This window comes from Primorskyibacter marinus (assembly GCF_003313245.1).
Lineage (GTDB): Bacteria > Pseudomonadota > Alphaproteobacteria > Rhodobacterales > Rhodobacteraceae > Primorskyibacter > Primorskyibacter marinus.
Window position 1 is genome coordinate 1 of record NZ_QJSD01000013.1, and the last position, 55,218, is coordinate 55,218.

Annotated in this window: 57 protein-coding genes, 1 tRNA gene, 3 pseudogenes and 2 riboswitches (1 of these 63 only partly in view); of the genes and pseudogenes, 41 read left to right on the forward strand and 20 right to left on the reverse strand. The window is 62.2% G+C overall.

All coding sequences use genetic code 11. The annotated features are described in order from the left end of the window. Positions 1–62 precede the first annotated feature (62 nt). The 4 genes and pseudogenes from DMZ65_RS14145 to DMZ65_RS14160 all read right to left on the reverse strand — a co-directional run. Positions 63–305: pseudogene (locus DMZ65_RS14145) on the reverse strand (transposase); the annotation flags it as partial. Positions 306–407: 102 nt separating this feature from the next. Continuing rightward, positions 408–1,460 (reverse strand): response regulator, encoded by a 1,053-nt coding sequence (locus DMZ65_RS14150; RefSeq protein WP_116599539.1) that lies wholly within the window; start codon positions 1,458–1,460, stop codon positions 408–410. Then, positions 1,457–3,229 (reverse strand): sensor histidine kinase, encoded by a 1,773-nt coding sequence (locus tag DMZ65_RS14155; RefSeq protein ID WP_116599540.1) that lies wholly within the window; start codon positions 3,227–3,229, stop codon positions 1,457–1,459. The genes DMZ65_RS14150 and DMZ65_RS14155 overlap by 4 nt, the downstream gene beginning before the upstream one ends. After that, positions 3,226–3,702, reverse strand: a complete 477-nt coding sequence (locus DMZ65_RS14160) for a putative pterin-binding protein (RefSeq protein ID WP_198662704.1) — start codon at positions 3,700–3,702, stop codon at positions 3,226–3,228. Before DMZ65_RS14160 ends, DMZ65_RS14155 begins: the two co-directional genes overlap by 4 nt. A 182-nt stretch (positions 3,703–3,884) precedes the next feature. On the opposite strand from DMZ65_RS14160, the gene DMZ65_RS14165 reads away from it, so the two are divergent. The 5 genes from DMZ65_RS14165 (at position 3,885) to DMZ65_RS14185 (ending at position 8,421) form a co-directional block, all read left to right on the forward strand. Continuing rightward, positions 3,885–4,253, forward strand: coding sequence for a hypothetical protein (locus DMZ65_RS14165; protein WP_116599541.1), 369 nt, complete (start codon positions 3,885–3,887; stop codon positions 4,251–4,253). A 58-nt stretch (positions 4,254–4,311) separates the two neighbouring features. Next, a complete protein-coding gene (locus tag DMZ65_RS14170) occupies positions 4,312–5,268 on the forward strand; it encodes a hypothetical protein (RefSeq protein ID WP_116599542.1) in 957 nt (318 codons plus the stop codon). Positions 5,269–5,684: 416 nt separating this feature from the next. Further along, positions 5,685–6,851 carry a vWA domain-containing protein gene (locus tag DMZ65_RS14175; protein WP_438942736.1) on the forward strand — a complete coding sequence of 389 codons (1,167 nt, stop codon included), beginning with the start codon at positions 5,685–5,687 and terminating at the stop codon, positions 6,849–6,851. Next, positions 6,806–7,648, forward strand: a complete 843-nt coding sequence (locus DMZ65_RS14180) for a hypothetical protein (RefSeq protein WP_116599544.1) — start codon at positions 6,806–6,808, stop codon at positions 7,646–7,648. Before DMZ65_RS14175 ends, DMZ65_RS14180 begins: the two co-directional genes overlap by 46 nt. Beyond that, positions 7,645–8,421 (forward strand): SH3 domain-containing protein, encoded by a 777-nt coding sequence (locus tag DMZ65_RS14185; RefSeq protein WP_116599545.1) that lies wholly within the window; start codon positions 7,645–7,647, stop codon positions 8,419–8,421. Before DMZ65_RS14180 ends, DMZ65_RS14185 begins: the two co-directional genes overlap by 4 nt. 209 nt (positions 8,422–8,630) lie before the next feature. Here DMZ65_RS14185 and DMZ65_RS14190 read toward each other — a convergent pair whose 3' ends face one another. Continuing rightward, positions 8,631–9,356 carry an SH3 domain-containing protein gene (locus DMZ65_RS14190; protein ID WP_116599546.1) on the reverse strand — a complete coding sequence of 242 codons (726 nt, stop codon included), beginning with the start codon at positions 9,354–9,356 and terminating at the stop codon, positions 8,631–8,633. 90 nt (positions 9,357–9,446) lie between these two features. Next, on the reverse strand, positions 9,447–10,427 hold the full coding sequence (locus DMZ65_RS14195; RefSeq protein ID WP_116599547.1) for a hypothetical protein: 981 nt from the start codon (positions 10,425–10,427) through the stop codon (positions 9,447–9,449). Between the two features lie 393 nt (positions 10,428–10,820). Beyond that, positions 10,821–10,921: riboswitch (TPP riboswitch) on the forward strand. A gap of 57 nt (positions 10,922–10,978) precedes the next feature. Here DMZ65_RS14195 and DMZ65_RS14200 point away from each other — a divergent pair. The 10 genes from DMZ65_RS14200 to DMZ65_RS14245 are packed head-to-tail and all read left to right on the forward strand — an operon-like array spanning position 10,979 to position 17,573. Next, positions 10,979–11,350 (forward strand): bifunctional hydroxymethylpyrimidine kinase/phosphomethylpyrimidine kinase, encoded by a 372-nt coding sequence (locus DMZ65_RS14200; RefSeq protein ID WP_116599548.1) that lies wholly within the window; start codon positions 10,979–10,981, stop codon positions 11,348–11,350. Continuing rightward, positions 11,347–12,324 (forward strand): FAD-dependent oxidoreductase, encoded by a 978-nt coding sequence (locus DMZ65_RS14205; RefSeq protein ID WP_116599549.1) that lies wholly within the window; start codon positions 11,347–11,349, stop codon positions 12,322–12,324. The genes DMZ65_RS14200 and DMZ65_RS14205 overlap by 4 nt, the downstream gene beginning before the upstream one ends. After that, entirely contained in the window at positions 12,308–12,502 is a 195-nt protein-coding gene (gene thiS / locus DMZ65_RS14210; RefSeq protein WP_116599550.1) for a sulfur carrier protein ThiS, read from the forward strand. The genes DMZ65_RS14205 and thiS overlap by 17 nt, the downstream gene beginning before the upstream one ends. A gap of 1 nt (position 12,503) precedes the next feature. Further along, a complete protein-coding gene (locus DMZ65_RS14215; RefSeq protein ID WP_116599551.1) occupies positions 12,504–13,274 on the forward strand; it encodes a thiazole synthase in 771 nt (256 codons plus the stop codon). Then, positions 13,271–13,867, forward strand: a complete 597-nt coding sequence (locus tag DMZ65_RS14220; protein WP_116599552.1) for a thiamine phosphate synthase — start codon at positions 13,271–13,273, stop codon at positions 13,865–13,867. Before DMZ65_RS14215 ends, DMZ65_RS14220 begins: the two co-directional genes overlap by 4 nt. Continuing rightward, entirely contained in the window at positions 13,864–14,847 is a 984-nt protein-coding gene (locus tag DMZ65_RS14225) for a HesA/MoeB/ThiF family protein (RefSeq protein ID WP_116599553.1), read from the forward strand. Before DMZ65_RS14220 ends, DMZ65_RS14225 begins: the two co-directional genes overlap by 4 nt. After that, complete coding sequence (locus tag DMZ65_RS14230; protein ID WP_116599554.1) at positions 14,844–15,779, forward strand: ABC transporter substrate-binding protein; 936 nt, start codon at positions 14,844–14,846, stop codon at positions 15,777–15,779. The genes DMZ65_RS14225 and DMZ65_RS14230 overlap by 4 nt, the downstream gene beginning before the upstream one ends. Continuing rightward, positions 15,776–16,123, forward strand: a complete 348-nt coding sequence (locus DMZ65_RS14235) for a TenA family protein (RefSeq protein ID WP_116599555.1) — start codon at positions 15,776–15,778, stop codon at positions 16,121–16,123. The genes DMZ65_RS14230 and DMZ65_RS14235 overlap by 4 nt, the downstream gene beginning before the upstream one ends. Then, a complete protein-coding gene (locus DMZ65_RS14240) occupies positions 16,120–16,845 on the forward strand; it encodes an ABC transporter ATP-binding protein (RefSeq protein ID WP_116599556.1) in 726 nt (241 codons plus the stop codon). Before DMZ65_RS14235 ends, DMZ65_RS14240 begins: the two co-directional genes overlap by 4 nt. Then, the gene (locus tag DMZ65_RS14245) at positions 16,842–17,573 is read left to right on the forward strand and encodes an ABC transporter permease (protein WP_116599557.1); all 732 of its coding nucleotides are present in this window, start codon (positions 16,842–16,844) and stop codon (positions 17,571–17,573) included. The genes DMZ65_RS14240 and DMZ65_RS14245 overlap by 4 nt, the downstream gene beginning before the upstream one ends. A 15-nt stretch (positions 17,574–17,588) precedes the next feature. Here DMZ65_RS14245 and DMZ65_RS19900 read toward each other — a convergent pair. From DMZ65_RS19900 to nadA, 4 genes and pseudogenes are all read right to left on the reverse strand, one after another. Beyond that, positions 17,589–17,740: pseudogene (locus DMZ65_RS19900) on the reverse strand (pantoate--beta-alanine ligase); the annotation flags it as partial. A gap of 68 nt (positions 17,741–17,808) precedes the next feature. Then, a complete protein-coding gene (gene nadC, locus DMZ65_RS14255) occupies positions 17,809–18,657 on the reverse strand; it encodes a carboxylating nicotinate-nucleotide diphosphorylase (RefSeq protein WP_116599558.1) in 849 nt (282 codons plus the stop codon). Next, entirely contained in the window at positions 18,654–20,222 is a 1,569-nt protein-coding gene (locus DMZ65_RS14260) for an L-aspartate oxidase (protein WP_116599559.1), read from the reverse strand. The genes nadC and DMZ65_RS14260 overlap by 4 nt, the downstream gene beginning before the upstream one ends. Before the next feature lie 4 nt (positions 20,223–20,226). Next, positions 20,227–21,279: a quinolinate synthase NadA gene (gene nadA / locus DMZ65_RS14265; protein WP_116599560.1), complete on the reverse strand. Its 1,053-nt coding sequence runs from the start codon at positions 21,277–21,279 to the stop codon at positions 20,227–20,229. Positions 21,280–21,872: 593 nt separating this feature from the next. Here nadA and DMZ65_RS14270 point away from each other — a divergent pair. The 13 genes from DMZ65_RS14270 (at position 21,873) to DMZ65_RS14330 (ending at position 35,022) form a co-directional block, all read left to right on the forward strand. Continuing rightward, positions 21,873–22,763: a LysR family transcriptional regulator gene (locus DMZ65_RS14270; RefSeq protein ID WP_116599561.1), complete on the forward strand. Its 891-nt coding sequence runs from the start codon at positions 21,873–21,875 to the stop codon at positions 22,761–22,763. 87 nt (positions 22,764–22,850) lie between these two features. Continuing rightward, positions 22,851–23,327: a formate dehydrogenase subunit gamma gene (locus tag DMZ65_RS14275; protein ID WP_116599562.1), complete on the forward strand. Its 477-nt coding sequence runs from the start codon at positions 22,851–22,853 to the stop codon at positions 23,325–23,327. After that, complete coding sequence (locus tag DMZ65_RS14280) at positions 23,324–24,841, forward strand: formate dehydrogenase beta subunit (protein WP_116599563.1); 1,518 nt, start codon at positions 23,324–23,326, stop codon at positions 24,839–24,841. Before DMZ65_RS14275 ends, DMZ65_RS14280 begins: the two co-directional genes overlap by 4 nt. Next, entirely contained in the window at positions 24,838–27,777 is a 2,940-nt protein-coding gene (gene fdhF, locus DMZ65_RS14285; RefSeq protein WP_116599564.1) for a formate dehydrogenase subunit alpha, read from the forward strand. Before DMZ65_RS14280 ends, fdhF begins: the two co-directional genes overlap by 4 nt. Positions 27,778–27,781: 4 nt before the next feature. Beyond that, on the forward strand, positions 27,782–28,606 hold the full coding sequence (gene fdhD / locus DMZ65_RS14290) for a formate dehydrogenase accessory sulfurtransferase FdhD (protein ID WP_116599565.1): 825 nt from the start codon (positions 27,782–27,784) through the stop codon (positions 28,604–28,606). Beyond that, a complete protein-coding gene (locus tag DMZ65_RS14295) occupies positions 28,596–28,814 on the forward strand; it encodes a formate dehydrogenase subunit delta (RefSeq protein WP_116599566.1) in 219 nt (72 codons plus the stop codon). The genes fdhD and DMZ65_RS14295 overlap by 11 nt, the downstream gene beginning before the upstream one ends. Before the next feature lie 899 nt (positions 28,815–29,713). Then, positions 29,714–30,043 (forward strand): ArsR/SmtB family transcription factor, encoded by a 330-nt coding sequence (locus DMZ65_RS14300; protein WP_116599567.1) that lies wholly within the window; start codon positions 29,714–29,716, stop codon positions 30,041–30,043. A 128-nt stretch (positions 30,044–30,171) separates the two neighbouring features. Continuing rightward, positions 30,172–31,239 (forward strand): ACR3 family arsenite efflux transporter, encoded by a 1,068-nt coding sequence (arsB, locus tag DMZ65_RS14305; RefSeq protein ID WP_116599568.1) that lies wholly within the window; start codon positions 30,172–30,174, stop codon positions 31,237–31,239. After that, positions 31,236–31,658, forward strand: coding sequence for an arsenate reductase (glutaredoxin) (gene arsC / locus DMZ65_RS14310; RefSeq protein ID WP_116599569.1), 423 nt, complete (start codon positions 31,236–31,238; stop codon positions 31,656–31,658). Before arsB ends, arsC begins: the two co-directional genes overlap by 4 nt. Then, positions 31,651–32,361 (forward strand): arsenical resistance protein ArsH, encoded by a 711-nt coding sequence (arsH, locus tag DMZ65_RS14315; protein WP_116599570.1) that lies wholly within the window; start codon positions 31,651–31,653, stop codon positions 32,359–32,361. Before arsC ends, arsH begins: the two co-directional genes overlap by 8 nt. A 593-nt stretch (positions 32,362–32,954) precedes the next feature. After that, a complete protein-coding gene (locus tag DMZ65_RS14320) occupies positions 32,955–33,329 on the forward strand; it encodes a hypothetical protein (protein ID WP_232825000.1) in 375 nt (124 codons plus the stop codon). Further along, entirely contained in the window at positions 33,326–34,183 is an 858-nt protein-coding gene (locus DMZ65_RS14325; RefSeq protein WP_116599571.1) for an alpha/beta fold hydrolase, read from the forward strand. The genes DMZ65_RS14320 and DMZ65_RS14325 overlap by 4 nt, the downstream gene beginning before the upstream one ends. Continuing rightward, positions 34,180–35,022 carry a 3-oxoadipate:acetyl-CoA acetyltransferase gene (locus DMZ65_RS14330; protein WP_116599572.1) on the forward strand — a complete coding sequence of 281 codons (843 nt, stop codon included), beginning with the start codon at positions 34,180–34,182 and terminating at the stop codon, positions 35,020–35,022. The genes DMZ65_RS14325 and DMZ65_RS14330 overlap by 4 nt, the downstream gene beginning before the upstream one ends. A gap of 49 nt (positions 35,023–35,071) precedes the next feature. Here DMZ65_RS14330 and DMZ65_RS14335 read toward each other — a convergent pair whose 3' ends face one another. The 5 genes from DMZ65_RS14335 to DMZ65_RS14355 all read right to left on the reverse strand — a co-directional run bounded on the left by DMZ65_RS14335 (position 35,072) and on the right by DMZ65_RS14355 (position 39,254). Continuing rightward, complete coding sequence (locus DMZ65_RS14335; RefSeq protein ID WP_116599642.1) at positions 35,072–35,974, reverse strand: LysR family transcriptional regulator; 903 nt, start codon at positions 35,972–35,974, stop codon at positions 35,072–35,074. A 51-nt stretch (positions 35,975–36,025) separates the two neighbouring features. Further along, positions 36,026–37,204 carry a muconate/chloromuconate family cycloisomerase gene (locus DMZ65_RS14340; protein WP_116599573.1) on the reverse strand — a complete coding sequence of 393 codons (1,179 nt, stop codon included), beginning with the start codon at positions 37,202–37,204 and terminating at the stop codon, positions 36,026–36,028. Positions 37,205–37,267: 63 nt separating this feature from the next. Beyond that, positions 37,268–38,137, reverse strand: coding sequence for a dioxygenase family protein (locus DMZ65_RS14345; protein ID WP_116599574.1), 870 nt, complete (start codon positions 38,135–38,137; stop codon positions 37,268–37,270). 32 nt (positions 38,138–38,169) lie between these two features. Next, on the reverse strand, positions 38,170–38,691 hold the full coding sequence (locus DMZ65_RS14350; protein WP_116599575.1) for a flavin reductase family protein: 522 nt from the start codon (positions 38,689–38,691) through the stop codon (positions 38,170–38,172). Then, positions 38,688–39,254 (reverse strand): FAD synthetase family protein, encoded by a 567-nt coding sequence (locus tag DMZ65_RS14355; RefSeq protein WP_116599576.1) that lies wholly within the window; start codon positions 39,252–39,254, stop codon positions 38,688–38,690. Before DMZ65_RS14355 ends, DMZ65_RS14350 begins: the two co-directional genes overlap by 4 nt. Before the next feature lie 172 nt (positions 39,255–39,426). Here DMZ65_RS14355 and DMZ65_RS14360 point away from each other — a divergent pair, with 172 nt between their 5' ends. Together DMZ65_RS14360 and DMZ65_RS20235 are read left to right on the forward strand one after the other, a co-directional pair. Then, complete coding sequence (locus DMZ65_RS14360) at positions 39,427–40,995, forward strand: 4-hydroxyphenylacetate 3-hydroxylase N-terminal domain-containing protein (protein ID WP_116599577.1); 1,569 nt, start codon at positions 39,427–39,429, stop codon at positions 40,993–40,995. Between the two features lie 315 nt (positions 40,996–41,310). Beyond that, positions 41,311–41,445, forward strand: a pseudogene (locus tag DMZ65_RS20235) (hypothetical protein); the annotation flags it as partial. Positions 41,446–41,467: 22 nt separating this feature from the next. On the opposite strand, the gene DMZ65_RS14370 reads toward DMZ65_RS20235, so the two are convergent. Continuing rightward, positions 41,468–42,130, reverse strand: coding sequence for a winged helix-turn-helix transcriptional regulator (locus DMZ65_RS14370; protein WP_232825001.1), 663 nt, complete (start codon positions 42,128–42,130; stop codon positions 41,468–41,470). Positions 42,131–42,348: 218 nt separating this feature from the next. On the opposite strand from DMZ65_RS14370, the gene DMZ65_RS14375 reads away from it, so the two are divergent. Genes DMZ65_RS14375 through DMZ65_RS19725 form a run of 4 tightly spaced genes read left to right on the forward strand, consistent with a single transcriptional unit; the run spans position 42,349 to position 44,581 of the window. After that, a complete protein-coding gene (locus DMZ65_RS14375) occupies positions 42,349–42,702 on the forward strand; it encodes a DUF1428 domain-containing protein (RefSeq protein WP_116599643.1) in 354 nt (117 codons plus the stop codon). Between the two features lie 6 nt (positions 42,703–42,708). Further along, positions 42,709–43,365, forward strand: a complete 657-nt coding sequence (locus DMZ65_RS14380; RefSeq protein WP_116599580.1) for a glutathione S-transferase family protein — start codon at positions 42,709–42,711, stop codon at positions 43,363–43,365. Between the two features lie 21 nt (positions 43,366–43,386). Then, on the forward strand, positions 43,387–44,271 hold the full coding sequence (locus DMZ65_RS14385; RefSeq protein ID WP_116599581.1) for an alpha/beta fold hydrolase: 885 nt from the start codon (positions 43,387–43,389) through the stop codon (positions 44,269–44,271). Positions 44,272–44,299: 28 nt separating this feature from the next. Then, positions 44,300–44,581 (forward strand): VOC family protein, encoded by a 282-nt coding sequence (locus DMZ65_RS19725; protein WP_198662705.1) that lies wholly within the window; start codon positions 44,300–44,302, stop codon positions 44,579–44,581. A gap of 70 nt (positions 44,582–44,651) precedes the next feature. On the opposite strand, the gene DMZ65_RS14395 is transcribed toward DMZ65_RS19725, so the two are convergent. Together DMZ65_RS14395 and DMZ65_RS14400 are read right to left on the reverse strand one after the other, a co-directional pair. Then, positions 44,652–44,990 (reverse strand): hypothetical protein, encoded by a 339-nt coding sequence (locus tag DMZ65_RS14395; protein ID WP_116599582.1) that lies wholly within the window; start codon positions 44,988–44,990, stop codon positions 44,652–44,654. Positions 44,991–45,018: 28 nt separating this feature from the next. Continuing rightward, positions 45,019–45,465, reverse strand: coding sequence for an SRPBCC family protein (locus DMZ65_RS14400; RefSeq protein WP_116599583.1), 447 nt, complete (start codon positions 45,463–45,465; stop codon positions 45,019–45,021). Between the two features lie 48 nt (positions 45,466–45,513). Between DMZ65_RS14400 and DMZ65_RS14405 the strand changes: the two genes are divergently transcribed. Continuing rightward, complete coding sequence (locus DMZ65_RS14405) at positions 45,514–45,876, forward strand: ArsR/SmtB family transcription factor (RefSeq protein ID WP_116599584.1); 363 nt, start codon at positions 45,514–45,516, stop codon at positions 45,874–45,876. A 341-nt stretch (positions 45,877–46,217) separates the two neighbouring features. Beyond that, positions 46,218–46,294, forward strand: a tRNA-Ile gene (locus DMZ65_RS14415). Between the two features lie 184 nt (positions 46,295–46,478). On the opposite strand, the gene DMZ65_RS14420 is transcribed toward DMZ65_RS14415, so the two are convergent. Both DMZ65_RS14420 and cobO read right to left on the reverse strand, forming a co-directional pair. Next, positions 46,479–47,930 (reverse strand): cobyric acid synthase, encoded by a 1,452-nt coding sequence (locus DMZ65_RS14420; protein WP_116599585.1) that lies wholly within the window; start codon positions 47,928–47,930, stop codon positions 46,479–46,481. A gap of 2 nt (positions 47,931–47,932) precedes the next feature. Next, positions 47,933–48,544 (reverse strand): cob(I)yrinic acid a,c-diamide adenosyltransferase, encoded by a 612-nt coding sequence (cobO, locus tag DMZ65_RS14425; RefSeq protein WP_116599586.1) that lies wholly within the window; start codon positions 48,542–48,544, stop codon positions 47,933–47,935. Positions 48,545–48,581: 37 nt separating this feature from the next. Then, positions 48,582–48,790, forward strand: a riboswitch (cobalamin riboswitch). Between the two features lie 94 nt (positions 48,791–48,884). Between cobO and DMZ65_RS14430 the strand changes: the two genes are divergently transcribed. The 5 genes in view from DMZ65_RS14430 to DMZ65_RS14450 are tightly spaced (at most 6 nt apart) and all read left to right on the forward strand, a layout consistent with a single transcriptional unit that may run on beyond the window. Beyond that, a complete protein-coding gene (locus DMZ65_RS14430; RefSeq protein ID WP_116599644.1) occupies positions 48,885–49,304 on the forward strand; it encodes a DUF1636 family protein in 420 nt (139 codons plus the stop codon). Then, positions 49,297–50,355: a cobalamin biosynthesis protein CobW gene (cobW, locus tag DMZ65_RS14435; protein WP_116599587.1), complete on the forward strand. Its 1,059-nt coding sequence runs from the start codon at positions 49,297–49,299 to the stop codon at positions 50,353–50,355. The genes DMZ65_RS14430 and cobW overlap by 8 nt, the downstream gene beginning before the upstream one ends. A 6-nt stretch (positions 50,356–50,361) precedes the next feature. Beyond that, positions 50,362–53,679: a cobaltochelatase subunit CobN gene (gene cobN, locus DMZ65_RS14440; RefSeq protein ID WP_116599588.1), complete on the forward strand. Its 3,318-nt coding sequence runs from the start codon at positions 50,362–50,364 to the stop codon at positions 53,677–53,679. After that, positions 53,676–54,800 carry a ferredoxin-like domain-containing protein gene (locus DMZ65_RS14445; RefSeq protein ID WP_116599589.1) on the forward strand — a complete coding sequence of 375 codons (1,125 nt, stop codon included), beginning with the start codon at positions 53,676–53,678 and terminating at the stop codon, positions 54,798–54,800. Before cobN ends, DMZ65_RS14445 begins: the two co-directional genes overlap by 4 nt. Positions 54,801–54,806: 6 nt before the next feature. After that, a protein-coding gene (locus tag DMZ65_RS14450) for a precorrin-8X methylmutase (RefSeq protein ID WP_116599590.1) crosses the window boundary here: on the forward strand, positions 54,807–55,218 show its 5' portion. 218 nt of this gene lie beyond the right edge of the window; 412 of the gene's 630 nt are visible here — the first part of the coding sequence; the start codon lies at positions 54,807–54,809; its stop codon lies off the right edge, out of view.

The window sequence follows — 55,218 nt, forward strand, 5'->3', positions numbered from 1 at the left end:
AACACCAGCTATGAAGAGGCAGGTGGACGCCAGTTCCTACACCACCCCCCGGGACACGACCCAGCCAGACCGGCCATCATCCGAGCAAAGATCCCCTTATCGCTCCACCGCTTCCAAGGGTTGTAGAGCGTCTTGTGCGGCCCGTACGCGGCGGGCGCGGCGCACCACCGCAAGTCATTGCGATTGAAGAAAATAACCCCACTCAACACGCGCCTGTCGTCCACGCGTGGCTTGCCATGAGACTTGGGAAGAAAGGGCTCAAGACGCGCCATCTGCGCATCCGTCAGCCAGAAAAGATTAGACATGTTCACCGCTGGTTTTCAGCAAGATGATGCATCCGGCACGGCGGAAATCAATGGGTCCTGACCCTAGGCTTGATGGGGCAGTGACCCAACGTAGTATATACCCTACTCCGACCGGATCATCATCGGACCAGCAAGGATCAACGCAATCAGGTCGGCCTGGCGATTTGTGCCGGTTTTTTGAAAGAGGTTTCGCAGATGGAACGACAAGGTCGTTTGCGTCACGCCCAATTCCTTTGCCACATCGGCAGAGCGGTTTCCGCGGGCTAACGAACCGGCGACACGCGCTTCGGTTGGTGTCAGATCGAAAATTTCCATGAGCAATGCTTCTGGAATCTGTCTTTTCTGATCTGGCGTAGAAATGAACAGTGCAACATGCGGGGAGCCTTCTTGGGCCTCGCCGGACTGGGGCAGGCTGCACAGGACGACCGAAATCACGCCGGTTTCCCCTGATTGCTGCAAATTTATGCCAACAACATTCTCTTTTCCGTTTTTTGCCAACCCTACAGCATCACCAATAGCGCGCTTCAAGTCTCTGTTTGATAGCGGATCGGTCGAGAAAAATCCGTCTTGATCGAGTGCGATGGTATCGGTGTTGGCAACCATGCGCTTGGCGGCGTGATTGCAGTGGACCGGTTTCGCGGCCCCGTCCAGCAACACTGCGCCGAGGGTGATAAGGTTGAGGGCTGCTTCCGCACCGGTGCTGGACAGGCCGGAAAGTGCTTCACGCAAGGCGGTAATTTCGCTCTCATGTTGATTTCGAATACGATCAACCTGACGCACACGCGCGGCGATGGTCGCCAGCATCAGGTCATAATCGACGGGCTTGACCAGATAATCGTCGGCACCCAGCAGCTTTCCTCTGATCATCTCAGAGGGTTCCGACATCGCGGTCAGGAAGACGAAAGGCACCGCGAATAATTCTGGCCGCATGCTTCGGATTTCGTGCAGCACACCGTAGCCGTCCAAACCCGGCATGGTTATATCGCAAAGCAACAGATCAGGTGAAGCACTTGTCAGCAGATCCAACGCTTCGTCGCCCGAGCACGCGGCGAGGGTGCGATACCCGGCTTCCTGCAATTCCTCGACTATGTCATTTCGCAATGCCTTTTCGTCTTCGACGACGAGGATCAGCGCCCGGTCAGCCGTGCGGCTCATGTCTGGCCTCCCTTGAAGCGGAGCAGTGTCATGCGAAACGTCACGCCGGCGACATCCGGCTGCAATGTGACATCGCCCCCCTGCAATCGTGCCAACGCGCGCGCCATGAACAGGCCAATCCCTGTACCAACGACACCGACGCTATTCGCGCCGCGATAGTTGCGATCAAAAATCCGGGCCCGCTCATTTTCGGGAATAGAATGGCCGGTATTGGACACATCGCAAAACAGCCACTGCGCATCTGCGTGCAGAACAACGGATACAGAGGTTTCCGGCGCTGCATACTTGATGCCGTTCGACAGCAGGTTTTCCAAGATGTGTTCGGCATGGGCCGGATCGCAGAACGCCGCAACCGATCCGGCTATATCGAAGCGCAGGTCAATCTTGGACGTGGGCGTCGTTTCACGCTGTCGCGCGCAGACCGTCCGGATGATTTCGCCAAGGTCACATTCTACCCGACGCGCGCCCATTTGGCCCGCATCAAGACGTGCTGCGTCCAGTGTGCTTTCCACCAACCGCGTGAGGCCGGCAATGGCGTTTCTCGCGCGATCCGCGCGTTCGACCACCTCATCCGGTTTCGCATGTAGACCCCTGCGAATGAGACGTTGCAAGGCGGAATCCGCGACTGCGAGAGGCGTGCGGAATTGATGCGAGATCATGGCGGCAAAATTCCGGTAAATTTCGCCAGCCGACCGTTCCCGAAGCAACGCGTCGTCCAATTCACGGGTGCGCTCGGCCACTAAGTACTCCAATCGATCACGGTCTTGCGCATCTTTCTGTTGAACAGCATATCGATCAGAGGCATCATTAATGAAGAGGATCGCCCCGAGGATATCTTCTTCGTTACGCATTGGAAAGAAACGCAAATCCACATAGAGCGGTTCGTCTGCATCCTTGCGAAAAAGCGGCTGAAGCATATGCCGCGAGGTTTCACCTTGCAGCGCGCTCTTGATCCCCTCACGCACCGGCGTTGTGTCGAAAAAGCCGGCGATCCTGTCTAACGGCTGGTTGACAGCGTCTTCACCGCTCGTTTCCAGCAATTGTGTCATTGCGCTATTCCACATGGTGCATCGCGTGGATTGATCTACAGCCAAGATGCCTTCGCCGCTGGACGAAACAAGAAGGGCCGAAAAATCCCTTTCGCGCCGCAACATCCGGTTGCGCTGGCGCGTTTGGCGCAGCGCCAAAACCAGTATCACCGCCAGAATGCCGCCAGCCATCATGATCCCGATCAGCGAGGCAATGATCTGGCGCAACTGGTCGCGATAGGTCTCTAGCCGCCCGCCCAACTCGTCCCATTCAGCCATCATCGCAGCATTTGCTGCCCGCCCGAAAAGGCGCGGAAACGGTGCCAATTCTACGCGCAGCGGCGCACCGTCACCGGGCGCAAACTCCGCAATCATCGGTGCAATTGAATCGAGAGTCGCGGACAAGCGATCCAGATCGTCGCCAAAGCCGGTATGTTCAAGAAACCGGCGCTGTGGCCCGTCATTGAGCAAGACGAACCGGCTGACGAGAAGGTCGAAACGCAGTGAAAGATCGTCACGCGTGGCTTCTCCCAGATCTGCCAGTGCCACTGTCTCGGATAGGCGAAGTGCGGCGACTTCGCTTTGGTGCAGCACCCATAACATGTTCTGCTCGGCGTCCACACGCATGGCGTTCTCGATCTCGAACATCCGGATCAAGGAAAAGGTCAACAGCATCGCAAAAACCACAACGGCCGCGAGTGGCAGGATCAGTCTGAGTGTGGGCGTATGAGAATTTGTCATTGCACGTCGAGTTGATAGAGCTGCCAGACCCAGCGATAATCAAAGCGAATATCCTGCAAGACACGGTGGTCATCGCGCGGATAAACAATCCAGAACGGCCCTTTATCGGCGCGGCGTAGTGCCTTTCCGTCCATATGCGTGGCGACGACCACGTCGTAGTCGTAGAAATCAACCATCGGGATCTCCACTGAGTAATCGTTCAGCGCAACCGCGGTGACACTGGTGCCTGTTGCGCCCAGGTGGTCCAGCAGATCGCGCATCAGGAACCCGGTGAAGCTGTGCGTCCCGTCGGTGATGACCGTCGATGTCTCGATCGTGACCGCCGAAAGGTCGTCCAGGGCTGCGCGATCCAGGGTAACAGGTGCTTTGGCGAACTGCCCTGTCACATGCAAGGATAGCGCGGGTTGATCGGCGGATGTGGCACTACTGGCCAGCATCGAACCACAGGCCAAAGCGGCGACTTTGATAAACATGGTGGCATTCTCCCATTGGCTATTGCTTGATCAGTCGTCTTCGCGTGCCGGTGCAAAGATTTTATGACAGAATTTATTTGACGTCCCCCTCTGAACGAACGGGGTACGACCCGGACAGATCGTGCAAGATTAAAGTGAAATCTTGCAACTTGCGAGCGCACCAACATGGCCGGAGTAGACTTATGCTGAACATCATCCCGCATTTCAGGATTGTTGGGGTCGCTGGGATCGTTTTGCTTTCGAGTTGCGGCACACCAGAATACCGAACTGAAAAAAGTCATTGTGAAGCGGAGTGGTTGCTGAAGATTCCGCCGGTCTATCGACAAGAGATTGTCACCAAATACCGTAACGAAGAACGACCGACCGGCGAAACCGTCTGCGAAACGACCGGGACAACTACCAATTGCAAGCCGGTCCTGAAGACGGTTTCGGTTCCCTACACGGCGGTCGAAACCGTCGATATCAAAAAAGCGCAACGCGGCCCGCAGATATCATCCTGCACCGCGCGGGCGTGCGTGGCAAAATACGGCAATAGCAAGTGCGAGGGGTAATCTCAGCGCATGAAACAGTTTTTCAGGCAGGCAATGTAGCTTTACGCGGGAGAGGGAAATGTGGGATTTTAGTATTGGTGGTGCGCTCGGAATGATGGTGCGCACGATGCCGTTTATCCTGTTGCGCATGGCGGTCTATTTCGGGATTTCGCTGGGCTATATTCTGATCACCGGCGTCGGTGCCGGTGTCGGCTGGGGTGTCGGTGGGTTTGGCGATGAAGAGTTTCGCGCGACGACAACAATGTGGGGCGGCTTTGCGGGCTTTGGAATTTTTGGCGTCTTTATGTATTGGGCGCGCGAATATATTCTCTACATCGTCAAGGCCGGACACATTGCCGTTTTGATTGAATTGATCGACGGCAAACCGATGCCAGATGACCGCAGTCAGATCAAACATGCAACAGCCGTGGTCAAAGAGCGGTTTCCGCAGGCCAGCGTGTTGTTCGCTGTCGATCAGTTGATCAAAGGCGTTGTGCGCGCCATTTCGGGATTGGTGCGCGGCATCCTGACCATTCTGCCGATCCCCGGCGCGCAACAGATTGGCGGTCTTATATCCGCGTTCTTGCGTGTCGCTGTCGGGTTCGTTGACGAAGTGATCCTTGCCTATGCCATCCGCACGAATTCAACAAATGCATGGGGGTCCGCGAAAATGGCGCTCGTGCTCTATGCGCAGAACTACAAACCGATGCTTAAAAATGCTGCATGGCTGGCAATTATCGTCTACGGCCTGAGCTTTATCGTGTTTCTTGTCATGCTCGCGCCAGCGGCGCTGGTGGTTTACCTGATGCCCGGCGCATGGGCGGCAGGCGGCGTGGTATTCGCACTGCTGTTCGCATGGAGCGTGAAGGCGGCCCTGCTAGAACCTTTTGCCATCACCTGCATGATGCAGGTCTATTTCCAGACAATTGAGGGTCAGCAACCGAACCCTGAGTGGGAAGCCAAGCTGGAGCAGATGTCAGGCAAATTCCGCAAGCTGAAGGACCGCACGTTTGGCGCAGATGCAGCGGCAACATGATAAATATCACAGGAACTGACGTCCATAAAATTGCCAATGAAGGTGCGGAATGAATAATTCCACACGGATATCACTGACGCTCGCATTTGTTGCGATCTTACCGCAGGCAGCCTTGGCGAGCATTGTTTGCGAGGGCCCCTATGAATTCTTCAACGGCAAGGACACGCTTAACGCAAATCCCGGTAAAGCCCCAGAAAACGGTGCGCGGACGCGAGGGTGCCGATAAGGCCTATCAGGCCGTCGGCGCGCCGGTCACGGGGTTGCATTGGTCACGTCGCGTTCGACACAAAGCCCGGCAAGACATCACGAGATACAAGAGACTACCTTCAGCAAGGAATGAGCGCATGAAACAAATCGTATCGAGAATTGCGGCGATGGCGATGACGGCCTGCGTTGCCGCGGCTGCCGCTCCCGCGATGGCGCAAGAGGACGTGGTGATCGTCTATGACGCATCCGGCTCGATGTGGGGTCAGATCGACGGCACCAGCAAGATCGAGATCGCGCGGGATGTCCTGGGCAATCTGGTGACGGATTGGGATGACAACACCAATCTGGGTCTTGTTGCTTATGGTCACCGCGCGGAAGGTGACTGCACTGATATCGAAACAATGGTCGCCCCAGGCCCGCTTGACCGCGCAGCCTTTATCGCCAGGGTCAATGCGATTAATCCCGTCGGTAAAACGCCGATTTCCGCCTCTGTCAGCCATGCCGCCGACCTTTTGTCCTACCGTGACAATCCGGCGACGGTGGTTCTGATTTCTGACGGGGTGGAAACCTGCAACGCCGATCCCTGCGCATTATCCGCGCAGCTTGCAAAGCAAGGCGTCGCGTTTACCGTTCATGTGGTGGGCTTTGATCTGGATGACGCGGCCAACGCCAGTCTGTCCTGCATTGCCGAAAATACCGGGGGCGTTTTTCTGCCCGCCAGCAATGCAGCCGAATTGACCGACGCTTTGGCGCAAGTCCAAAGCGCCATGGATCTGAAGCCGGTGACACCCGAGCCCGAACCCGTTGCAGAGGAACCCGCGCTGCCTGAAGTCACGCTAACCGGCCCGGATCAGGTCACGACCGGTGCGGTGTTCGATGTTGCGTGGAGCAAAACCATCAACGCGCGCGACTATATCACCATCGTGCCGATGGGGTCGGATCCGGGCACCTCTACGGGTTACATCCGCGCCAAAACCGACACTGCGGGCAAACTGACCGCACCGGCGGAAACGGGGCTTTACGAGCTGCGCTACGTTCTTGACACCGGGGCTGTGACACTGGCCAGCGCGCCGATCGAGGTCGTCGAGGCAGAGGTCACCGTAACCGGCCCGGACCAGGTCACGACCGGAGCGGTGTTTGACGTTGCGTGGAGCAAAACCATCAACCCGCGCGACTATATCACCATCGTGCCGATGGGGTCGGATCCGGGCACTTCTACGGGTTACATCCGCGCCAAAACCGACACTGCGGGCAAACTGACCGCACCGGCGGAAACGGGGNAACGGGGCTTTACGAGCTGCGCTACGTTCTTGACGCCGGGGCCGTCACATTGGCCAGCGCGCCGATCGAGGTCGTCGAGGCAGAGGTCACCGTAACCGGCCCGGACCAGGTCACGACCGGAGCGGTGTTTGACGTTGCGTGGAGCAAAACCATCAACCCGCGCGACTATATCACCATCGTGCCGATGGGGTCGGATCCGGGCACTTCTACGGGTTACATCCGCGCCAAAACCGACACTGCGGGCAAACTGACCGCACCGGCGGAAACGGGGCTTTACGAGTTGCGCTACGTTCTTGACGCCGGGGCCGTCACATTGGCCAGCGCGCCTATCGAGGTCGTCGAGGCAGAGGTCGGAATTTCTGGCCCAAGGGTGGTGCGTGCGGGGACTGAAATTGACGTTACTTGGTCAAGCAATGTCAGCGCGCGTGATTTCATCACCATTGTGCCGATGGGTGCGGAAGAAGGCAGCTCCGCCGCTTATATTCGCGTGAATTCGGTAACGCAGGGCAAATTGACAGCACCTGACACCACAGGCTTGTATGAATTGCGCTATGTGCTTGATCAGGGCGCGCGCACGTTGGCACGCGCGCCAGTGGAAGTCGTTGGTGCCGACGCGCCGTTAGACAATGGGGCTGGGCTGAGTGTGCCAGCGACGGCCGCGCCGGGTGAAACGATCACGGTGACATGGACTTTGCAAAGCGACAGCGCCGATCAGCGCATAGCACTGGCACGCAAGGACCAACCGGATTTCAGTTGGATTTCGGTGCAATCAATCGGTGACGTGGCTTCCATGCAGGTCACACTGCCCGATGAGGCCGGTCTCTATGAAATCCGGTTTCTGGATGTCTCGGGTGGCGCGCTTTTGGGCCGGTCCGTTGTGGAGGTAAAATGATGTTCTGCAAAATATTAAGCAGCGTCACTCTGGTGCTGGGTTTTGCAGCCACTGCGGCATTTGCGCAGATCGACGGCCACGGACCGGACAGTTGGAAGGTGACCGGCGTTGCCGAAAATGACGTGTTGAACGCCAGGATGGGGCCGGGAACCATGTATCCAGTAATCGAGACCTTCGCACCCGATACGCGCGCGTTGGAACAGATCACCTGCGTGCCTTATTACACATTGCACCATTATAATGCGATGACCGAGGCACAAATCAGCGCATTGCCGCAGCGCTGGTGCCTGATGCGCGACAGCGACATGAGGCGCGCAGGCTGGGTCGCCGGGCAGTTTATCAAGCCAGACGACGAGGATACGACCATTCCACCGTTGGACATGATGAAAAAAACCGGCGATCCGCTGCTGGATGAGGCACAGGCGCTGGTGCGCGAGTTGTATATCGTTTTTGAAATGGGCGGAGAGCCGGGCGACAATCCGTTCTTTCCACCGACAGCCGCGCGGTACTTCTTTGCAGATATGGTGCCTGACCTTTCGGGTCACGGCAGTGACGTTCTCTATGATGCGCAGGACTTTCAGGGTCAGTTGACGCGGATCGCTCCCGATGACGAACAACCAATGTTTCGGGGTATGATCACGATCAATGTCGATTTCACCAATTTCGGACAGCAAAGCCGCGCGGTGTTCAGTTTGCGCGCGGATACATCCCAACCCGGCGCACCGTTCCGGATTTTCCGGGTCGAGCATGGAGATTGGAGCTTTCCACAATGACATTTGAAAGACCGGATGTGCAGTGGGTGATGCAAAGTCAGATGGTATCCGGGGCGTCCGGAATCTGAAATATGCTGTCCGGCAGCATCAGGCCGTTCCAGCGGTGTGCCCGATGATAGTCACGCAAAACCTATAGTGGATCATGCCCGAACCGGGAGGGAGGCTATCGTTCAGTCTGCGGTACAGTGCTTATTCAACGGCTGGATCTGTTAATCCCTCTCACAAGAAAAACTCACGAGTTGGGCGGAGACGATCTTGTCTCTTTCCGACCGCACCGGAAAGCTCACACGCACCGATTGTCCCAGTCGATCGTTACGCGCGATACTGTGCCTCTCAAACGCGAGAAGGCGTTGTGAATCATGCCCCTTGTCCGTGCGGTAGGAAATCGCGCCACGACAGGCAATGAAGACGTGGTCACTGCGGTTCGGATCAAACTCTTGCTGGGGCAGTCGCACGCGAACGCTGGCGACACATTTTCTTATGCCGCTGTTGCCGAACAGCGCCGGGCGGCAGTCGAAATCCAGCTTGCTGACCCGCAGTGGCGCAACGGGCTGGTGGGTCTGGGTTTGGTGCTCCGGTCCGGTGCGATGGCGACCCCGAAATATCGGGCGCTTTCTTTCGGCACCAGTCCTTGCACCTTGCCCTAGAAAGCGCGCCGCGACCCAACCATCCGCAGAATTCCCGTCAGCGTCTTGAACGAAAACTTTCGCCCAGCCGTCGCGACGGTCAAGGATGCTGACAGAGGTTCCATAGGGCAGGGCGCGCAGTACGGAAGACCTCGTATCCGGCGCGGTTCGCAGATTCAGCGCGTGGGCCTGAACATGGGCGTAGCTGCCGACCTCTTGCGCAGAGGCCACGCCAGCGCCAAAGCTCAGGCACGTCAGTATCGCGAGCAATGCGAAGAACGCCCTTCCCGTAATAAATTTACCTGTCATTCTCGCGCCCCATAATCTGATCCAACCTTCCGGCGCTTGACGTTAACTGTGTCCAACCTGGCAAGCTCACAAGTGATCGGACACATATCCTCATATCGACACCGAAGCAGTTGGCATCTCGTCTGCGTCCAGATCAAGGTATCCTTCAAGGTCCGCGCGCATTTCGGGTGCCAGATCTTCGGGATGCATGATGCGGGTATAGAAAAGGGTGAAATAAACAACCTTGATCGCGGTCACGGCACGCGCGAACAACGTGTGAAGCAGGACACTGACAGAGACGACGACAAAGACCGGCAGCCAGTTAAAGACGGTGTCCGGACCGATCGGGCCCAGTTGCGGCATGCTGCGAGAAATTTCGGAAAGCGCCCCGGCCGAAAAGGCATCCGGCATACCGCCACCAAAGAGAAGGCCAAGAGCAACCCCCGCAAGGCCACCGAAGAAATAGAGCGGCTTCATCAGCGAGCCGATCACGCCGCCCATAATGTCGATCCCGAACACACCAGCCAGGGTTTCGGGCACATGATCCTTCAACCGTTTCATTTTGGCAATCCCGTCGCCCAGGCTCAGCCGGTCGATCGCGAAAGCCGGAAGCAGGAAGTGGTTTACCAGATCCCAGACTTCGACGATGCTGCCCAGCAACATCGCCATCAGGCCGCCTTCCTTGTTTTTGCGGCTGGCCACCCAGACGGCGGCCATGTCCAGCAGGCCAAGGGTGCGGACCTGTGATCCGAGACCGGTAATTTCGCGTCGTGCCTCACGCCGGGTGGGCGTGCCACCGGTGGCAGTGCCATATGTCAGACGGCTGAGCGTCAGTTCGGCGCGGTTGTAGAAAAAGAACTTGTAGATAAACATCACAGCCCCGCCGAGCAGGAACCATGTGCTGTTGCCGTTTTCGTAAACAGCGAGAGCAAGCCCGGCGAAGAACAGGCCGGTCATCACCGCAGCATAGACCCACATGACAATCAGCGGACCCAACAACGCGCGATTGCGTCCGACAATGGTGAAAGTGTGTCGGACGAGAAAGCCCAGTTGTGCAAAGCGGGCCTTGAGGTCTGGTTTCGTGAAATCCATGGTTTGCTCTCCTCTAATTCTATTGTTTTAGTGGCCCGCCGATGCTGGAGCGGGGTCAGCGCGCCTTACCGTCACGCAGCGGGCCGACCGTAACGTCGTCTTCGGTCAAAGGTTGGCAAAGTCAGCCTGGCGACGCCCCGTCTGTTCGCAGGGGAAAAGCAAATATCTTGAGTTTAAAAGGGCCGCCGTTTCGTTGCGGGCTCGATTGGCTCAAATCCCAGAATGTGTTGCGTCATGGGGGCCGGGCAGGAGAATATTGCGGGGCCTCACTTGGCGGTACGATGTCGCGTTGTTCCATTGCGTGACCTTCCGCGCAGGCGGTCGTTTCAGCGTCCGGGGGAATGTACACCCACAGGCGGCTTGAACCTCGGCACGGCGACTGCTACCTCATAAGCGAATCCGTTGGGGTGTCCCGTGAGGGGCTGAGAGGCGCGAGCCAACCCATCGAACCTGATCCGGACAATACCGGCGGAGGGAACGGAGCACGAGCAGGCCGCAGGGAAACCTGTGCCCGCTTTTTCTTCCTTCTCCCGTCGTCGGTGGAGGAAGTAATGACACCACAGGTCATCAAGATCGGCATGCTTTTCTCGCCCGAGATCGTTGCCGTCCTTGCCGAAGCGGACGCCGATTACAGCGGTCCCGTGATGCGCGATCCGGTGATGGTCGCAAAGACGGTCGATGCGCTGATCACCGCTTCCGGCACCATCGCGTTTGATAAGTCAAGGATCATCACCCGGAATACCCATGGCACCGGATGCGGCCTATCCTCGGCCATCACCGCCGATCTGGCAAAAGGCGCGCCGCTGGAAATTCCGGTCGGGCGCGCGCCGGTCTGGCTGCACGGCGCGATCTGTGCGGCTGATGTCCGGGTTATTGGCAGTCGCCACGGCCCGGTCCACCATTTTCACGGATATTGGCGATGACGCGGGCCACTGTCATCGGCGCTGGCGTCGCCGGGCTCTGCGTGGCCACAGAACTGGTCGCCCGAGGTTGCGCGGTCACTGTCTTCGACCCTGTGTTGCAGCCCGGACCACACCATTGTTCATGGTGGGCGGGCGGCATGCTTGCGCCATTCTGCGAAGGCGAAACGGCAGAAGAGCCGGTGGTTCGGCTGGGTCAGCAGGCGGCTCGCTGGTGGGAACGGCAGGGCGTGGGTGTCACGCAGCGCGGCACTGTCGTCGTGGCCCTCAATCGCGACCGCCGCGAACTCGACCGTTTCGCCCGCCGCATTGAGGGCCACACCCTGCTTGACGGTTCCGCCCTTGCAGCACTGGAACCGGACCTCTCCGGCCGCTTCGATCGCGCGCTGCACGTCACCGCCGAGGCTCACCTTGACCCGCGCGCCGCCCTGCGCCACCTGCGGACGCGGCTTGAGCGCGACGGTGTCACCTTCATCGCAGAGCCGGGCCATGCCGATGGCCTGACCTTCGACTGCCGTGGGCATGCGGCGCGTGATGCGCTTCCCGATCTGCGCGGCGTTAAGGGTGAAATGGTTGTGCTGCGTGCGCCCGACATCCGCCTGACGCGCCCGGTTCGTCTGCTCCACCCGCGCTTTCCGCTTTATGTCGTGCCCCGTGCCGATGGTCATTTCATGCTGGGCGCGACACAGATCGAAAGCGACGATCGCCGCCGGCGTGTTCGCTCTGTGCTGGAACTGCTCTCGGCCGCCTACGCGCTGCATCCCGCCTTTGGCGAGGCCGAACTGGTTGAGATCGGTGCCGATGCACGTCCGGCCTTTCCCGATAACCTGCCGCGCATTGTCCGTCGCGGCGAGACGATCCATGTCAATGGCCTGTTCCGCCACGGTTTCCTGCTCGCGCCTGCGCTTGCACGGATGGCGACTGAACTGGCCTTCGACCACAGCAAACCGGAGTTTTACTATGCAGATCACGGTTAACGGCACCGCAACCGAGGTGCAGGCGCAAACCCTCGCCGGTGCGCTGGACGAATTGGGCTATCGCGATGCCAAGGTCGCCACCGCCGTCAACGAAAGTTTCGTTCCGGCGACGGCGCGCGACGCCCCTCTTTCCCCTGGCGACCGGGTCGAGATCGTCGCCCCGCGGCAGGGAGGCTGAGATGCTGCTTTACGGTACTGCGATCGCTTCGCGCCTGATGCTGGGTACGGCGCAATACCCGTCGCCAGCGGTTCTGGCCGAGGCCTTCCGCCGCTCCGCTGCCGGTATCGCCACTGTCTCTGTGCGGCGTGAGGCGGGTGGCGATCGCGCCGGCGCGGCGTTCTGGGATTTGATCCGTGACCTCGATGTGACACTCCTGCCCAACACCGCAGGCTGCCATTCGGTCCGCGAGGCGGTGACCACGGCGCATATGGCCCGCGAGCTGTTCGACACGCCCTGGATCAAACTCGAGGTGATCGGTCATGCGGACACCCTTCAGCCCGACCCCTTCGGGCTGGTGGAGGCCGCGCGCATTCTGACCGATGAGGGTTTCAAGGTTTTTCCCTATACCACCGAGGACGTGGTTCTTGCCGACCGGCTGCTACAGGCGGGCTGCGAGGTGCTCATGCCATGGGGCGCACCCATCGGCACCGGGCTGGGGCTGACCAACATCTATGGCCTGCGCACCCTGCGCGCCCAGTTTCCCGACGTGCCCATGGTGGTGGATGCGGGCCTCGGTCTGCCGAGCCAGGCCGCCATGGCGATGGAGTTGGGCTATGACGCGGTGCTGCTCAACACCGCCGTCGCCAAAGCGGGCGACCCGGCGACGATGGCGGCAGGTTTCGCCCGCGCGGTCGAGGCCGGGCGGCTCGCCTACGAGGCCGACCCGATGGAGCCACGCGACATGGCGGCCCCTTCGACCCCCGTCATCGGCAGGGCGTTCCTGACATGAGCCTACACCGCTTTTACCCGATCTTCGACAACGCGGACTGGCTGCACCGCACCTTGCCGCTGGGCGTGAAGCTGGTGCAGCTTCGCATCAAGGATATGGACGTGGCCGACCTTTGGGACGCCATCACCCAGGCGAAATCGCTCTGCCGCGCGCATGCGGTGACGCTGGTCGTCAACGACCATTGGCGGATCGCCATCGACGCGGGCTGCGAGTGGGTGCATCTCGGGCAGGAAGATCTCGACACTGCGGATCTTCGGGCCATTCGCCGTGCTGGCCTCAGGCTGGGCATCAGCACCCACGACCACGCCGAACTGGACCGTGCCCTGTCAATCTCGCCTGACTATATTGCGCTCGGCCCAGTCTATCCGACGATCCTGAAAAAGATGAAATGGCACCAGCAGGGTCTGGAGCGTGTCACCGAATGGAAGCGCGCCATTGGCGACCTGCCTCTTGTCGCCATCGGCGGCATGCGCGTCGAGCGGGCAGCGGACGTCTTTGCCGCCGGTGCCGATGTCGTGTCTGTCGTCACCGACATCACCCTCAGTGGCGACCCGGAGACCCGCGTTCGTTCCTGGATCGAGGCGACGCGATGAGCCGCTATGCCCGTCAGATCGCGGTGCCCGAACTTGGGCCTTTGGGCCAGGCCCGCCTGCGCCGGGCGCATGTGCTGGTCGTCGGCGCGGGCGGGCTTGCCGCACCGGTGCTGCAATATCTCGGCGGGGCTGGCGTCGGCCGCATTCGGCTGGTGGATCCGGACCGGGTTGAGGCGACGAACCTGCATCGCCAAACGTTGTTCCGTGACGCTGATATCGGCGTCGCAAAGTCCAGGGCCGCCGCTGCGGCGATCACCGCGCTCAACCCCGATTGCAGGGTCGAGGCGGTCGTGGCCGCGCTTGATCCCGCCAATGTCGACGCGCTCTGCGACAGTACCGATCTTGTGCTCGATTGCGCCGACAGCTTCGCGGCAAGTTACATCCTGTCCGATGCCTGCCGCGCTGCGGACCGCCAGCTGGTCAGCGCCTCGGTGGTTGGACTCGACGGTTATGCCGGGGCCTTCTGCGGCGGCGCGCCCAGCCTGCGCGCCGTGTTTCCCGACCTGCCGCAAAGGCTCGGCTCGTGCGCCGAGGATGGTGTTCTGGGGCCGGTCGTGGGTGTGATCGGCGCGCTTCAGGCGCAGATGGCTCTCGCACTACTCGCAGGGCTCGATCCTTCGCCCCTCGGGCAGCTTGTCACCTTCGACGGGCGCAGCCTTAGATCGGGCAAGTTTCGCTTTGCCGATACGCCCGAACCCGAGCGCGGCCCCCGTTTCCTTGCGCCTTCCGCGATCACTGCCGCTGACTTTCTCGTCGACCTGCGGGCCGAGGACGAAGCCCCCCTGATGCGGCCCTTCGCCCGCCGTCTTCCCGCCACCGCTTTCGGCCCCGGAGGCCCCATTCCCGCCACCGGACAACGCGCCGTGCTTTGTTGTCGCTCGGGTCAGCGCGCCTGGGCGGCTGCTGAAAGGCTCGGGGCGGTCTGGGACGGAAACATATTTCTCGTCGCCCTCGGCGACCCAAACGGAGACATCCCATGAAACCCATGCTGACAGCCCTTGCCCTTGTTCTGGCGACACCCGCCGCCGCGCAGGACGAGATGACCGTTATGCTCGACTGGTTCGTGAACCCCGATCACGGGCCGATCATCATTGCCCAGGAAATGGGTTATTTCGCTGAAGCAGACCTGGCGGTCGAGGTGATCGCCCCGGCTGACCCTTCCGATCCGCCAAAGATGGCTGCCGCGGGTGCGGTCGATCTTGCAATTTCCTACCAGCCGCAACTGCACCTTCAGGTGGCAGAAGGCATGCCGCTGGTGCGCGTCGGCACGCTGGTCGCCACACCGCTCAACTGCCTGCTCGTGCTGGATGACGGACCTGTCGCGCAGATCGCGGATCTCGAAGGTCGCAAGGTGGGCTTTTCTGTCGCCGGCGTGGAGGAGGCGCTGCTTTCGGCCATGCTGGGCGAGACCGGGCTTGGCACCGACGATATCGAGTTGGTCAACGTCAACTGGTCGCTGTCGCCCGCGCTGATGTCGGGGCAGGTCGATGCGGTGATCGGGGCTTTTCGCAATTTTGAGCTGAACCAGATGGAGATAGAGAAGGTCGCCGGCCGGTGCTTCTACCCCGAGGAACACGGCGTGCCGACCTATGACGAACTAATCTACATCGCCAACCCGAAGGCGATGGATGCGGGAATGATCCAGCGTTTCCTCGGGGCGACGGAAAAGGCCACGCAGTACATTGTGAACCACCCGCAGGAGAGCTGGGAGGTGTTCGCGGCCACCTCAACCGAGCTTCAGGACGAGCTGAACAAGAAGGCCTGGGCCGATACGATCCCGCGCTTTGCGTTGCGTCCCGAGGCACTGGATGCCGGCCGCTACGCACGGTTCGAGGATTTCCTGCATCAAGCCAAGCTGATCGAGGGCACACGTTCTGTCACCGCGCTGGCCGTCGACCTGGGGACAGAATGAGCCACGGCACGGCATTGCGTCTTTGGCGCGACGCCGCCGGTACAGCGTGGAACGATCACACCCACCACGCCTTGGTTGAACAGATGGCCGATGGTCCGCTGCGACGCGCGGCATACCTGTTTCGCGACCATTTCTCTTGTGCCTGGACCCTGGCGGTGACCATGGACAAGACGCTGGATGAGATGCGCGCCTGCCGCAAGGTTGGCGCGCTGACCGGCGCGGCGGTCGCGCGCCGCCTCGGTCGCAGAACGAAAACCAGCCCGTGCTGGTTTCGGCTATGCGCGCGCTTCCAGACAGCCACGCGGCTGCATGCCGATTTCTGGGCCAGGGGGCTTTCGGGATGAGCGGCGCGCCTGCGCTTCGATTGACCGGGCGTGTCACGATCGGTGGCACCGCGATCTTCGGCCCCCTGTCGCTGGAGGTCCCGGCGGGGCGGTGGACCTGTCTGCTCGGTCCCTCCGGTGTGGGCAAGTCCACGCTTTTGCGCCTGTTTGCGAGCCTTGGGGACGGGGTCGACTTTGAAGGCACAGTTGGCGCAAGCGATAATATGCCGCTGGCAGGTCGCGTGGCGTTGATGGCGCAGAGCGACCTGTTGATGCCATGGCTTGACGTGACCGCCAATGTCACCCTCGGCGCACGGTTGCGCGGCACGCAGCAGCCGCGTGAAAGGGCGCTCGACATATTGGCGCGCGTTGGCCTTGCGGATCACGGCACCAAACGCCCTGACGCCCTTTCCGGCGGACAGAGGCAGCGGGTGGCGCTTGCCCGGACCCTGATGGAAGACCGGCCTGTCATATTGCTGGATGAACCCTTTTCGGCGCTTGATGCGCAGACACGCGCCCGGATGCAGGAACTTTCGGCCGAACTTCTGGCCGGTCGCACCGTGTTGCATGTGACCCATGACGCCGCCGAGGCCGCCCGGTTGGGTGAGACGGTTTTGCTGATGACCCGCGAGGGGATCACCCCGGTCGCATCACCGCCCGCCCGCGTGCCGCGCCCCTATGATTCGGTTGAGACCCTTGCCTTTCAGGGCCGATTGCTGCGGCAACTTATGGAGACAGTGTGAAAAAGGTCCTGCACTTCGCCAGCGTCGCGCTTCTGGGTCTGTTGGCGTGGCAGGCCGTGGTCACGTTTGGCGATCTGCCGCGCTTCATTCTGCCCGGACCCATGTTGGTCTTTTCCACGCTCTGGACCAGCCGGATGCTGATCGCCGAACATGCGGTCGTGACCATCACAGAAGTGCTGATTGGTCTTGGCCTCGGGGCGACCCTGGGCTTTGCCTCGGCGATCCTTCTTGTCGCTTCGCCGCTTGCGCGCAATCTGCTCCGCCCGATGATCGTCTTCAGCCAGGCCATCCCCGTGTTCGCGCTGGCACCGATCCTGACGCTGTGGCTGGGTTACGGGCTATGGTCGAAGGTCGCGATGGCGCTGCTGATCATCTATTTCCCCGTGACATCGGCCTTTTTCGACGCGCTGATGCGCACACCCGTCGCCTGGGTGGAACTTGCCCGCGTCATGAACGCCACACCCGCGCGCATCCTGTGGTGCATCCGCGTTCCGGCGGCCATGCCCGGCTTTTCTTCGGGGCTTCGGCTGGCGGCGGTCTATGCGCCGATCGGTGCCATCATCGGCGAATGGGTCGGGGCATCGCGGGGGCTTGGCTATTTGATGCTGCTGGCGAACGGCCGCGCGAAGATCGACCTGATGTTCGCCGCGCTGATTGTTCTGGCCGTGCTGACGCTGGTTCTTCATGCGGCGGTCGATGCGGTCTGTCGACGGATATGGGGCGGGTGACTTTTCGGTGACTTCGGCCAGACGGTGGACCACCAGAATTTGCTGGTAGCCCTTCTCGCTAAAGAAGGCCTGGTCCGCATCAGCTTGCGGCAGTAGCTTGGTCACCACGGTGGCCACGCCGGCGAAAAGTCCGGGCGTGTCGCGCCGCAAAGACCATCGGCAACACCGATCAGTAGTTGCGCGTGCATCGCAGTCTATTACGATTTGCGGCGCTGGAAGGTCATTTTCGGCCCTCTCAGAAATCCAGGCCCAGATCCAGCGTCTGTGCCGAATGCGTCAGCGCCCCGGACGAGATGTAGTCGACACCTGTCGCCGCGACCTCGGCGATCCGGTCCAGCCTCATGTTGCCCGAGGCCTCCAGCACCACGCGCCCGGCCGCCATCGCCACCGCCTTGCGCAGGGTCGGCGTGTCCATGTTGTCCAGCAGCACGACGTCGGCGCCGCCCTCGGCCAGCACCTCGGCCAGCTGGTCCAGCCGGTCGACCTCGATCTCGCAGCGGATCATGTGCGAGGCCTGCGCCTTGACCGCGCGCAGAACAGGCCGAATGCCGCCCGCCGCCGCGATGTGGTTGTCCTTGATCAGGATCGCATCCGACAATGAGAAGCGGTGGTTGAACCCGCCGCCATGCAGCACCGCCTGCTTCTCGACCAGCCGCAGGCCGGGCGTCGTCTTTCGGGTGCAGGTCACACGCGTCGCGGTGCCCGAGGTCTGCGCCACGAAGGCCGCCGTCATCGTCGCGATCCCAGACAGCCGCCCGGCAAAGTTCAGCGCGACCCGTTCACCCGACAGGATTGAGGCCGCCGCTCCTTCGATCTCCATCAGCAGGTCACCCGGCCGGATCTCGCCCCCGTCGGCCTTGTGCGCGGTGACAACCAGCGCCGGGTCGACCAGCCGGAAGGCCAGCGCCGCCACCTGAAGCCCCGAGACGACCCCCGCCTCGCGCGCGTTCAGCCGTGCGGTGTAGCGCGTCGTTGCCGGGATCACCGTGCGGGTCGTGATGTCGCCATAGGTGCCCAGATCCTCGAGCAATGCGGCGCGGACCAGCGGTTCCAGGATCAGGTCGGGCAAGGGGGCGGCAGTCATGCGGGTTCCTTTCGGGCCTGGGCGCGGATCTCCTGCGCCTGCGCGAGGGTGAAGAAGGATCTCTGGCCGGTCGCGCCCTGCACATCGGGATGGTCCGAGCGGAAATGCGCGCCCCGGCTCTCTTCCCGGGTCAGCGCGGCGGCGGCGATCAGCGTGGCGGTTGCGGTCATGTTCAGCAGGGCGTCACAGCCGGGCTGCGCCGCCTCGACCGTGGCGATCCTGTCCAGCGTGCGCCGCAAGCCAGCGGCGGTGCGGATCACGCCCGCCCCGTCGGTCATCGCTTGCCGCAGCCGGGCGACCAGCGCCGGATCGGGTGCTTGGTCCGGGCCGAGATCGGGCAGCACGACCGGCGCGGCATCATCACCCGCGCCCAGCCCCCTGGCAATCGCATCCGCACAGCGCCGCCCGTAGACCAGCGCCTCGAGCAGACCGTTCGAGGCCAGCCGGTTCGCGCCATGCAGCCCGGTCGAGGCAACCTCGCCGCAAGCCCAGAGGCCGGGCAGGGTGCTCGCCCCCCCGGCATCCGTCGCGATGCCGCCCATGTGGTAATGCGCGGCGGCGGCGACCGGGATCGGCTGCGTCACCGGATCGAGGCCCGAGGCCCGGCAGGCTGCGGCCACGGCTGGAAACTCGGTCAGGATCCGCGCGCCAAGGGCCGCCCGCGTGTCCAGCGCCGGGGCAAGGCCGGCTTGCGTCTGGGCAAAGACCGCGCGGGCAACGATGTCGCGCGGTGCCAGCTCGGCATCCGGATGCGCCGCCAGCATGAACCGCTCGCCCCGGCTGTTGATCAGCGTCGCGCCTTCGCCGCGCAGCGCCTCGGTCGCCAGTGGCGCGGGGTCCAGGCCATTGGCGATGGCCGTCGGATGGAACTGCACAAACTCCGCATCGGAGATGACCGCCCCGGCCCGCGCCGCCATCCCCAGCACCTGCCCGCAGATGCGCGGCGGATTGGTCGTCTGCGAAAACAGACTGCCCGATCCGCCGCCCGCCAACAGCACCGCCGCACCGCGCAGAGCGACCGATTGCGTCAGGCCGTCGGCGCAGCGCGCGACCCGGGCCCCGCACACGCGGCCGCCCTCGATCACCAACCCGGTGGCCATCACGCCTTCCAGCACCTGCACATGCGGCGCGGCGCGGACCTGCGCGGTCAGTGCCTGCATGATCTCGGCCCCCGCCTGATCGCCGCGCACGCGCACGACACGGGCAAAGCTGTGTGCCGCCTCGCGCGACAGGACATAGCCGCCATCCGCGGTCCGGTCAAAGGGCGTGCCCAGCCCGGTCAGGTCGAGGATATGCGCCCGCGCCTCGGCCGTGACGGCCTCTGCGACCTGCACGTCCACGGTGCCCGCCCCTGCCCGCACGGTATCGCGGGCATGCGCCTCGGCGCTGTCGGAAGGGTCCATCGCCGCCGCAACGCCGCCCTGCGCCCAGGTCGACGACGCCCCGGAGCCGAGAGGTTCGGGCGAGATCATCAGGACCGGATGCGGGGCCAGCCGCAGCGCTGCATATTGCGCCGCCAGCCCGGCCCCGACGATGATCGCGCGGGGCGTGTCGATCGCTGTCATGGGCCTAGCCGTTCAGACGCGCCGATAGGTCGATCATCCGCTGCACGGCGACACGGGCCTTGTCGGCCACCGCGGGGTCAACCTCGACCGCGCCTTCCATGGTGTGCAGCGACCAGAGCACCTTTTCGAGCGTGATCTTCTTCATGTAGGGGCACATGTTGCAGGGCCCGACGAAATCGACATCCGGCAGCGCGTCCGAGATGTTCGAGGCCATCGAGCATTCCGTCACAAGCATCGCCTTCTCGGGCCGCTCGGCCGTGACATAGTCGATGATCCCGCTGGTCGAGCCCGAGAAATCGGCCTCGGCGACCACGTCGGGCGGGCATTCGGGGTGGGCGATGATGCGGGTGCCGGGGTTCCAGTCGCGGAATTCGCGCAGGTCTGTCGCGGTGTACTGCTCGTGCACGATGCACGACCCCTCCCACCAGACGATCTGCTTCTCCGGCACTTGGCTTGCGATGTTCTGCGCCAGATACTTGTCCGGGGTCATGATGACCGTGTCGCTTTCCATTGCGCGGACGATCTGGACGGCATTGGACGAGGTGCAGCAGATGTCAGACGCCGCCTTTACCTCGGCCGTGGTGTTCACATAGGTGACCACGGGCGCGCCGGGATATTTCGCGCGCATCTCGGCGATCCCCGCGGCGGTGATGCTTTCGGCCAGCGAACAGCCTGCGGCCATGTCGGGGATCAGCACCGTCTTGGCCGGATTCAGGATCTTTGAGGTCTCGGCCATGAAATGCACGCCGCACTGAACGATCACATCCGCTTCGACCTTGGTGGCCTCGATCGCCAGTTGCAGGCTGTCGCCCACCACGTCCGCGATCCCGTGATAGATTTCGGGTGTCATGTAGTTATGGGCCAGGATCACCGCGTTCCGCTCGGCCTTCAGCTTCCTGATCGCAGCGACATAGGGTGCGAAGATCGCCCAGTCGGGCGGCGACATGACGCGGTCCATGCGGGCATAGATCCCGGACATCTCGGCGGCGAGGTCGGCGGAGGGGGCGAGATCATAATGATCGGCGAGTTCGGCGCGCAGCGCGATCTGGTCGAGCAAGGTGACGATTCCTCAGGTTATTGCGTGTCGCCGGAGAGGGCGCGGCCGCACGCGGAAGGCGCGGGCTGAAGGCTATCTACGGGTCACATAACGCAAGGGCAAGTTGACGCTGGCGTAATATTTCGATGACATGCGCTAACATATGTCCAAAATTGCCGTTGGGTGGTCGCGGCCTCATGCTTCTTCTCGCGGGTAGACGAGAGTTGGATCCAGCTGGCCACGACGCGGGTCCGCAGTTGTCGGCTGGGGCGGAAGAGTTGGCGTTTCCCCTAGGAGTCGTGGCCGGAAAAACCTGTTGAGTTTAACATGAATAGCTCCACGCACCAAGTTTCTGTCGTCCCACCCCACTGGCCCCCCGTATCGCAAGGCCGTCTGTGATGATGGGACTGCCCCCAAACGGACATTATCCAGTTTTTGGTGCCTGCCAGAATGACCGTTTAGGCCAATCAACTTTACGGTTGTCAGTCTGTCGGACCACAGGGATAAAGGCAGGCACCATTCCCAGAGTGGCCCAGCCTGGGACGTCGAGGGGCTTTGCAGTCCGCCCCATGCCGATGGTGCCGAGTCCGCCCCAATCCTGAAAAGAGTTTCCCATGCTTGATAAGCTCGAAATGTTCATTGCTCTTGCCAAGGCGAAGCATTTTGGCAAGGCCGCCGACGAACTTGGCATCACGCAGCCAACCTTGTCCACGGGGATCAAGAATCTAGAGGATCGGCTTGGAGTCAAACTTGTCTTTCGTGGCTCGAAATTCGGTGGGCTGACGCCCGAGGGGCACAGCGCGCTGGAATGGGCGCGACGGATCGTCAGCGATGCGCGCCAGCTGCGCGAGGAGATGCGATTCACCAGAAATGGCCTGTCGGGCCAGTTGCGCGTCGCGGTCATCCCGACGGCCCTCACCTGGGCCGCGCAGCTCTCGGCGCGGTTCAGCGAGAAGAACCCTAATGTGCGGCTCACGCTCTTGTCGCGCACATCCATTGAAATCCTGTCCATGATCGAGAATTTGGATGTCGATGCGGGCATCACCTATCTGGACAATGAGCCGACGGGCAGGCTGAGTACCGAGCCGCTGTATCGCGAGCGCTATATGCTTGTCTGTAATGAGGCATCGCAATGGTACGGTCGAGATTCGGTCGGTTGGAAGGAGTTGGAGGGCGAGAGACTGGCGCTCTTGACGCCTGAAAACCAGAACCGGCGCATCATCAACGGCCATTTCCGTGATGCGGGCGTGACGCCCGATGCCTGGATCGAGTCCGATTCGGCGGTCGTGCTGGTCGCCAATGTCGAGCGCGGCGACTGGCTGACCATCCTGCCCGCCGATATCGCCACCTTCCTCGCAGCTGGCAAGGCGCTGAAACTGGTGCCGCTGTCGGGCAATATCCGGCATCCTTCGGTTGGCTTGGTCGCCCCATATCGAGAGCCGCACACCCCTACGCTGCAAGCGCTTTTGAAGGAAGCGGCACAACTGGCGGATCAGTGCGATTGAGGTTGTCGATCACTTGACGGTATGTCTATATTGATTCCGTGATAATGCGGCACTTACCCTTGAGGCAACATAGCCAAAAGGTCAGCCATGCCACAGACGACGTCCATCCCGACCGATGCCGAAATCGACGCGATCCTCGCCGAGCACAAACACCGCGAGGGGCCGCTTCTGCCAATGCTGCACGCGCTTCAGGCGGAATTCGGTTACATCCCCACCGCCGCGATCGCGCGGATCTCACATCTGCTGAACATGACAAAAGCCGAGGTGCATGGGGTCGTCTCGTTTTACCATGATTTCCGTGAACGGCCCGCCGGGCACCATGTCGTCAAGATCTGCCGTGCCGAGGCATGTCAGGCCGTCGGCGGCGATGCACTGGCCGAAGAGACTCTGGCCAAGTTGGGCCTCGACTGGCACGCCACCACGCCGAACGGTGCCTTGACGGTCGAGCCGGTTTATTGCCTCGGCATGTGCGCCTGCGGCCCCGCCGCGATGGTCGATGACAAGGTCGTGGGCCGGCTGGATGCGGCCCGGATGGCGCGGATCCTGACGGAGGCGGGCGCATGAAACTCTATATCCCAATGGACAGTGCGGCCAAGGCGCTTGGCGCGGATGACGTGGCCGAAGCGGTCCGCCGCGAGGCAGAGGCACGCGATCTGGATGTCACGATCATCCGCACCGGTACGCGCGGCATGATCTGGCTGGAGCCGCTGGTGGAGATCGACCGCGGCAACGGCCGCGAGGCGTTCGGCCCTGTAACGTCCAAAGATGTGCCGGCGCTGCTGGACGGGACGCTCGACGGGCATGGCCCGGTCGAAAATATTCCCTTCTTCGCGCGCCAGACGCGTCTGACCTTCGCCCGCTGTGGCGTGATCGATCCGCTTGATCTGGCCGATTACGAGAAGCATGGCGGTCTCGTCGGCCTGCGCCGCGCGATTGATCTGAGCAGTGCCGAGATCGTCGCCGAAGTCACCGATAGTGGGCTGCGCGGGCGGGGCGGCGCGGGCTTTCCCACCGGGATCAAGTGGAAAACGGTGATGGAGGCTGAGGCACCGCAGAAATACATCGTCTGCAACGCCGACGAGGGCGACAGCGGCACCTTTGCCGACCGCATGATCATGGAGGGCGATCCCTTCACCCTGATCGAGGGCATGGTGATCGCGGGTCTCGGCGTCGGCGCGACCAAGGGCTATGTCTATCTGCGTTCCGAATACCCCGATGCGATTGCCGTGATGAACGAGGCGATCCGCATCGCGCGCGACAAGGGCGCGCTGGGCGAGGATATTCTCGGCTCAAAGCGCAGCTTTGACATGGAGGTGCGCGTGGGTGCCGGTGCCTATGTCTGCGGCGAGGAAACATCCTTGCTCAACTCGCTCGAAGGCAAGCGCGGCGTCGTGCGGGCCAAGCCGCCCCTGCCGGCGCTGGAAGGTTTCCTTGGACGGCCCACGGTGGTCAACAACGTCATCAGTCTCGCCACTATACCGGTGATCTTCGAGCGGGGCGCGCAGCATTACGCCGATTTCGGCATGGGCCGCTCGCGCGGGACTGTGACCTTGCAGATTGCAGGTAACGTGGCGCGTGGCGGGCTTTTCGAGACCGCCTTCGGGATCACGCTGGGCGAGGTCGTCAACGATCTGGGCGGCGGCACACGCTCGGGCCAGCCGGTCAAGGCCGTGCAGGTGGGTGGCCCTCTGGGTGCCTATATCCCCGTCGCCAATTTCGATGCACCCCTCGGATACGAAGAACTGGACGCCAGGGGCGGGCTGCTGGGCCATGCCGGTCTGACCGTCTTTGACGACAGCGTTGACATGCTGAAGATGGCGCGCTTTGCCATGGAATTCTGCGCGGTGGAATCCTGCGGTAAATGCACGCCCTGCCGCATCGGATCGGTGCGGGGAGTCGAGACGATCGACCGCATCGCGCGCGGCGATGCCGACGCGATCCCGCTCCTGACCGATCTGTGTGAGACGATGACCGACGGATCGCTCTGCGCGCTGGGGGGATTTACGCCCTTCCCGGTCATGTCGGCGCTTAATCATTTTCCGGACGACTTCGCGACCCAGAAGGAGGCAGCGGAATGAAGGACTTCATCATCCCCACATCCATCCACGATGACCGTGACATGGGCACCAAGGCCAAGCAGGGCGCGCCCGTCACACTGACAATCGACGGGTTTGAGGTGACGGTGCCTGAGGGCACATCCGTCATGCGCGCGGCTGCCGAGGCGGGCATTCAGGTGCCCAAGCTCTGCGCGTCGGACAATCTGGAGGCTTGGGGGTCCTGCCGTCTCTGCGTGGTCGAGATCGAGGGTCGCCGCGGTACGCCCGCATCCTGCACGACGCCGGTGGCCGAGGGCATGGCCGTCACGACGCAAGGTGCCAAGGCCAAGAAGATCCGCAAAGGCGTGATGGAGCTTTATATCTCGGATCATCCGCTGGATTGCCTGACCTGTAGCGCCAATGGCGATTGCGAATTGCAGGATATGGCTGGTGCTGTCGGCCTGCGCGATCAGCGGTTTGAGTCGGGGCGCAATCACTACGACCCCTTGGGCATCGGCACACTGGCGGCTGGTGACATCCGCGCGCGCGCACGTCCCGGCGCTGGCGATCTGGGGAACCCCGAATACATCCCCAAGGACCAATCCAATCCCTATTTCACCTATGATCCCAGCAAATGCATCGTGTGTTCGCGCTGCGTGCGGGCCTGCGAGGAAGTGCAGGGAACCTTCGCGCTGACCATCGAGGGACGCGGATTCGAAAGCCGGGTTTCGGCGGGTATGACCGGCGATGATTTCATGGCCTCCGATTGCGTCAGCTGCGGCGCCTGCGTGCAGGCTTGTCCCACGGCGTCACTGCAAGAAAACTCGATCATCGAGTTGGGCACGCCCGAACGTTCGGTCATCACGACCTGCGCATATTGCGGCGTCGGCTGTTCGTTCAAGGCCGAGTTGAATGGAGACGAGCTGGTTCGCATGGTGCCCTACAAGCACGGCAAGGCCAATCGCGGGCATAGCTGCGTCAAGGGCCGCTTTGCCTATGGCTATGCCAATCACAAGGACCGCATCCTGAACCCGATGATCCGCGACTCGATTGAAGAGCCGTGGCAGGAGGTCAGCTGGGACGAGGCGCTGACCTTTGCGGCGCAGCGGATGCGCGGGCTTCAGGACAAGCACGGCAAGAAATCCATCGGCGTCATCACCTCCAGCCGCTGCACCAACGAGGAAACCTATCTGGTGCAGAAACTGACCCGCGCGGTATTTGGCAACAACAATACCGACACCTGCGCGCGTGTGTGCCATTCGCCCACGGGCTATGGCCTTGGCCAGACCTTTGGAACCTCGGCGGGTACGCAGGATTTCGACTCGGTCGAGGATACGGACGTCATCATCCTGATCGGGGCCAACCCGACCGACGCGCATCCCGTCTTTGCCAGTCGGATGAAAAAGCGTTTGCGCGAAGGTGCCAAGATCATCGTGATCGACCCGCGCAAGATTGATCTGGTCCGCTCTGCTCATATCGAGGCATCGCACCACCTGCCATTGCGCCCCGGCACCAACGTTGCCGTCGTCTCGGCCATTGCCCATGTGATCGTGACCGAAGGGCTGATGGATCAGGATTTCATCCGCGGGCGCTGCGACTGGGAGGAGTTCAGCGAATATGCCGAATTCATCAGCGACACGCGCCACAGCCCGGAATCGACCGAATTGCTCACCGGCGTGCCTGCCGCCGACCTGCGCGAGGCCGCGCGCCTCTTTGCCACCGGCGGCAATGGCGCGATCTATTACGGGCTCGGCGTGACCGAACACAGCCAAGGGTCGACCACGGTGATCGGCATTGCCAACCTTGCCATGCTGACCGGCAATGTCGGCCGCAAGGGCGTGGGTGTGAACCCGCTGCGCGGACAGAACAACGTGCAAGGGTCCTGCGACATGGGATCTTTCCCGCATGAGTTGCCCGGTTATCGCCATGTCAAGAATGACGATGTGCGCGATATCTACCAAGAAGTCTGGGGCGTTCAGATCGACAATGAGCCGGGCCTGCGCATCCCCAACATGCTGGATGCCGCCGTGGAGGGTACGTTCAAGGGGCTTTACTGCCAGGGCGAGGATATCCTGCAATCCGACCCCGATACCAAGCATGTCGCCGCCGGCCTTGCCGCGATGGAATGCGTCATCGTGCATGACCTTTTCCTCAATGAGACGGCGAATTATGCGCATGTGTTTCTGCCCGGATCGACCTTCCTCGAAAAGGACGGCACCTTCACGAATGCCGAACGGCGCATCAACCGCGTGCGCGAGGTGATGAAGCCGCTCAATGGCTATGCCGATTGGGAGGTGACGCAGCTCTTGGCCAATGCCATGGGGGCGGGCTGGCACTATACCCATCCCGGCCAGATCATGGACGAGATCGCGCGGACCACCCCCAGCTTTGCCGGCGTGTCCTATGACGTGCTGGAAGAGAAGGGATCGGTCCAGTGGCCCTGCAACGAGGCGCACCCGGATGGCACGCCGCTGATGCATGTCGATGGCTTCATGCGCGGCAAGGGGCGGTTCATCGTCACCGAATATGTCGCGACCGAGGAAAAATCCGGCCCCCGCTTCCCCCTCTTGCTGACCACGGGGCGCATCCTGTCGCAATATAACGTGGGCGCGCAGACGCGGCGCACCGCCAATAGCGAATGGCATCACGAGGATCTGCTGGAGATTCATCCGCATGACGCCGAAGTCAGGGGTATCAAGGACGGGCAGTGGATCAAGCTCGCGTCCCGCTCGGGCGAGACGACGCTGCGGGCGCAGATCTCGGAGCGGATGTCGCCGGGGGTGGTGTACACGACCTTCCACCATCCCGACACGCAGGCCAATGTCATCACCACCGATTACTCGGACTGGGCCACCAACTGCCCCGAATACAAGGTGACGGCGGTGCAGGTCTCGAATTCCAACGGGCCGACCGACTGGCAGGAGGCGTATAACGCGCAGGCGGCAAAATCGCGCCGTATCCTGCCCGCGGCGGAATAGCGCCATGAGCGCGCCGCGACTCAGCTATAGCGTGCCGGGCGTCAACGTCCGGCATGACGGACTGCACGACATACGGCGCAGCCTGCCGGAAGAGACGCCCGTCGCGCTGGTCTTTGACGGGACCACTGCGGCAGTGATGATGGCCAGCCCCGATAATATTCAGGATTTCGCCATGGGATTTGCTCTCACCGAGGGGTTCATCAGCGGCCTCGCGGATGTGACCGACTTTGAAATCGTTGCGCATGAGTTGGGCATCGAGGCGCGGTTCTGGCTGGCGTCCGAGCGGGCCGAGGCGGTGCGCCGGCGCCGACGCAGCATGCTGGGGCCGGTGGGCTGCGGTCTGTGCGGGATTGACAGTCTCGAGCAGGCCATCCGCCCCCTTCCTATCCTTCCTGCCGGGCGAACGCGTCTCTGTCAGGCGGCCATCGCCGGTGCCAGCGAGGCACTGCGCGCGCATCAGCCGCTGCATGATCAGACCCGCGCGGTCCATGCGGCAGGCTTTGTCGGGCCGGAGGGCGATATCGTGCTGATGCGCGAGGATGTCGGGCGGCACAACGCGCTGGACAAACTCATCGGTGCGCTATCGCGCGGCGGGATCGACCCTGCGAGCGGGGCCATCGTGCTGACCTCACGCGTGTCGGTCGAGATGGTGCAAAAAACCGTCATCGCCGGATGCCCCGTGCTGATCGCCGTATCGGCACCTACTGCGCATGCCTTGCGGCTGGCCGAGGGGGCGGGGTTGACGCTGGTCGCCTTCGCGCGCGGCGGCAGTTTCGACATCTACGCGCATCCCGAACGTATCCAGACAGGAGCCTGCCATGCAGCCTGACAAACTCGTCATGATGGTCAACCAGATCGCCACCTATTTCAAGACCCAGCCCGGCACCGATCAGGCCGAGTGTGTCGCCGCCCATATCAATGATTTCTGGGAGCCACGGATGCGAACGACGCTGTCACAATATTACGAGGACGGCGGCACCGGCCTGTCAGACCTTGCGAAAGAAGCGATGGCTTTCCTGCGAGTGCCTGCGGACTGAACTTGCGAGCCCGCCGGATCTGTCCAAACGCTATATCGGTGAAAAATATCGCTCCACAATATCTTGTGTCTGGCGGGCCAGAGCGTTCCCAAGTCTCTATGATCGCATGATGTAGACCGGCGCTCGCTATTGCAGAAGTGGACTTTGCGCCGCAGCGACCAATGGTGCCGCGATTGCCGGGGCCAGAGCCGCCCATAGGCGCGCAGGGCGCAATAACGTCATCAGAAGGGGCGCAAAACGAACTCTACAGTCAGGCCCGTGTCCGTTTCCCGCGTCATCACAGGCCGCAGAAAAGCGTCTCGAAGCCGCCAGTCATGACGTCTCAGCATCCAACACTTTGTGCTCAGGCCAGCCCAATGCATCTGCGGCGATACTCAAACCACAGGCCGTCGGACATCAGCCTTTCAAACAACCAGTATACTGAAGTGCCAGCGCGGCGCTGATGTCTGGACCTGGAGGGTGGATTGCAGGGCAAACAATGCCAAGACTTCAACTTCCCGCCGTCGCATCGAAACGCAAAGCCTGAACCAAGGGTCGGATCATCGGTCGGAAACGTCCGTTCTTGCCGCAATAGGTCTGGGCGATCCGTGCGCGGCTCGAACCGGCACGCAACCTGCACGATCTTGTACTGTTCAACGTCGGCATGAAATGACCGAAATTCGACAGCTAAAGACCGAATGGGACAGTGCCCTATGAAAGCGCCATCCTCGCAAATGCTGATCGTGGATGATGTGCGTGACGACCGCAAGCCGTTTGGTCAGTATCTGGACAAGCCGATAATCGAGGCGATGCCGCGCGCCCCGCTTTGATCGCCGATGCCACACAGCGCAGAAGAAGCCATGCCAGTTTGCGATGAAAGACACTTGAATTGCGATTTATATATCTATACTACATGATATATGGATAAGATTGACGCACTCGACGCCTTTGCCGCCCTCAGCCAGTCCACCCGGCTCGACGCGTTCCGCCTGCTGATCAAGGCCGGCGGCGCGGGCATGTCGGCGGGCGATATCGGCGAGACCCTCGGGGTACGCCAGAACACCATGTCGGCCAATTTGGGTGTTCTTGCCCGGTCCGGTCTGATCCGTAGCGCGCGGGAAGGACGCAGTATCCGCTATTTCGCCGATATGGACGGAATGCGCGGCCTGCTGGCGTTTCTGATGGAGGATTGCTGCGGCGGACGTCCCGAACTGTGCCAGCCGGTCATCAACGAACTCGCCTGCTGTTAGGAGACTTTCATGGCCACCGAGCCCCACAACGTTCTATTTGCCCGCACCCACAATACCGCCCGGTCGATCATTGCGGAAGCGATCATGAACCCGATGGCCGACTGATTCCGAAATCCTGAGAGTTTGACATGACCGATACATCGCTTCCCGCTGCTGCGGGTCTGGGACCCTTCGAGCGTTGGCTGTCCGTCTGGGTGGCGCTTGCCATCGGGGCGGGACTGCTGCTGGGCAATCTTTTTCCGAGCCTCTTCGGTGCCCTGGCCGCACTGGAGGTTGCCTCTGTCAATCTGCCCGTGGCGGTGCTGATCTGGGCGATGGTCTATCCGATGATGGTGAATGTGGATTTCAGCTCCCTCGCCCGCGTCGGGGACAGGCCGAAAGGGCTGGTTGTCACGCTGGTGGTGAACTGGCTGATCAAACCCTTCACTATGGCGGCGCTTGGCGTGCTGTTCTTCGAGCACGTCTTCGCCGGGCTGATCCCGCCGGGCGATGCGCAGGCCTATCTTGCGGGCGTGATCCTGTTGGGGGCCGCGCCCTGCACCGCGATGGTGTTCGTCTGGTCGAACCTGACGCGCGGCGACGCGACCTATACGCTTGTGCAGGTCAGTGTGAACGACGTGGTGATGGTGTTCGCCTTCGCCCCCATCGTGGCCTTTCTGCTGGGAGTGACGGATATTGTCGTGCCTTGGGACACGCTGCTTCTGTCGGTCGGCCTCTACGTCATGCTGCCGCTGCTGGCGGGGTACTTGACCCGCCGGAACATGGTTGCCAAGGGGGGCGAGGCGGCGGTGGATGCGTTCAAGGCCCGTGTGCAGCCTTTCTCGATCTTCGGGCTGCTGGTGACGGTGGTCTTGCTGTTTGGCTTTCAGGGCGAGGTCATCTTGGAGCGCCCGCTTGTCATCGCTCTGATCGCGGTGCCGCTGCTGATCCAGTCCTACAGCATCTTTTTTGTCGCTTACGGTGCGGCGCGGGCGTGGCGCATCCCGTTCAACGTCGCCGCGCCCTGCGCCATGATCGGCACGTCCAACTTCTTCGAACTGGCCGTGGCCGTCGCCATCAGCCTGTTCGGGCTTGGCTCGGGGGCAGCACTGGCCACGGTGGTCGGCGTGCTGGTGGAAGTGCCGGTGATGCTGTCTCTCGTCGCCTTCGCCAACCGGACGAAACACTGGTTTCCTGCGGACGAGGGCGCGTCGTGAGCATCGTCATCCATCACAACCCCGAATGCGGCACCTCGCGCAACGTGCTGGCGATCATCGAGGCGTCGGGCGCAACGCCGGTGGTGATCCCCTATCTTGAAACCGGCTGGACCCGCCCCCAGCTTCTGGGGCTGTTCGCGGCCGCCGGCCTGACACCCCGCACCGCGCTGCGGACAACAAAATCCCCGGCGGCTGAGTTGGGGCTGCTCGATCCGTCGGTCAGCGACGACGCGATCCTTGCCGCGATGCTGGACCACCCCGTTCTGGTCAACCGTCCCATCGTCTGTTCACCCAAGGGCGTGCGCCTGTGCCGTCCGAGCGAGACGGTGCTCGACCTGCTGGGCAACCTGCCGCCGGGCCCAATGGAGAAAGAGGATGGCACGCCACTGATCGACGCGGAAGGAAATCGCCTTGCCTGACACACCGAACCTAGACGAAAGCCATTTCGCGCCAATCGACGCGAAGCGTTTGCTGCCAACGGAACGCGCAACACACGCCCCCCGCATCCTGCTGCTTTACGGCTCCCTGCGGGAGCGTTCCTTCAGTCGGCTGATGACGGAAGAGGCCGCCCGCATCCTGAGGCGGTTCGGGGCTGAAACACGCACCTATCGGCCTTCTGGTCTGCCCTTGCCGGACGACGCGGACGCCGATCATCCCAAGGTGCAGGAGCTGCGGGATCTGGTTGCCTGGTGCGAAGGCATGGTCTGGTGTTCGCCAGAGCGCCACGGCGCGATGACCGGCATCATGAAAACCCAGATAGACTGGATACCGCTTTCTCTCGGCGGCGTACGTCCGACGCAAGGAAAGACGCTGGCTGTCATGCAGGTCAGCGGCGGATCGCAAAGCTTCAACGCCGTGAATCAACTCCGTATCCTTGGCCGCTGGATGCGCCTGCTGACCATCCCGAACCAATCCTCCACCCCGAAGGCGTTTCAGGAGTTCGATGACGCGGGCCGCATGAAGCCCTCGCCGTTCTACGACCGGATGGTCGATGTCATGGAAGAGCTGATGAAGTTCACGCTTCTGACACGCGACGGAAAAACCTACCTGCTCGATCGCTACAGCGAGCGGAAGGAAAGCGCCGCGGACCTGTCAAAGCGGGTGAACCAGAAAGCGATCTGACCGCATTTCAATACGCGGCAGAGCCAGAGCTGCTCTTCAGGGCTGCCGCTCCTCCCCATCGCCCATCTGCCTCTGCCCGTGCCGCTGTATTCAAGACCGGTGGCGTATGCCTTTGGGGGGCAACGGTGAAGGCCTGAACAGATCATCCGGGCCTCGCGCTGACGCCGGGGGTGCGTAACACGCACCTGATTGTCATGTAGAAACTGCATGTAAGTTCCGAGGTCGCATTGAACGGGATCGCGCCCCTTGCCTTGGTGCAGGCAATTGCTGAGATGTTTCCATGACAGTGAAAAGCTCTGGCGTCGATGTTTCTGCCCTCGGATGCCGCCTCGGCCCATCGACCTTACGATATGGATCGGTGCAGTGCTGGCCGTCGTCGTCGGCACCAAGAATTGCAGATGATCGCTTCCACCGGCACCAGCGGGTCTTGCTTCCGTCGGTCATATCGCGGGTTTTCGAGGGGCCCAGCCTTACGCGTCCTGTGCTGTCTCTGAACAAGTCCGATCGCAGCGGTATCGCGCAATACCAGGCGCGGCATTGTGGCGGCGGGGGGCAAAGGCGATCATGTCACCGGACTGATCAAGGAGATTGATGTGCTCGAACGAATTAAAGCGATGCAACAGGCGCTGGCCCGGACGCCGCATCTTGTCAGGCTGGGGCGGCTGTTTTCCGAAACGGTGCTACTCCAGGTGGACGAGGCGGAATACTATCTTCACTTCGACAAGGGCGAGCTTGTCACCATAGAGCCCGGTCCCAGCCGCAAGATAGCATGGTGCTTTGCCATCCGGACCGACGCCGCGGCGCTGCGGGCCTATTGGACAGCGCGGCCAACGCCCGGTTTCCACGACCTGTTCGGTCTGGTCAAGATCGACCGGGCAAGGATCGACGGTGACATTCTGTGCTTGGTCAAGAACCTGCGCTTCTTCAAGGAATTCCTCTCCCTCGGACGCGAGGAGGTGCCGGCATGAGCATTGAACCCATCACCGGACGCTATGCGACCGTCGAGATCGAGGGCCGCGCCCAGCGGATCTATTTCGAAGAGGCCGGTTCGGGCCGCCCCGTGTTGTGCCTGCACACGGCGGGTGCCGACACCCGTCAATGGCGCCACCTGATGAACGATGCCGCGGTGACCCAAGACCATCGGCTGATCGCTTTTGACATGCCTTGGCATGGCAAGTCGCTGCCTCCCCAGGGTTTTGAGCGCGAGGAATACCTGCTGACCACCGAGACCTACATCGCCACGGTGCTGGCCGTTTGCGAGGCGCTTGGGCTGGAGCGTCCCATTCTTGCCGGATGCTCCATGGGCGGGCGGATCGCCTTGCAATTGGCGGCCCTGCATCCCGACCGTTTTGCCGGGTTCATTGCCATTGAGGCATCGGATTTCCAGCCCGCCTGGTATGACATCGACTGGTTCGACCGGCCCGACGCGCATGGCGGGCAGATGGGGGCGGCGCTGGTATCCGCGAATATTTCTCCCTATGCCCCCGACGCCGAGCGCTGGAATACGCTCTGGATGTTCATGGCCAGCGGGCCGGGCGTGTTTCGCGGCGACCTGAGCTTTTACACCCGTGACGACAGCCTGATCGGACGGCTGGCGCGGATCGACACCAGCCAGACCCCGGTGCATCTGCTGGTCGGCGCCTATGACCTGACCTGTACCCCGGAAGACGCGGAACGCACCGCAGCGGCGATCCACGGGGCGACCTGCACCGTCATGGACGAACTCGGCCACTTCCCGATGAGCGAACACCCCGAGGGGTTTCGGCCCTTCTTCATCGACGCCCTCGCGCGGATGACGGCAGGCAAGGAGGTCGCGGCATGAGCAATCCTTGCATCATCTGTGTGGCCATCACCGGGTCATTGCCGCAGAAGTCCGACAATCCGGCGGTGCCTGTCTCGATCGAGGAACAAGTGGAAAGCACGCAGGCGGCGCATGAGGCAGGGGCGAGCATCGTTCATGCCCATGTGCGCAATCCTGACGGCACCCCAAGTTCCGACCCAGAGCGTTTCGCGCGCCTGCTGGAAGGTTTGCGCAAGCATTGCCCGGAAATCTTGGTTCAGTTCTCTACCGGCGGCCGGTCGGGCGCTGGCCACGAACGCGGCGGGATGTTGCGGCTGAAGCCGGACATGGCCTCGCTTTCGGTCGGATCCAACAACTTCCCGACCAGGGTCTACGAAAACCCGCCTCAGTTGGTCGACTGGCTGGCGGCGGAGATGGACGCGCATGGGGTGCGACCCGAGATCGAGGCCTTCGACCTGTCGCATATCCTGATGGCTCATCGCATGTGGCAGGACGGTCGCCTGCGCGACCGCCCTTATGTGCAGTTCGTGATGGGCGTGCAGAACGCCATGCCCGCCGACCGAGAGGTCTTTGACTACTATGTGCGGACGATGCACCGCCTTTTCGGCACCGATGCGCCATGGTGCGCCGCCGGCATCGGACGGCACCAGATCAAGTTGAACGACTGGGCGATCCGGGCGGGGGGCCATGTCCGCACCGGGCTGGAAGACAATGTCAGGCTGGACCGGCATACCCTGGCACCGTCCAATGCGGCGTTGGTGGCCAAGGCGGCGACGCTCTGTCAGCGATACGAACGCCCGGTCGCCACCCCGTACCAGACCCGCGCCATTCTCGGCCTGCACCAGCCGGTCGTGGCTTGAGACTGTTATCCACTCGGCGCGCTGTCACCGGCGCGCCTTTTCCCGGTGATTACCGGCCGTCCTTCTGGATCTTGCGGGCAAAGCTCTTGGCAAGAGTGGCGAAATTCTGGGTATGTATGCCTTGGTTGTCCTGCCGCAGGGCGAGGGAAATCGTCGTCCCCGGATTGTGCCCCTCGTAGTCGCGGTAGACCACCCCATGTCGCGGCGACAGCGAAACCGAGCGCGGCACCAGCGCAATCCCGACCCCGACCGAGACCAGCGAGATCGCGGTCTGGAAGTCTTGGGCCAGGACTTCCTTGGCAGGAATAAAGCCTTCCTTCTTGCACACGTCGAGGATCTGATCGGCAAAGCTGGGCCGGGGGCGACGCGGATAGAGCACGAAAGTCTCACGTTTCAAATCGGCCAGGCGCGGCACCTTGGCGCGGGCCAGATCGGATTCGGCCGGAACGGCCAGGATCAGCGGTTCTTCGTGAAACGGGAAACAGCGGATCTCGTCGTCGATCAGCGCCGGGCGGGCAAAGGCCACATCGATCTGGCGCGCGATCAGGGCGGTCTTCAGTTCGGCATTGTTCATCGCCGACAGCGCCAGTTCGATGTCGGGATAGGCATTGCGAAACTCGCGGATCAGCTCTGGCAGGACGCCGTGGCTGGCGGTGCCGACAAAGGCGATGCGCAACCGGCCCGCCGCGCCTTCACCGATGCGCCGGACCTCACGTTCGGCGCGCTCGACCTGATCCATGATGTCACGCCCACGTTTGAGCAGGGCATCTCCGGCCTGGGTCCGGCGGATCTGGCTGCGGGAGCGGTCGAAAAGCAACACGCCCAGGTCGGATTCTAGCTGCGCGATCTGGCGGCTGAGAGGTGGCTGCGCGATGCCAAGACGCGTCGCCGCGCGGCCGAAATGCAGTTCTTCGGCCACTGCCACGAAATAGCTCAACCGCCTGAAATCCATCGCCGCCCTCCCGTCGGTCATCATCCGACACCCATCCGCATCGAACAAGCCCTACGAGGGTCGTAGGGCATCGCGCAGGCGGTCTTCGTCGAGATGCACGCCAAGGCCCGGCCCCTGCGGCACGCGGAGGTGGAAATCTTCGATCACCAGCGGGTCACGCACGATTTCCGAGACATGCAGGCGCGGGCCGAAATGCTCGCATCCCCAAGGCAGACGTGGCAGGGTGGCGAAGACCGCTAGATGCGCCGCCGCCCCGATCGAACCTTCCAGCAAGCAGCCGCCGTAAAGCTCCATGCCGCTGCTTTCCGCGACCCTTGCCGCCTGGGACAGCGCCATAAGACCGCCGCTCTTGACCAGTTTCAGCGAATAAACGCTGCCGCAGCCCATGGTGCCGGCGCGGGTAATCTCGCGGTGGGAAAAGGCGGCTTCGTCGACCATAAGCGGGATCGGGCTTTGCGCCGCGACCCGTGCCATGCCCTCGAAATCGTCGCCGGGCAGCGGTTGTTCGATCAGGTCGACCTGCAATTCCTTCAAGACAGGCAGGTAGCGGCGGCAGTCGGCCTCGCTCCACGCCTGGTTCACATCGACGATCAGGCGGCGCATTTCCGGCACCTCATCGCGCAATTTTTGCAGGCGGCGCAAGTCGGCCTCGGGACTGGCAAAGCCGAGCTTGATCTTGAAGTCACGGTGTTCACGGGTGGCCAGCTTGGCGCGGGCCTCCTCGACCTCCTGTTCGGCATCGCCAGAGGCCAGCGCCCAGAGCACCGGCACGCTCTCGCGCAATGCCCCGCCGAGGAGAGTCGTCACGGACAGGTCGAGCGACCGCGCGAGCGCATCAAAGGTCGCGGTCTCGATGGCTCCCTTGGCGGAATTATTGCGAAAGGCGGCCCGGGACATGCGCGCTGCCACCTCGGCAGGCCGTGCGGCGGGACAGCCGATCAGCGCGGGCGTCAAGTAGCGCGTCACCACCGCCTGGATCGATTCCACTGATTCTTCGGCCCAGCGGGGCCCGCCAAGCACCGCCGCCTCACCGATGCCTTCGACCCCGTTGGCCAGCCGCACCCGGACCAGCACAAACTCGCGCTTGCTGAACTCGGTGTTGGACAGCCGATGCGCACGAATGCTGGGCAGGGTAACGATCTGGGCCCGGATCTCGCGGATGGCGGTCCGGCTGATGAAGTCCTGGTCCTGCGTCACGGTATCGACGGCCTCGGCGGTGGAATACGCCATTGGGTTCTCCTTGGAATAAAGAAGCGGACGCCCCGAAGGACGCCCGCGAGGCGAGGTTACGGGTTACTCGGCGGCCACCGCCTGGGCCTCGGCATCGCGCTTGAGGCGGAAATCGAAGCGCATCACCAGATCGGTGTCGGCCCCGTCAGGCGCTGGTTTCATGTCACCGATCAGGCTTTCTTTGACGGCAAAGACAGAATCGTTGTCGAGATACTCGGTCTCGCTGTCGTAGATCTGGCTGATCAAGGGCTTGTAGCCTGGCTTCGAGATCATGAAGTGAATGTGGCCGGGGCGCATCGGGTGATGACCCATGTAGTTCAGCAGTTCGCCGGCCGCGCCATCATAGGGGATCGGATAGGGCTCGGGGCGCAGGCCGACGAAATCATAAGAGCCATCGGCCTCGGTCAGGAAGCGGCCGCGCAGGTTGTAATCGGGCTGCTCCGGGTCCTGCTGCTCGTAAAGCCCGTTTGGCGCATCCTCCCAGACGTCGATTTGCACGCCTTCGATGGGGTCGCCCTTCGTATCCACGACACGGCCCGAAACGCGCACGGTTTTCTGACCTTCGAAATCCTTCTGCACGATGCTGGCACCCTTGGGCAGGACTGGCGGGTTCTCGCGGTAGAACGGGCCCAGCACGGTGCTTTCGCTTTCACCGTCGGTGACCTGGTTGTCGAGCATGTCGACCAGAACCTCGACGCCGAGGATATCGCAGATCAGGATGAATTCGTTGCGCGCCTCGCTTGAAATATCGCCCGCGCGGCGCATCCATTCGCAGCCCTCCAGCCATTCGCCGTGGGTCAGGTTCACCTCTTTGACGAAGGCGTGGAAATGCTTCAGCGCCGAGGTCATGATCTCGCGGTTACGGTCTGGAATATCGGGTTTCATCGCGCCGGTGACGGCCTCGGTGATGTTGTCCAGGGTGATGTTTCGCATGGGTTTCTCCTCCTTTGCGTATGTGGTGGGCGTTACCAGATCGCCTCGGCGATCGGATCGCAGAGTTCCGGTGCTGGGGCCTGTCCGCCGATGACGCCGAAGCGGCCCTTGTAGAAGATCAGCGGGCGCGCACCGGGATCGGTGAGCAGCCGACTGACATGGCCGATGAAGATCGTGTGATCGCCGGCCTGCACCTCGTTGACGATGTCGCAGGCATAGGCCGCCAGCGCACCGCGGATCACCGGCAGGCGGTCGAGATCGTCGAACGGATTGGCAAGGCCCTCGACGGGCCGTCCGGCGAAGTGCCAGGCCAACCGCTCGGAGCCTTCGGCGAGCGTGCTGACCGAGAAGCGGCCGGTCTGTCGCAGATGCGGCAGGATTTTCGCGCGCTCCCCGATGGAGATGGAGATCAGTGGCGGATCAAGCGAGATAGACATGAAGGCATTGGCGGTCATGCCGTGGTCGCCATCGGCATGGCGTGTGGCGATGACGTTGACGCCGGTGCCAAACAGGCCGCAGGCATCGCGAAGCTGGCGGGGATCAAGTTGGGTCATGCGGAGGTCTCCGGGTTGAGGCCGGGACGCAGCAGCGTCGCCGCGGCGGCAGTCAGTCCTTGTTCCAGCAGGCCGCGGATGCGGGTCGAGGACACCACCTCGCCAGCGGCGCAGCGCACCGGGGGTTGGACATGAACGTCGAACCGGCGGGCCAGCAGGGATACGTCGCCTTCCTGTTTCGCGCCGAAACGGAAGTCGCCACCAACGCGGATCTCGCGGGGGGCCAGCAGGGCCAGTCTGGCCATGAACGCGGCGGGAGAGAGCGCGCGGAGCGCCTCGTCGAAGGAAAACACCACCACATGGTCGGGCCCCAGCGCCGAGATGCGGGCCAGTTTCGCCGCCAGCGGGCAAAGCTGCGTGGCGCGGCCGAAGAAAACCTTGGGCGGCGGATCGAAGGTGCAGACCACAGAGGGCACGCCCAAGGCGCGCGCTCGTTTCACGGTGCCGGAAATCAGCGTCTGGTGGCCGGAATGCACACCGTCAAACGCCCCCAGCGTGACGACGCTGGCACCAAGCGTTGGCACGTCGCGGTGAAAGTGGGTCAGGTCGGGTTGGTCAAACATGGCGGCCTCCTCTGCCGGTTAGGTCGACATTAGCGGCACCGGGCCTGAGGAGGCGATACCCGGAACGGTATGCTGTCATACCTAGCGGCACGGGCCGTGTCGGACGCAGGGTAAGGGCATATCGTCGGGCGGCACTCAGGCCGTTCCGTCGCTTCATCGGAGGAGAAAGACCATGCCCAAAGACGCCACACCCGGTTCCAAGACCGAGGCTTTCACCGGACAGGAGTTTCTGGAAAGCATTCAGGACAGCCGCGAGATCTATATCTATGGTGAGCGCGTGAAAGACGTGACCAAGCACCCCGCCTTCCGCAATTCCGCTCGGATGGTGGCGCGCTGGTACGACAGGTTCCACGAGCGCAAGGACATAATCGGTGTCGCGGCCGACAATGGTTCTGGCAATATCACGCATCCGTTTTTCCTGGGCTCGAAAACCAGCGAGGACCTGATCAAGAGCCGCGACGCGGTGGCCGACCTGCAGCAGGTCTCTTACGGGTGGATGGGCCGGTCGCCCGACTACAAGGCGGCCTTCCTTGGCACGCTGGGTGCCAATAGCGGGTTCTACGGCGAGTATGCCGGCAATGCGCTGAACTGGTACAAAAAGACCCAGAATCGGCTGGACTACTGGAACCATGCAATCGTCAATCCGCCGATCGACCGCGACCGTGCGATCGAGGAGGTCCGCGACGTCTTCATGCATGTCGAGAAGGAAACCGACGCCGGGCTGATTGTCTCGGGTGCCAAGGTGGTGGCGACCGGATCGGCACTGACCCACTACAATTTCATCGCCCATTACGGCATCCCGGTAAAGGACAAGGAATTCGCCCTGATCTTTACTGCGCCGATGGACGCCGAAGGGGTCAAGCTGATCGCCCGGTCGTCCTATGAGTTCAACGCCGCCGCCACCGGATCGCCGTTCGACTATCCGCTGTCCTCGCGAATGGACGAAAACGATTCCATCCTCGTCTTCGACAAGGTGCTGGTGCCCTGGGAGAACATCTTTGTTTACGGCGACACCGACAAGATCAACCAGTTTTTCCCGGCCTCCGGCTTCGTGCCCCGCTTTACCCTGCACGGGCTGACCCGGTTGTCGGTCAAGCTGGATTTTATCGCCGGCCTGTTCTCGATGGCAGTCGAGGCGACGGGGTCCAAGGATTTCCGCGGCGTGCAGACCGCAGTGGGAGAAGTTCTGGCCTGGCGCAACCTTTTCCATGGTCTATCCGACGCCATGGTGAAATCCCCCGTCCCCTGGGATGGCACGGACGGCTACAACCTGCCCAACACCAATGTCGGCCTTGCCTACCGGGTCTTCGCGCCCATGGCCTATGGCCGGATCAAGGAGTTGATCGAGCGCCATGTTGCATCCGGGCTGATCTATCTGCCCTCCTCGGCGGCCGATTTCGAAAGCGAAGCGATCCGGCCCTATCTCGACCGCTTCGTGCGCGGTTCGAACGGTTATGCGGCCATCGACCGCGTCAAGCTGCTCAAACTGCTCTGGGATGCCATCGGCACCGAATTCGGCGGCCGGCATGAGCTCTACGAGCGTAATTACGCGGGCAACTACGAAAACACCCGCATCGAGACCCTGTTGAACGCCACTGCCAGTGGCGACCTCGCCAACCTGCAAGGTTTCGTGTCCCAGTGCATGGGCGAATACGACCTGTCCGGCTGGACCGGCAAGGACCTGATCAATCCCGATGACATCAACCTCGTCGGACGCGGGATGCTCCAGGGCTTCAGCTGAAGATCAGATATTGGGGGGCCGTCTCACATCAGAGATGGCCCCTTTGTCCATCCGCGAGAGAGATGTGATTCCCGAAAATACCCCCTTTGATCGCGAGAGTTTTTCTCTAGATTTTCCTGAATTGGGACAGGATTGCAAACCCAAGAACGCGTTCATCATCAAACAAGGCGACGATATGGCGGTTCATGGGGCGATGCTTCAGGACGTGTTTCGCCGCCACTCATACCTGACATAGAACTTTTGCAAGACATGTCTATAAGCACAGGACCACGATGCGATCGGCCTTGACCAAGACAAAGGCGTTCCCGCGTATTCGTCCGTTGCCCGATCGAACACCTTGCCTGGTCGGGAAAATGCGCTGAAGAAATGTTTCGTTACAGCAAGGTGATCCATGAATGTGATGTCGTACCGCTCAAGGTGCTGCACCTTCTGGTGAGCACCTTGTCCTGAGGGCTTCGATCCTGGCGATATGCTATGTCGTGTATGGCGCGGGCAGTTCGAAAAGATCGATGAACCGATGGCACAGGTCCGCCCTGCCAATTATCTCAACGCCAACCGTTTCGGGGGCCTCGTTGCCATAAAACACCGCCGCCAAGGGTGGGGCCGCAGGGGCAATGATGCGCAGATCGGGTGCATCCACCTCGCCCCGCGTGACAGGCAAGGCGCTGTTTTCAAGGCGGGCCGTAAACTGCGCCGTGCCAATGGTAAATTGAATCACGGCCGTCCTCCCCTGCGCGGCCTCAACTTTGAACATCGTTCTCAGCGACAGCATGAAGGACACTGGCGAGAGCGGCAGTGTCGGGTCATGCAATGGCGAAGCTGCGGCCCAGCGACCGAGTTCCTGGATGATCGGTTCAGCCGCATAGCCCCAGCCCGTCAGACCGTAGAGCTGCGCCGGCACCGGTTCGGGCGCTGTCGAACGCGCGATCACGCCATGGCCCTCAAGCCCAGCGAGCCGTTCGGTCAGCACCTTGGCGCTGAGCCCCGGCAAGCTGGTGCGAATATCGCTGAAGCGGCGCGGCCCGAACATCAACTCGCGGACAATCAGCATGGACCAGCGTTCGCCCAGCAACTCAAGCCCGAAGGCCGTGCCGCAGGCATCAGCGTACCAGCGTCCGTGGGGGGATTTCGCCATTTTGGTATCTTTTTGTAACTTCATGGTTGCTTTTTATAACTCAAGGAGTTTAGCCTGTCCACGTCCGGACATACGACTCGGGAGGAATGTCATGTCACAACAGGTGCACATTCCCAAGTTCTCAGATGGCGTTGTCGGGGGCCCGTGATCAAAGCCAAGCGATCACCCTGTCGCGATCAATGATTGACGCAAGCCTGGATGCAAAAAGGAGAGACACCATGACCTATGTCGCCGGGTTCCTGACCCCCGTCCCGAATGAAAACAAAGAAGCCTATATCGCAAGTGTCCACAAGGCCTGGCCGCTGTTCAAAGAATACGGTGCCTTGCAGATCGTGGAAAACTGGGGCGACGATGTCCCGGAAGGTAAGCACACCGATTTCAAACGTGCCGTGGCGTTGGAGGATGGCGAAACCGTTTGTTTTTCCTGGATCATCTGGCCCGACAAGGACACGCACGACAAATGCGGTGCCAGCATGCAGAGCGATCCGCGCTGGCAGGAGATGGACATGCCTTTTGACGGCAAGCGGATGATGTGGGGCGGCTTCACGCCCATGGTTGAGGAAAAGGCCTGAGTGGTGATGAAGGACGATACCCCACAGTTGACGATCTGGACCTTTGACTGGGTGCCCGATGGCCCGCGCGGCTACGTTCGGGACCTGCGGTTAAGTTGGGCCTGCGAGGAGGCGGGGTTGGACTATCAGGTCCGCACGGTTCCTTTTGAGGATCGCGGGGCAGAACATCTTGCCCATCAGCCTTTCGGCCAGGTGCCGTTTTTGACAGATGGCGACCTGCGTCTCTTTGAAAGTGGCGCGTGCCTGCTGCATCTTGCCGAGAAGAGCGAGGCCCTGATGCCGCAGAGCCCGGCAGAGAAAGCGGACACGCTGTCCTGGGTCGTTGCGGCATTGAACTCTGTCGAGATGGTCAGCCTGCCGTGGTGGTTCGTAGGATTGTCGAACCCACCCGAGAATCCGCTTGAAGGCTGGCTGCGCACACGTCTTGACGTGCTGGAGGGTCTGTTTGCCGCGCGTGACTGGCTGGCCGCCGGGCGTTTCACCGCCGCCGATCTGATCATGGCGGATGTTCTGCGCCTGCCTTGGGTCCGCGACCTTGGCGGATATCCCGCAACGGACGCTTATGTGGCGCGGATCTGTGCGCGCCCCGCCTTTCAAAAGGCCTATTCCAACCAAATGGCCCACTTCGCCGCAGCAGACGCGGCCCGCGCCGGTGAAACGTAAAATCTCTTGGAAAGAAGTGATATGACCAGCCAAACCAGTACCAATCTCCGCAACTCTCTTTTGCCCGCCGCAGCGCTTTTCTCTGCATTGGCTCTGCCCGCTGTCGCACAGGTCACGACGGGCCGGGTCATGTCCGGCGATCTGGGCATCTACTACGAGGTTCACGGCGATCTCACATCAGGCGTGACACCATTTCTCGTCCTGCATGGCGGCATGGGGGCAATCAGCGGCGATTTTGGCGATTTGCTGCCCGTTCTGACCGAACAGCGCCCCGTGATAGGGATCGAGCAACAGGGTCACGGCCATACGGGCGGACGTGAGGCCCAAGTCACGCTGGACGTCATGCGCGACGACACGCTGGCGGTACTTGATGCGCTGAAGGTGGAACGTGTGCATGTGGTCGGCTTTTCCATGGGGGGCATGCTGGCGATGGAACTCGGCGTGACCGCGCCGGAGCGGCTTGAAACCCTCTCTGCGATTTCGGTCAGTCAGAACCATGACGGCATGCATCCCGCCATTGTGGAAATGAACCGCAACCCCGGCGCGGCCCCATCACCTGAGGCGCTGGAACTGATGCCAACGCAAGAGGACTTCGCCGGGATGCAGGCGGCATATGCCGACAATCCAGACGGCCCCGAGCAGTTCGAGCGCACGATGCAGCAGCTTCACACACTGATCGTCGGTGATTGGGGCTGGAGCGATGATGAACTGACAGCAATAGAGGTGCCCACGCTGCTGTTGCTGGGTGATACCGATTTCACGCCTGTCGAACACGCCGCACAGATGGCGCAGAAGATCGGGGCACAGCTTGCCGTGCTGCCGGACACGACGCACGTGTCGATCATGTCCCGCGCTGATTGGCTGGCACCTTTGATCGCGAACCGGATCAAAACGGCGCAAGAGTGATGGCGCGAAGCCGGTACTGGACGAAGATATGACAGAGATCATCGGTAGCCCTGATTGCGGCAATTCACCGAAGAACAAATTCGTGCAGGACATCGTTGAATACGGCGCGGGAAAGGCCGAGCAGTTTGGCGCTACGGAAAGCTATCTTGCAGGTAACAACCTGGCCAGCACCTACGATCGCCTGACGGAAAGCGGTGTCAGCTTCACCCAGACCCCGGTAGATGCGGATGCGGTTCACATGGCGTTGCTTGATGACACATGCGGCAACCTGATCCAGCTTGTGCAGATCAAGGATGCGCAAACGCGGTGACGGGCGCTTGCGGTCCAATCCAAATGCCATCACCCGGCAAACAACCGCGTGGTGGCATTAACTTAACCGCTCACCCCATCTGCTCGCGGCGCAGCAGGATCACTGTCCCGGCCGGGTCTGATGTCCAATGGCCAGTGACATTGGTCAGCGGCTCCAGCTCGTCGCGGCAGGGGCTGCCCAGATGCGACAGTGCGGCGTCCGGATCGTCATCGAACAGCTCGATCCAGACATCTGTCTGGCTCTGGTGGGGCACCCGGTCGATCCACAGGGTTAAGCTGCCGAAATTGAAGCCCGTGCTGTTGTCCAACTCGCGGGTGACCGTCAGGCCCACCTTGTCGCGGTAGAAGGCCACAGTCTCTTCCCAGCGGTGCATCGGCACTTTGATGGCGATGTTCTTTCCCGGTTCCATGTGATGTAGTTCCTCTTTCAACGTTGATTTACCTGTAGAAACCGTCACGCAGGTTGATCCCGTGCTCCAGCCAGGCCTTCATCGCGCAGAGCATTGCCGTCCAGCCCTCACAGTTCCCAAAACATGAGGTCAGCCCGGCCTCGGTTTCGGGCCAGCCGTATTCGCTGATCCGCACCAAGGTGCGCCCGCCCTCCAGCGGGCTGAACTCCATGGTCACGGTCGTCCATGTGGAGGTTTTTTGGTCCGCCTCCCACTGCAAGACAATTTTTCTGTTGGGGATCACTTCCAGCACCATCACCGGGAAGGCGCCGGGAAAATCGTGGAAATCCCACGTCACCTCGACGCCGCTTTTCAGCCGCCCCCGCGCCCCGCCGGTGGTGAAGTATTGCGACAGAAGGTCAGGCGAGACCACGGCTTCGAAGACCTCCTCGACCGGCTTGGCGATACGCCCGGCCACTGTAAATTTCAGTTCCACGATACGAATCCTCTTTGCCTCGCTTTTATAATGTTATAATTCTATAACATGTCAATCGAAGATCAATATGATGCCTTGTTCAAAGCCCTCGGGCACCGCGTGCGGCGGCAAATACTGGATCTGATCAAGGACGGCCCGAAGACGACCGGCGTGCTGTGCAAGACGCTGGCAGAGCTTGACCGATGCACGGTGATGCAGCATTTGTCAGTATTGGAAAAAGCCGGGTTGGTCGTAGTCGAACGGCGCGGGCGTGAACGCTGGAACCATCTGGATGCCTTGCCGATCCATGATCTGCAAACCAGGTGGATCGGACCTTACGCCGCGCACGCGATCACGATGCTAGATGATCTAAGTAGGCTGGCCGGAACCGATGCGCCGGCCGCCGACATTGCTGACAAGAGTAATGCCTGAGACGCTTGAGCAGGGCGTTTTGTCCGCTCCTCACTTGTAAGAACAGCCCGCAGCGAGTGGGTCGTTTGAAAATCGTTCCTCCGCTTGGCTTTCGATGACCAGGTCGCCGAGATTCAGCGTCGTGTTACCGGAATGAACGGCTTTGCCGCACTCGGCATACACGTCACGGAGGCCGTCGGATAAGTATGGCCGGGGAAAGGGGACGCATGGCCGCCGCCCGAATTAAGCAAAAAGACGTCCAACATTTCGAAGCAGAGCGTTGACGAAACGAATGGCATCTCATTCTGGGCTCTCGCATGCTTGACGCCGCCGCGAACTGTAATTAGGCAATGCGCTATGGCGGGCCTGTAGCTCAATTGGTTAGAGCAGAGCGCTCATAACGCTTTGGTTGCGGGTTCAAGTCCTGCCGGGCCTACCAGATGCCTCAATAATTTGTTTTATTGCAGGAATGCGTCTTGTCTGGATGAACTTCTCGGGACGGTTCAGTCCGTACAGTTCGGAATGCTAGCCTGATCCCACCATTTACGCATATCGCCGTCCAAGCAATTTTCAGGGCAAGGCTTTCCGTCGCGCGTCTCCAGGAAGATAGCCGGAGGGGACGTTCAGGTCTGCGCGATAGCCAGAAGACCCTCGACGTTCAGATGCGTCTCGAGATGCGCGGCCAGCGCATCCAGTGTTTCCTCGACCACGCCATTGTAGGATTGCGGGCCTGTACTTACGCCAAGTGCGGCAAGCCAGGCGCGGCGAAACGCATCATCGGCGAACATCCCGTGCAGATAGCTGCCGCTGATCCGGCCATCGGGCGACACCGCGCCTTCGGGAGCGTCCGCGACATGGGCAAAGGGCCGCATCCTGTCGGGGCCGTCGCTGGTGCCGATGTGGATTTCATAGCCGCTGAAGGGCAGGCCCGTGGCCACATGACGGCCCGTCACCTCGGTCAGGTGTTTGTCGCCCCCCATTACCGTCGTGGTGTCAAGCAAACCCAGTCCGGGCGTGACGCCCGGCGGACCCTCCAGCCCATCGGGGTCGGCAACGCTTTGCCCCAGCATCTGATAGCCGCCGCATATCCCCAGTATGCGGCCGCCGCGTCGGTGATGTGCGATCAGGTCGATGTCCCAGCCCTGCGCGCGCAAGAATGCCAGATCGCCCCGTGTCGATTTCGATCCGGGCAGGATCACCACATCGGCATCCGCCGGCAGAGGGTGCCCGGCAGCTAGCATCGTTACCCGCACTCCCGGTTCTGCCAGAAGCGGATCGAGATCGTCAAAATTGGCAATGCGTGAGAATTGCAGGCAGACAATATGCAGACGTCCCTTGGAGGGTGCCTGTCGGATATCCAGCGCATCCTCGGCAGGCAGGCGCCAAGCATCGGCGAACCAGGGTGCGACACCAAAGCCGCGCCAGCCCGTGTGCGCCTCGATCATGGCATAGCCATCGTCGAAAAGACGCGGATCCCCGCGAAACTTGTTGATGATAAAGCCGCAGACACGGGCGGCATCCGCCGGGTCCAGCACCGCTTGTGTGCCGACGATCTGTGCGATGACGCCGCCACGGTCGATGTCGCCGCAGAGGATAACGGGCACTCCGGCGGCTTCGGCAAAGCCCATATTGGCGATATCGCCCTTGCGCAGATTGATTTCCGCCGGGCTGCCAGCCCCCTCGACGATCACCAGATCATGCGCGCGGCCCAGCCGACCGAAACTGTCCAGAACCGAAGCCATCAGGGTGGGCTTGATTTTGAAATAATCGCGGGCCTTGGTGGTCGTCAGTCGCTGGCCCTGCACGATCACCTGCGCCCCCGTGTCGGTTTCCGGCTTTAGCAGGACGGGGTTCATGTCGGTATGCGCGCGCAGCCCGCAGGCCTGTGCCTGAAGCGCCTGCGCGCGGCCGATCTCGCCGCCATCGGATGTGACGGCAGCGTTATTCGACATGTTCTGTGGCTTGAACGGGGCCACCGACAACCCGCGATTGCGGGCGGCGCGGCACAGCCCTGCAACCAGCATGGATTTGCCGACATTGGACCCGGTGCCCTGAATCATCAGCGCCCGCGCCATGCCTACATCTCCACACCGTTTTGCGCCTTGATGCCGTCGCGGAACGGATGCTTGACCAGCGTCATTTCGGTAACAAGGTCCGCCGCCTCGATCAGTTCGGGTTTCGCGTTGCGCCCGGTCAGGCAAACATGGGTCATGGGCGGTTTGTGGTGCAGCAGAAAATCGACAACCTCGTCGATATCCAGATAGTCATACCGCAGGGCGATATTGATTTCGTCGAGCAGAACAAAGCGAATATCAGGGTCGAGGATCTGCTCTTTGGCGATCTTCCAGCCGTTTTGCGCGGCCGCTATATCGCGTTCGCGGTCCTGTGTTTCCCATGTGAACCCTTCGCCCGAGACGAAAAACCGGCAGTCATCGGCAAAGCGGTCGCGCAGGAACAGCTTTTCACCGGTCACCCAATCGCCCTTGATGAACTGGACCACAGCGCAGGGCATGCCGTGGGCGATGCAGCGCATGATCATGCCGAACCCTGATGACGATTTGCCCTTGCCCGCGCCGGTATGGACGATGATCAGGCCTTTTTCCTCGGTCTTGGTCTGCATCATCTTGTCACGGGCCTGCTTGATCTTGCGCATTTTATCCGCATGGCGCGTATTAATGTCGTCGGTCATTGTTCATCCCCGTTCTTGACAATCCAATTGGTTTGGGAGCATCTGCACCTGTGTTGGTGCCTGTGTAAACAGGTGAAAAGGGAATGTGCGCCCGGAGGTTTTCCGGTTAAGCACAGCCGCCCCCGCGACCGAGAACGGAAAAAGGTGGATCACCGCCACTGGCCAAAGGCTGGGAAGGCAGATCCACCGCAGGGCACCGCCCCTAAATCCGTGAGCCGGGAGACCTGCCAACACATGTTGCCACGACCGGACGGGGTGTTCCGGTGTCGGGGATTGCTCTGCTGGTCAGTGCCGCCTCGCCATCAGACCCGCGTCCCATTTCTAAATGGGACCGAAGACCATGACAGACAAACGAAACCCTACAAGTCGGGACGGCCCGCTGACGCAGCTTTTGGTCTGCGTCAAATGCCGACGGGGCCAAGACATGCCGCAGGATGCGCGCCGCCCCGGTGAGGCGCTTTATGATGCGATCACCGCGCTGGAGATGCCGCCGGGGGTCAGTATTGCGCCGGTCGAATGTTTGCAGAACTGCGATTACGGCTGCACCGTCGCGCTGCGCGGCGGAGATGACAAATGGACCTATGTCTTCGCCAATGTTGACGAGGTCGATCACGCGCAAATGATCCTGGACGGTGCTGCGCGCTATCACATCACAAATGACGGCTTGATCCCCTGGCGCGAGCGTCCCGAGCATTTCAAGCGCAATTGCGTGGCCCGTATCCCCCCAATAACCCAGCCTCAGGAGGCCCTGAATGACTGATCTTGCGAAACTTCCTGTCACCGTGATCACCGGGTTTCTCGGCTCTGGCAAGACCACACTGATCCGGGGGCTGATGCAGAACCCCGGCGGCAAGCGTCTGGCCGTGATCGTCAACGAATTCGGCGATGTTGGCGTAGACGGAGAAATCCTTAAAAGCTGTGCGATCCCCGATTGCCCGGCCGAGAATATCCTTGAACTGGCCAATGGCTGCATCTGCTGCACCGTGGCCGATGATTTCATTCCCACGATAGAGGCGCTGATGGCGCTGGAGTCGCGCCCCGATCACATCCTGATCGAAACGTCGGGGCTGGCGCTGCCAAAGCCGCTGCTCAAGGCGTTCGATTGGCCCGATATCCGGTCGAAAATCACCGTGGACGGGGTGATTGCCCTTGCCGATGCCGAGGCGGTGGCAGCAGGCCGGTTCGCGCCCAACGTGGCGGCGGTGGATGCGCAGCGCGTGGCCGATGACAGCATCGACCACGAAACACCCTTGTCGGAGGTGTTCGAAGATCAGATTGCCTGCGCCGACATCATCCTGCTGACCAAGCCCGATCTGGCCGGTCCCGAAGGTGTTGCCAAGGCCAAGGCGCTGATCGAGGCCGAGGTGCCGCGCCCCTTGCCGGTGGTCGAGGTTGCCGAGGGCGTGATTGATGCCCGTATCATTCTGGGGCTTGAGGCCGCCGCAGAGGATGACATGGAGGCCCGGCCCAGCCATCACGACGACCACGACGATCACGAACATGACGATTTTGAATCCATCGTCGTGGACATTCCCGATCAGGCCGATCCCGCCACGCTGGTCGCCGCGATCGAGGGTCTGGCGCGTGATCACAACATCCTCCGCATCAAGGGTTATGCTGCGGTGACGGGCAAACCGATGCGCCTTCTGGTGCAGGCGGTGGGCGCGCGCGTGCGCCACCAGTATGACCGCCCGTGGCGCAATGACGAGGCGCGGCAAGGCAGGCTGGTGGTGATCGCCGAGCATGACGACATCAATGCCGACGTGATCCGCGCCGCCCTTGGTGTGGCCTCGGTCCGCGCGGCAGAGTAACTGCCGATGCATGTCGTCTTTCGCGAAAGTCACGGGCTTGAAGAGACCGAGACACCAACCGATCTGGGGCAGGATGCCGCGGATCTGGTAGTGTTGTCGCTGTCTGATTCCGATCTCGGGGCCTTCGCGGAAGGCTGGCACAGGGGCGGTGGGCCCGAGGGGCGTTTGCCCTCGCTCCGGCTGGCGAATATTGCCGCGTTGAAGCATCCTCTGTCGGTCGATACTTATGTCGAGAATACGCTTTCCGGCGCGAAGGGCATCCTGATCCGGTTGATCGGTGGCGTGCCCTATTGGCCGTATGGGCTGCAACATATTCAGGCATTGGCACGCACACACGGGATTGCGCTTGCGGTCCTGCCCGGCGACGGGCGGCCCGACAGCCGGTTGGACGAGATGTCCACCTTGCCGCTTTCTACCCTGCGCAGGTTGGCGCATCTTTGCGATACCGGCGGGACAGTTGCCGCGCAGGCCGCCTTGGCACAAATGGCGTTGGCGGCGGGTCTGTATGCGGGGCCGGTGCAGGGGGCCAAGGGCTTGCCCCCGGTCGGGGCATGGACCCCGGAGGCGGGGCCGGCCTGCCCGGTATCGGCATTGGGCCAGCCAGAGGCGCTGGCGGGGCAGCGCCGCATCGTCCTCGTTTTTTATCGATCCTATCTGGTCGCCGCCGATCTGGCACCGATCAAGGCGCTTTTCTCTGCGTTTCGCGGGCGCGGCTGCGATGTCTTGGCGGTGTTCGTGCCATCGCTCAAGACACCGGAAGTGGCGGGCTGGCTGCGTCGCCAGATCACGCATCTGCGCCCCGATGCCATCGTCAACGCCACCGCCTTTTCCGGCAAGGGCGACGATGGCCGCTCGCCGCTGGATGCGGCCGGGGTGCCGGTGTTCCAGGTGGTGCTTGCCACCGCGGCCCGAGACGCCTGGGCCAAGGCCGAACGTGGTCTTTCGCCCGCCGATCTGGCCATGCATGTCGTCTTGCCAGAGGTGGACGGGCGCATACTGGCCGGGGTCGCCTCGTTCAAGCAAGCCGGCCCGCGCGACAGTCATTTGCAGTTTTCCCGTTTGGCCCATCAGGCCGATGAAGAGCGTATCGGCGCGATCGCCAGCCGCGTCATGGGGTGGCTGGACCTTGCCCAAAAGGCACCGATGGATCGGCGGGTTGCGCTGGTGCTGTCGACCTATCCCGGCAAGGACTGGAATATGGGCCATGCGGTTGGCCTTGATGCGCCGCAATCCGCGCGCACGATCATCGAGGATCTTGCCGCTGCCGGATATGACACCGGGGCAGAGACCCCACTCACCGGAAAAGCGCTTCAGGATATGTTTGCCGCGCGTCAGATGCATTGGCCCCTGACCGACTACAAAACTGCGCTGGCGAGGATGCCAGCCGCCATGCAGGACGACCTTCAAAACGCCTGGGGTGTGCCCGAGGATGACCCCGATGCCCATGACGGCGCGTTTCACTTTGCCGTCACGGCCTGCGGGAAGCTCTGGGTCGCACTGCAACCCGAACGTGGGCTGCAAGACGGGCGCGAAGACAGCTATCACGATCTGTCGCGCGTGCCGCGTCACGCCTATGTCGCCTTCTATCTCTGGCTGCAACAGCACAGCGATGTGCTGGTCCATATCGGCGCGCATGGCACGCTGGAATGGCTGCCGGGCAAATCGGTCGCCCTTTCCGGTGCCTGCTGGCCCGAGGCGCTGACCGGCCCCTTGCCCGTGATCTATCCCTTCATCGTCAACGATCCCGGCGAGGCTGCGCAGGCCAAGCGCCGGATCGGGGCCGTCACCCTTGGCCACATCCCGCCGCCGCTGCGCGAGAGCGGCACGCCGGATCGGCTGGCCCGGCTGGAGGCGCTGCTGGACGAGTTTTCCAACGCTGACGGGCTTGACCCGCGCCGCCGGGACCGGCTTCAGACCGACATCCGGGTGGAGGCGCAGGCGCAAGGGGTCGAGCGCGATCTTGGGCTGGACGGGGCCTCATGCAGCGCCGAGGCGATCACCCGCATCGATCGTTTTGTCTGCGACATCAAGGAAAGCCAGTTTGGCGAAGGGCTGCATATCTGGGGGCGCGCCCCGCGCGGCAAGACGTCTTTTGCCACCGTCGGGTCGGTCGAGGGCGAAAGACAATCGCTTCTGGATGCGCTGGACGGGCGGCGCATTGCGCCCGGACCATCGGGATCGCCCTATCGCGGACGGCGCGACGTGCTGCCCACCGGGCGCAATCTGTTCACCACCGATCCGCGCGCAGTGCCGACACGCGCCGCCTTTGCTCAGGGCGTGCGGCTGGCCGACGAGCTGATCCGCCGCCATCTTCAGGACGAAGGGGATTGGCCGCGCGGCCTGATCGTTGATCTCTGGGGATCGGCCACGATGCGCACGGCGGGTGAGGATTTCGCCATGGCGCTGGATCTTTTGGGCGTTCGCCCCGTCTGGGATGCCGGGTCCGAACGTGTTTCAGGCATCGAGGTGGTGCCGCTGACCGAAATGAAACGCCCGCGCATTGATGTGACCTTGCGGGTGTCGGGCTTGTTTCGCGACGTGTTCCCGACGCTCTCGGCGCTTTTTGCGCAATCCGTCCGCGCCCTCGCCGCGCGCGAGGAGGCGGCGGACTGGAACCCCTATGTCGGGCACGCCGATCTGGCGCGAGTCTATGGCCCCGCACCGGGCGAGTTCGGCCTGGCAATGGGCGCGGCACTGGATGACTACACCGACGCAGGGCGGCGCAAGGCGGGTGAGGCATGGCTGAAGGCCAGCAGTTGGGCGCTGGACGGCGAAGCGGCCTTGCCGGACGCGGCAGGTATCCGGAACCGGGTGGCGCAGGCCGACGGTTTCGTGCATGCGCAGGACCTGCCCGAGACCGATCTCTTGCTGGCCAGTGATTACGCCGCCCACGAAGCGGGCTTTGCCGCCGCGCAACAGATCGCGGGCGGGCGCGCAGCCCTTTATCATCTGGACAATACTGATCCTGCGCGTCCACGAGCGCGTGCATTGTCCGAAGAGATTGCCCGCGTGGTTCATGCGCGCGCCGCCCATCCCGGCTGGATCGCGGGGATGAAACAACACGGCTTTCGCGGTGCGTCCGAGATCGCTGCAACGCTGGATCATATGGCCAGCTTCGCGCATCTGGCCGGTGCGGTCGCGCCCCATCTGTTCGATCTGTACCACGACGCCACGCTGGGAGACCCGGAAACCGATGGCTTTTTGCGCGACGCCAACCCGCAAGCTCATGCGGCGATGCAGGCGCGTTTTGCCGATCTGCTGCGGGCGGGCCTGTGGCAAACCCGGCGCAATTCCGTTGTCGCCGCTCTGGAGGGGCTGCAATGACAACGCCCCCCACCGTCAAAGGCTGGTGCCCCGGTGCTTACCGTCCGATGCTGTCGGCGGATGGTTTGGTGATGCGTGTGCGGCCAAGGCTGGCACGATTGACACCGGACCAGGGCGCAGGGCTGTGCGACATCGCCTTGCGCTACGGGTCGGGATCCATCGACCTGACCAATCGCGCCAATCTACAGATACGCGGCGTGGCCGAGGCGGATCACGATGCCGTTCTGGCAGGGCTGGGCGCATTGGGCCTGCTGGATGAGAACCCAACGACAGAGGAACGCCGCAACATTCTGGTTGCGCCTTTCTGGACCGAGGGCGATCTGACGGCCCGGCTTGCGCGCGCGTTGCTGGACCGCCTTGCTGATCTGCCCGACTTGCCTGCAAAGGTCGGCTTTGCGGTCGATTGCGATCCGGCGGGGCCGCAACTGACCCGCTGTTCCGCCGACATCAGGATCGAGCAGGGTCAGTCGGGCTTGATCCTGCGCGCAGATGGTGCCGCTTGCGGACGCGCCGTGACGGTCGCAACGGCGATACCCGCGCTGATCGAGATGGCAGTATGGCTGGCCGATCATGTCACGCCGCAGGCACGCCGAATGGCGTTGGTATCGGCCCGCGACATCCTGCCCGAAGACTGGTCAAACGCGCCACCGCGCGCAACTGCCGCGCAAGCGGAAATCGGCCTGCATCCCCTTGGGGCACTGGTCGGTGCGCCTTTCGGGCAGATCGACGCGCGCGCCTTGAAGATTGCCCTGAAGGGCGCGGCGGGACTAAGACTGACGCCGTGGCGGACGTTCCTGCTGGAAGGGGCGGGTCTGTCCACCACGACTGCCTTCATCACGGCACCTGACGATCCGCTGATGCGCGTCGATGCCTGCCCCGGCGCGCCGGTTTGCCCATCCGCCAGCGTCGAAACGCGTGATCTGGCGCGGGCACTGGCACCACGGATGCAGGGCAGCCTGCATGTGTCGGGCTGTTCCAAGGGCTGTGCGCGGGCGCGACCCGCCGATGTGACGCTGATCGGGCGGAACGGCGCATTCGATCTGGTGCGGGCGGGCTGCGCCGACAATACACCCCTTACAACCGGGCTACACCCCGACGACCTGATGACTGAAGGATTCTGACCTACGATGCCGTATACCTATGAAACCGATGGTGCGGAGATCTACCGCCAATCCTTTGCCATGATCCGGGCCGAGGCCGATCTGGATCGCTTCTCGCCCTCAGAGGAACCGATTGTGGTGCGCATGATCCATGCCGCCGGGCTGGTCGGTCTGGAACGGGACGTATGGTTGTCGCCGGGATTTGCCGATGCAGCGCGCGCGGCACTGGAAGGCGGCGCGCCGATCCTCTGCGATGCGCGCATGGTATCCGAAGGCGTCACTCGGGCGCGTCTGCCGGCGGACAATCCGGTGATGTGCACCTTGCATGACGCGCGTGTGCGTGACCTTGCGGCGCAGATGGGCAACACCCGGTCCGCTGCCGCGCTGGAGTTGTGGCGCCCGCATCTGGGCGGTGCGCTGGTCGCAATCGGCAACGCGC

Bases quoted from the DNA above. Each gene is read 5' to 3' on its own strand.
- DMZ65_RS14165 (WP_116599541.1), top strand. From the start codon at position 3,885: ATGCTGAACATCATCCCGCATTTCAGGATTGTTGGGGTCGCTGGGATC.
- thiS (WP_116599550.1), top strand. From the start codon at position 12,308: ATGCAGATCACGGTTAACGGCACCGCAACCGAGGTGCAGGCGCAAACC.
- DMZ65_RS14370 (WP_232825001.1), bottom strand. From the start codon at position 42,130: ATGGCGAAATCCCCCCACGGACGCTGGTACGCTGATGCCTGCGGCACG.
- DMZ65_RS14155 (WP_116599540.1), bottom strand. From the start codon at position 3,229: ATGACAAATTCTCATACGCCCACACTCAGACTGATCCTGCCACTCGCG.
- DMZ65_RS14380 (WP_116599580.1), top strand. From the start codon at position 42,709: ATGAAGGACGATACCCCACAGTTGACGATCTGGACCTTTGACTGGGTG.
- cobN (WP_116599588.1), top strand. From the start codon at position 50,362: ATGCATGTCGTCTTTCGCGAAAGTCACGGGCTTGAAGAGACCGAGACA.
- DMZ65_RS14225 (WP_116599553.1), top strand. From the start codon at position 13,864: ATGAGCCGCTATGCCCGTCAGATCGCGGTGCCCGAACTTGGGCCTTTG.
- DMZ65_RS14360 (WP_116599577.1), top strand. From the start codon at position 39,427: ATGCCCAAAGACGCCACACCCGGTTCCAAGACCGAGGCTTTCACCGGA.
- DMZ65_RS14345 (WP_116599574.1), bottom strand. From the start codon at position 38,137: ATGCGAAACATCACCCTGGACAACATCACCGAGGCCGTCACCGGCGCG.
- DMZ65_RS14355 (WP_116599576.1), bottom strand. From the start codon at position 39,254: ATGTTTGACCAACCCGACCTGACCCACTTTCACCGCGACGTGCCAACG.
- DMZ65_RS14280 (WP_116599563.1), top strand. From the start codon at position 23,324: ATGAAACTCTATATCCCAATGGACAGTGCGGCCAAGGCGCTTGGCGCG.
- DMZ65_RS14330 (WP_116599572.1), top strand. From the start codon at position 34,180: ATGAGCAATCCTTGCATCATCTGTGTGGCCATCACCGGGTCATTGCCG.
- DMZ65_RS14235 (WP_116599555.1), top strand. From the start codon at position 15,776: ATGAGCCACGGCACGGCATTGCGTCTTTGGCGCGACGCCGCCGGTACA.
- fdhD (WP_116599565.1), top strand. From the start codon at position 27,782: ATGAGCGCGCCGCGACTCAGCTATAGCGTGCCGGGCGTCAACGTCCGG.
- DMZ65_RS14230 (WP_116599554.1), top strand. From the start codon at position 14,844: ATGAAACCCATGCTGACAGCCCTTGCCCTTGTTCTGGCGACACCCGCC.
- DMZ65_RS14300 (WP_116599567.1), top strand. From the start codon at position 29,714: ATGGATAAGATTGACGCACTCGACGCCTTTGCCGCCCTCAGCCAGTCC.
- DMZ65_RS14375 (WP_116599643.1), top strand. From the start codon at position 42,349: ATGACCTATGTCGCCGGGTTCCTGACCCCCGTCCCGAATGAAAACAAA.
- fdhF (WP_116599564.1), top strand. From the start codon at position 24,838: ATGAAGGACTTCATCATCCCCACATCCATCCACGATGACCGTGACATG.
- DMZ65_RS14185 (WP_116599545.1), top strand. From the start codon at position 7,645: ATGATGTTCTGCAAAATATTAAGCAGCGTCACTCTGGTGCTGGGTTTT.
- DMZ65_RS14170 (WP_116599542.1), top strand. From the start codon at position 4,312: ATGTGGGATTTTAGTATTGGTGGTGCGCTCGGAATGATGGTGCGCACG.
- DMZ65_RS14200 (WP_116599548.1), top strand. From the start codon at position 10,979: ATGACACCACAGGTCATCAAGATCGGCATGCTTTTCTCGCCCGAGATC.
- DMZ65_RS14420 (WP_116599585.1), bottom strand. From the start codon at position 47,930: ATGGCGCGGGCGCTGATGATTCAGGGCACCGGGTCCAATGTCGGCAAA.
- DMZ65_RS14220 (WP_116599552.1), top strand. From the start codon at position 13,271: ATGAGCCTACACCGCTTTTACCCGATCTTCGACAACGCGGACTGGCTG.
- DMZ65_RS14195 (WP_116599547.1), bottom strand. From the start codon at position 10,427: ATGGATTTCACGAAACCAGACCTCAAGGCCCGCTTTGCACAACTGGGC.
- DMZ65_RS14160 (WP_198662704.1), bottom strand. From the start codon at position 3,702: ATGTTTATCAAAGTCGCCGCTTTGGCCTGTGGTTCGATGCTGGCCAGT.
- DMZ65_RS14350 (WP_116599575.1), bottom strand. From the start codon at position 38,691: ATGACCCAACTTGATCCCCGCCAGCTTCGCGATGCCTGCGGCCTGTTT.
- DMZ65_RS14205 (WP_116599549.1), top strand. From the start codon at position 11,347: ATGACGCGGGCCACTGTCATCGGCGCTGGCGTCGCCGGGCTCTGCGTG.
- cobO (WP_116599586.1), bottom strand. From the start codon at position 48,544: ATGACCGACGACATTAATACGCGCCATGCGGATAAAATGCGCAAGATC.
- DMZ65_RS14325 (WP_116599571.1), top strand. From the start codon at position 33,326: ATGAGCATTGAACCCATCACCGGACGCTATGCGACCGTCGAGATCGAG.
- DMZ65_RS14150 (WP_116599539.1), bottom strand. From the start codon at position 1,460: ATGAGCCGCACGGCTGACCGGGCGCTGATCCTCGTCGTCGAAGACGAA.
- arsB (WP_116599568.1), top strand. From the start codon at position 30,172: ATGACCGATACATCGCTTCCCGCTGCTGCGGGTCTGGGACCCTTCGAG.
- DMZ65_RS14260 (WP_116599559.1), bottom strand. From the start codon at position 20,222: ATGACAGCGATCGACACGCCCCGCGCGATCATCGTCGGGGCCGGGCTG.
- cobW (WP_116599587.1), top strand. From the start codon at position 49,297: ATGACTGATCTTGCGAAACTTCCTGTCACCGTGATCACCGGGTTTCTC.
- DMZ65_RS14240 (WP_116599556.1), top strand. From the start codon at position 16,120: ATGAGCGGCGCGCCTGCGCTTCGATTGACCGGGCGTGTCACGATCGGT.
- DMZ65_RS14430 (WP_116599644.1), top strand. From the start codon at position 48,885: ATGACAGACAAACGAAACCCTACAAGTCGGGACGGCCCGCTGACGCAG.
- DMZ65_RS14190 (WP_116599546.1), bottom strand. From the start codon at position 9,356: ATGACAGGTAAATTTATTACGGGAAGGGCGTTCTTCGCATTGCTCGCG.
- DMZ65_RS14405 (WP_116599584.1), top strand. From the start codon at position 45,514: ATGTCAATCGAAGATCAATATGATGCCTTGTTCAAAGCCCTCGGGCAC.
- DMZ65_RS14340 (WP_116599573.1), bottom strand. From the start codon at position 37,204: ATGGCGTATTCCACCGCCGAGGCCGTCGATACCGTGACGCAGGACCAG.
- DMZ65_RS14395 (WP_116599582.1), bottom strand. From the start codon at position 44,990: ATGGAACCGGGAAAGAACATCGCCATCAAAGTGCCGATGCACCGCTGG.
- DMZ65_RS14215 (WP_116599551.1), top strand. From the start codon at position 12,504: ATGCTGCTTTACGGTACTGCGATCGCTTCGCGCCTGATGCTGGGTACG.
- DMZ65_RS14335 (WP_116599642.1), bottom strand. From the start codon at position 35,974: ATGGATTTCAGGCGGTTGAGCTATTTCGTGGCAGTGGCCGAAGAACTG.
- DMZ65_RS14275 (WP_116599562.1), top strand. From the start codon at position 22,851: ATGCCACAGACGACGTCCATCCCGACCGATGCCGAAATCGACGCGATC.
- DMZ65_RS14445 (WP_116599589.1), top strand. From the start codon at position 53,676: ATGACAACGCCCCCCACCGTCAAAGGCTGGTGCCCCGGTGCTTACCGT.
- DMZ65_RS14385 (WP_116599581.1), top strand. From the start codon at position 43,387: ATGACCAGCCAAACCAGTACCAATCTCCGCAACTCTCTTTTGCCCGCC.
- DMZ65_RS19725 (WP_198662705.1), top strand. From the start codon at position 44,300: ATGACAGAGATCATCGGTAGCCCTGATTGCGGCAATTCACCGAAGAAC.
- DMZ65_RS14270 (WP_116599561.1), top strand. From the start codon at position 21,873: ATGCTTGATAAGCTCGAAATGTTCATTGCTCTTGCCAAGGCGAAGCAT.
- nadC (WP_116599558.1), bottom strand. From the start codon at position 18,657: ATGACTGCCGCCCCCTTGCCCGACCTGATCCTGGAACCGCTGGTCCGC.
- DMZ65_RS14295 (WP_116599566.1), top strand. From the start codon at position 28,596: ATGCAGCCTGACAAACTCGTCATGATGGTCAACCAGATCGCCACCTAT.